The sequence below is a fragment of the Paenibacillus xylanilyticus genome (genome assembly GCF_013359935.1).
Classification (GTDB): domain Bacteria; phylum Bacillota; class Bacilli; order Paenibacillales; family Paenibacillaceae; genus Paenibacillus; species Paenibacillus xylanilyticus.
In genome coordinates this window covers 1-57,671 of the sequence record NZ_JABMCB010000187.1, presented here as the reverse complement: position 1 = coordinate 57,671, position 57,671 = coordinate 1, and the positions used below count along the sequence as shown (strand labels likewise).

Genomic DNA, 57,671 nt, shown 5'->3' with positions numbered 1-57,671 from the left:
GAATCATGGCGCGTGCACCGGCAAGCCCCTCTTCTGCAGGCTGGAATACAAACTTGATGTTACCCGACTTCGGCCTGCCGAGACCCGTAAGCAGCTCAGCCGCTCCCATCAGGATCGTTGTATGTGCATCATGACCGCACAAGTGAGCCTTGCCTTCGACCTGGGAGCTGTACTCGGCCGACTTCTGATCCTGGATCGGAAGTGCATCCATATCTGCCCGCAGTGCAATGGTTGGACCATCCGTCTCGCCCCGGAGCAGACCTACAACACCGGTCTTCCCAACGTTACGGATCACTTCAAGTCCCAGGCTTTCCAGATGCTCGGCGACGATGCCTGAAGTACGAACTTCTTCATATCCGATCTCCGGATTGCGATGGAAGTCTCTACGCCAGTTTGTGAGCTTCGGCTGTAATTGCTGTGCAAGTTGAAATAATTGTGCTCGTTTCATTAATGCTCATTCCCTTCTTGTTGTTCTGATGAGACCAGCCGTGAATAGATGGCGTCAGCGGAAAATGCAATATGACGTTTCATTGTATCCCTTGACTTGATCGGATCGCGGGATTTGAGGGCTTCAAGAATCTCGGTATGTACGCCCTGGTTAATAACCCGAATATTTTCATCGTATGGCATCAAATCCAGCGCAGGGTTGATCTTGGTACGAATCTGTCTGACTGCCGTCTCCAGGTACGGATTGCCCGAAGCCTTGGCAATCATGAGATGGAACTTGACGTCCAGTGCCCTGAACCATTCCCGCGTACACTCCGGCTCCATACTCTGCTTGATGTAACCCTCGAGCAGCGTCAGCTCGCCTGCGGTGATCCGCTCAGCAGCCAGAAAAGCGCCTTCCGGCTCTACAATCGTCCGATATTCAAACACATGTAACATTTGATCCCAACCACGCATGATCTCTTCCTTCGTTCGTTTATGCGCGTTGGCCGTGATGGGAAGTACGAAGGTGCCTCCCTTAGCACCGACCCGCTTCTCGATTAATCCCTTACTCTCAAGGGCGGATAATGCTTCACGAACCGTAATTCGACTTGCATTAAAAATTTCGGCAAGCTCACGTTCAGAAGGAAGCTGATCTTCACTCATGATTTCCTTAAGAATGATTGCCTCTTCCAGTTGTTCCCTGATAAATTCACTGACCTTTATCGCAGAAACTTTCTCGAATTGGAAAGTCGATTGATTGAACATATCCACACTCCGATCGATATAATGTCTAAACCTTATACCATTAAACTCTTATTCATAATATAATTCCGAGTAAACAGATATGCAATAGTTTTTTTGAGAAATCATCATTATTTTTTAATTCTCGCCGAACACTCTTCTTGTTTGGGGATATTTCGGTTTTGGAATATTTCGCTCGATAATAATGATACAACCCTGCTTTCACTACGATAGGGACAGACATTATCGTTTGTTCGGCCAACGAAAAAGACGTTGTCGTGATGTACGACAACGTCTTTTCAAAGTGTATCTGTGTTTTAAATAATTTCCCTTTACTCGTTCAAGTAAACGGCTTTCCCTGTCCGGGCGGATTCATAGAGAGCTTCCAGGATTTGCGACACCACCAAAGCCTGTTTAGGAGTAACTACAGGCTCCTCATCCTTCTCGATGGCTTCGATCCATTTTCTCATCTCCACATCCGGTGCGCTTTCCGACTTCCCGTCGTAGAAGGCAACTCCGTCTGCACTGAGTGAGATTTCATTCGTATAGAGACGGCTGAATTTCTCACCGTTAATGCGAAGTCCGTTTTTCATATCGGCTCCGGCTTCCGTTCCGCTGAGACTGCATTTGGCTTCATCCACATCCAGTGAATTCAGTGCCCAGCTGGATTCCAGCATAATGGTCGCACCATTTTCCATCACGATCATGCCGAAGGCAGAATCTTCCACCGAGAATTTCTTCGGATCCCATGGCCCCCATGCATTCGCTGCATTTTCCTTTTGGGAAAGCTCATGATACGTTGTGCCCAGAACGACCTTCGGTTTGTAGTTATCCATCATCCAGAGTGTCAGGTCCAGTGCGTGTGTGCCGATATCGATCAGCGGACCGCCGCCTTGCTTCTCCTCATCCAGGAAAACGCCCCAAGTCGGTACAGCTCTTCTTCGAATCGCATGTGCTTTGGCAAAATAAATGGATCCCAGCTCGCCTGCCTCGCACATCTTTTTCAGGTACAAGCTGTCTTCTCTGAAGCGGTTATTGTATCCAATCGTCAGCTTTTTGCCTGTTCGTTCAGCAGCTTCAAGCATGCTCTGTGCTTCGGCAGATGTTTTCGCCATCGGTTTTTCACACATCACATGTTTGCCAGCTTCGAGAGCGGCAATGGAAATTTCGGCATGTGAGATATTTGGAGTGAGTACATGAACGATATCCAGCGTTTCATCTTTCAGCAATTCCAGATAATCCGTATACACTTCCGCTTCGGCATTGCCATATTTCTCTTTGGCTTCTTCTGCACGTTCCGGGACAATATCACAGAATGCAACCAGTTCCACATTATCTAGCTTGCTGAGACTCGGCAGATGCTTGCCATTCGCAATCCCGCCACATCCTACAATTCCGATACGGTACACTTTACTCATATCCATTCACCCTCACTTTTGATTTGGTTTGTTTCATTTTCCGAAAAGCTGACGGAGTCATCCCCAGACGCTTGCGGAAAACGGCATGTAGATAATTGGCATTGGTAAAACCTGATACAAGCGCAATTTGCTCGATGGAGCCATTGCTTTCCTCCAGATTGCGGCAAACCGCACCCAGTCGAATATCTTCCAACACACGACTGAACGGCATGCCCGGCTGCACCTGGTAAAATATTCTTTGCAGCTGTCTGGTGCTGATATGTAGCTTCTCTGCCACATTTTCCAGTGTCACGACATTGGAGTAGTTGGCCTCCATGTACTGGACGGCATATTCATACCTGTACATGGACATGTCACGTTCAGGTGCTTCCACCCGGATCTCTCCGTTATCGTGGGCACGAACGGTTCTCAGCAGGATGCTGATCACCAGCTGTTTAATGGATGTATAATATCCGATCAATTTACGATCACATGCTTCATACGCTTCCAAAAAACAGTTCATGGCCCGATGGTAATCCTGCACCGGAACAAGGGGCAACGCTCTGAGCTTGGCGATCGTTTCCTCGGATTCTGCAGCCTCCCAGGGATCTACATTCTCTCTGGGCTGCTCCACAATATCAACATGAAGACACAGTTCATCCATGTCCTCTTCGGAATCGGCCTCCTGGTAATGAACAACGCCAGGCCCTGTTAAATACAGCATGCCTTCGGACAAAGAATGCATCTGGTCTCCCAGAATGACTTTCCCCTTGCCCCGCGGAATAAAATGAAATTCAAATTCCGCATGGTTATGAAAATCAACGATTCGACCTGCCGGAAAAGACGTCAGATGAAATCGTAAAACCCGTATCTCGTAATGTCCCCATGCAATGGAAATATCCAATCGCTCAAGGAGGTCCTGTCGTTCAAGCATTTTTTCAAAAGGATATCGGTTCAATATCGTACCTCCCCAACCAGCCTAACCTTGTAAATCAACCAGGGAGATTCTGCGCCCTTCCTTGGCAGAGGTGTTGGCAGCCTCCATCAGGCGTGTCAGTTCAGTGGCGATCTGCAGATTATCAGCAGCCAAGGAATCGTTTTGAATATGAGAGACCCACTGAGTGAATGCGCTTTCTCTTTTATCCAGCAGTGGAAGCACCGTCCATTCCTTATAGGCCTCTGTGCCCGCATTGGTGCGGATGAGCAGCTTGTCGTCAGGTGTTCCGTACAACAAGGTTCCTTCCGTCCCATGAACTTCAATGGTAAATGGAGAATGACTATTCACAAAGCCAGCCTCGACCACACCAATCGCACCTGAATCCGTAAACAAGGTGGCAACGGCATTATCTTCTACCTCTTTGCCGGTGATATAACCGAAATTGGCATTTACGCCGGTCACTTCTTGACCCAGGAAGAGTCTGGTCAGATACATAGGATGGCACCCCAGATCAATCATAGCACCTCCCTGGCATTCCTCCAAGCTGTAAAAGTGCTGCGGCAGCCAATCTGCAGTGGCTCCATTGTGAGACAGGCGAACCCTGACATAGGTCACTTTTCCCAACAGGCCTTGCTGAAGCACATCCTGAATGGTTAACGTATACCCGTCATTCAAGCGAGGTAAAGACACCGTCATTTTGACTCCTTGCTCACGCACCTCAGCCATGATCGCATTCACATCTTTTACTGTTGAAGCGATGACTTTTTCCGTAAAAATATGTTTACCTGCTTTGGCAGCAGCGGTAATTACGTCCTTGTGGTCACGAGTAGGTGCGTCCACTATAACGGCGTCAATATCCTTCTGTGCCAGCATCTCTTCCAGAGACGCATAGAAGGGTACATTCAGACGGCTTGCAGCTTCCTGCCCGCGCTTGGCATCTTCATCCCATACTGCGGCTATTTCAGTGTCCTCATGCTCCTGAACTTGCTTGATGTAATCCCATGCATGCACATGCCATAAGCTTATTTTGCCGATTCTGATGGTCACTATGTCTTACCTCCTAGTATATAATATCCTGACAACTAAATATAAATTATCACAGACTTCATTTCATTTTAATAGGAACAAGCGACAATAAATATATAAAATTACGACATCCAAATCCAAAACCAACGTTCCAACTTAAACAGTAATAGCCTCTACTCCCCACCTCGTAGTCCAGTAAGGTTCCATCCTTTGGGTAACTATTGATTATCCGGAAAATAAAAAAAGAGACAAGGTGCTCACACATATACATATGCATGGCACCTTGCCTATTGAATCATTGGATTCATTATTTAGTTTAGAAATTTAAGGAAGCAAAGTCTCCTCGGCAGGTGGTTCAGGGTTCGGGTCCTCCGGACTTGGCTCTTCCGGGTTCGAATCTTCCGGACCCGGTTCTTCCCCGGCAGTCACGAACAGCCGGCCTGGTGCTTCGGTCTCGATTTTGTTCCCTGCTGCGTCTTGGACACGAATGACGATGACTCCTCCCTCAAGTACCAGTGTGGAAGGTGTAGTGTATGTGCCCGTATAGTGCCCAGGCTCCGTTTCCACCAATGGAATCTCGGATCCGCCTTCAGCATTCAGATTCAACGGCAGCTGAATTCGGAATGATGCCGTCAGACCTGGAGCACTGTCAAAGGATACGGTTACGGTTTCACCTGAGGCTATGCGTACATCTTCTGCAGGTGTAATATTCGTTAACTCAGGCAGCGTTGTCTCTACCAATACTTTGCGTGTTACCGTCGTTTTATTACCTGCCAAATCCGTCGCTGTTACAGTGATGGTGTTCTCCCCTTCATTGACGAGAATACGATGACTGAAGCTTCGATCCCTCTCCAACTTGACGGTTCCTCCGTTAACTGTCACCTTGTTGAGAAATGGGTCCACTGCGCTGCCTGTAACATGTACAACTTCTGCATTGGTCCGGCTTCCATCCTCTGGCGTAAGTAGTGTTAATTCTGGCGGCGTCTGATCCTGGATAATGACAACCGGAAGCGAGCGGTCCGTAACTTTTCCACCGATCACTGCCTCTGCTGTGAATGCATTGACCCCTGGACGAAGTTTGGCGTCCAACTTAAACTTCCCATTCTCAACCGTTGTGGTTCCTGCCACATCTTTGCCATTGTAGATTTTGATCTGAGCTCCATTCGCCGGAGAGGTTCCGGACACGGTGAAGGTCGATTTATTCGAATACGTGTTTGCCGGTGCCGTAATGACTGGTGCGTTTACCGGATATCTCACCACCGCACGGATCATATAGTTGCCCTCTTCTGCTGGTGCTGTGCTCCACACGCCGCTTACACGCTGCCAGCTCCGCCCCGCATTGGTGCCGTTCTCATCGGTTGCCAGTCCCGGTGCACTTGTTCCCGCCACAGACTGTACATAAACGATATAGAAATCGCCGTTTACGATAACTGGCTCCGGGAATTCAACGCTGGTCCACTGATCATTACGTAATGCTGTACCGTCAAACGGTCCTGCCAGCAAACGTCCAGGTGCGCCATCTGCGCCGGAAGCATCATAGACGGCATACTGGAACGCTGTTCCACCAGGTACAGGCCACTCGGTGTTCCAGAATCGAAGTGATGCGCCTGTTACTTGAGCCGTTGCCTGCTCAGGTGTCATTCGCACGGCCCAAGCATTATCAGCGGCAACAAAAGCTCTGGCATTCTCGGCTGTTCCATCGTCATATGCGATTTCCCCAGGGAAACCGATAAATGGCTTCAATGCCACACTCGCTTCCGCTGTACCATTTCCAGGCACCGTCACATTTACGGTTTTGCTGTAATAGTCGGCAGCTCTGACGGATAGGGTATAGCTTCCTTCCAGCACATCAAGAACGAAGCTGCCGTCTGCGCCGGTACGAACCTCACCTACCTGAGCATCTTCCAGCACGAGAACGGATGCGTCGACCAGCGGTTCGCCTGTCCGTTCGTCGGTAACTACACCTTCAATCTGTCCATGAGGGATGGCTTCCAGATTGAAATTGGCTTTTGCTCCATCACCATCGGTGATGGTTACTGTTTGAGTCCGCGGATAGTATCCGTAAGCCTCAGCTTTCAATGTATAATCACCCGCTACATGGGTGAAGCTGTATTTTCCTGTCGATGGGTCTGTTTTCACCGAACGTCCGGTTTCGAGAACGGTGACCGTTGCACTTGCAGGCAGGCTTTGCGGAGTAACGGAACCTGTATCAGGTTTCTCTGCTTCCGGTTGCTGCTGCTTGGTTTGATTAAATTCAGCCTTATCGGTTCGTGTAACCTTGTACCAGGAATTGTCATAAACCGGTTTAGGTTTGTCACTGCTAAGAACTGCGGCGCTATCTTGTGTTACCGTCTCAGGTGCGATACTCAAAATGCGGAAATCGTCAATGTACCAGCCCGTCTTAACCACACTGCTGTCTGAGGTCAGGCGGAATCGGAATTGAACTTCGTTTCCAGTGAGCGCACTCAGATCGTAATATACCGGCGTCCATTGTTTCCCGTTTGAACTATGAGAGAACTTGCCAAGTTCAGACCATGTGCTTCCTCCGTCTGTTGAAGCTTCCACATAGCCATAGTCATATCCGCTTTCAATCTCATACCAGTGGTTGAAGGTCAGTGCAGCATCATTTGTTTCCGTCAAATCCACAACTGGCGATACCAGAGAATAGTTCGATCCGTTCTCGTACGTATTATCCAGATCAGTTGCCCAGACATTTAGCGGAGAAACGGCACTTGCAGGTCCATTGACCGGAACACCGCGTTCCCATTCATCCTTGGTTCCCGAGTGGGTCCATCCATTATCGTCACTGCCATCAAAATGGTCGACGTAAATATCTTCTGGCACCTCAACCGTGATGGATACCTCATTGGACTTCTCGCTTTCATTCCCACTATAATCCAGAGCAGCAACAGTATAATAGTAAGTTGCATCCGTCACTGTGGCCGTATCTGTAAATGTCGTCGCGCGTGTACTTCCAATCGCCTCGTAGTCGGCGCCGGAAGTCGTCGAACGATAGACAATGTAAGACTCCAGATCCTCATCGTCAGGTCCGCTCCAGGACAATGCCACATTACCCAAAATGTCAGCCGCTGCGCTTAATTCTGCAGGCGCCCCAGGAGCGATATCATCTGGTGATTGTACGGAGAAGTCATCAATATACCAGCCTGCCTTTTGGACAGAATTGTCACTGGTCAGGTTAAACTGGATGAACACCTGCTGCCCCGCATATTCTCGCAGATCCACATACTGTGTCTTCCAATCACCGCCTGTTCCCGTGAAGCTTAACAATTCCTCAAACACGTAATCATTGTCTTCGGTAGCGATATACACTTTGCCGAAGTCAATATTGCTCTCCAGATCAAACCAGTGTTTGAAGGAGACTAATGCCCCTTCCGGACTTTCGGTAAGATCAATAGGTGGTGCCAGCAGATATGCATTGCTGTTCCCTGCATACGTACCTTCCAGGTTGGTTGCAATCACCTTGTCTCCGGAGGCTGCACTGCCAGGACCGCTGACCGGTGCTCCCCAAACCCAGGTGCTTCCTGTTCCGCCTGTTGAGAAGCCCAATTGATCTTCTTCAAAATCCTGAACATATCCTGGCTGTACACCATTGGACACAGCCACTTTATATACCTGGCTCTCAAATCCGTTATTGCCGTAATCGTTAACCCGGATATAATACTCCACCCCTTCCGGCTCAATCAGAAATGCCGGAATGGTAGCTGAATAGGTTCCGTCCTTGCTATCTCCCGCGATGCGGTTCATCGGCAGATAGACGTACTGACTCGTGCCTGTCGTTTTGGCGAATGCTTCTACCGAAACCACGCCAACGTTATCCGTAACATGAGCAGTCAGCGGAATATCAAGTCCTGTGAAAGCTGAGTTAACAGGTGTGTGTTCCAGGACTGGTTCTTCAAGATCATCTCCTGCGGTAACCACCCGTCCTGATACCGTTCCGATCCCTTCAAGTACCGAGCCGACAGCATCCAGCGCATTAATAATGCCATGTCCGTAGCCATTGTTTGGCGATGTTGGATATTGACTATCCGTTCTCGGAGTTGCTGTATCCATAATAATCTGTTCCAGCTGATCTACGGTCAGGGAATGATTGGCCTGAAGCAGGAGTGCGGCAAGTGCTGTCGTATGCGGGCCTGCCATGGATGTTCCGTCCCAGCCTCCCTCATATACCCCACCTGGAACAGAGGAGCGGATATTGACCCCTGGTGCCGAAACTTCTGGCTTAATCTCGTCATATGGAGATGGACCGAGGAGTGAGAAGGAAGCCAGATTACCGTTAATATCCGTAGCGCCTGTGGCGAAGCTTTCAGGATAATTGGCAGGATTCGCGACCGAACCCGGGCCTCCAGGATTCGTCAATCTCACATTACCGGCAGAAAACTCAGGGAAAATCTGTGCATCCCGCCAGGCTTGTACCATTGGCCGGAACCACTCGTCCAGTCCTGCACCGCCACCCCAGGAGTTGTTGACCACATCCGGAGCGAGTTCAGGGTGAAGGTTGCCTTCGGCATCCACGGGTGCAATCAGCCATTGTCCGCCGTCCAGGATAATGGCATCCGTGGTTTCCGGATTAAATATCCGTACACCGATCCATTTGGCACCTGGAGCAACCCCGATCTGATTGCTTCCATCTTCTTCTGAACCTACCATTGTCCCCATCGTATGTGTACCATGCCCATCCTCATCGGCAGGCAGGGAAGCGTTACTATGTGGATCATACCAGCTGAGCTCTGGATCGACGATATTGCCTGATGCATCAAGTCCTCTCCATTTGCTGCGAAGAGCTGGATGAGTATAATCAACTCCACTGTCCAGATTGGCAACAACGATGCCTGTTCCATCGATTCCTCTCTCCCACACTGCGGGCGCATTGATATAATCGATATTCCACTCAACATTTTCTGTTGCCAGGTTATCCTTTGATGCGACTGCTGAGTCCTTGGCACCTGCTGCATCTTCTTTGGCTGGCGTTTTGGCAGGATCTGCAGCTGGTGCTGCACTCGCCGTTTCTTTGCTTACCTCGGCTTTTTGCAAGTAACGTGTTTCGTTAGGAAGGACTTTTTCCACTTCGGGCAGCAGAGCAATCTGTTCCATGACTTCCTTTGTACTCGTTACAGCCAATGAATTGACGATAAAATAGCTTTTATATTCTTTGACCTTGCCCAGGTCAATTTCCTTCTCGAGATAGCTTTCCAGCGTGTACTGCGTCCGCGATGCCGTTTCCCGAAGAGAGCTGACAACAGAATTCCGGACGGACAGCTTGGTTGCTGAAGCCGTTTGTTTCTCTATTGTCGCCTTTTCCATGGCCTGTTTGGAGACAGCCGAGGTATCCACCTGTTCCTTCATTTTCACCAGATAGGTGACATAGTCACTATCTTCAAACTGCTTGGTCAACTTCGCGTTGACTTTAGATGTCGAAACCTTGGCCAGGCCAGATTTCATGTCGATTTTTTGTGATGTGGAGTTGTCAGCTGAAACCGGATGTACGATCGAAAATGCAAGGAGAAGCGAGAGCCCCATCGAGATGGGCTTGCGTAACCGATTAATCTTTATCAAACTTTTCCACTCCTTTTACCCGGTTTTTGAGTTATTCTGGTGCATATGCCCTTCTCTGCAAAATCAAACGAAAAAAACGGCCTTTTTGCGGACCACAATAGACGCCCGACTCATTACATAGAGCCTCACCTCCTTTAAAGGTCTGGTTAAGGGACAATGTGAAACGATAGCTGCTGTTTGTTGATCCTAGAAGTGAATTAGAGGAAAGATTATGGTTCAGCCATGAGAGTGAATGTCTATTAGCATTCATATGGGAGGGTAATCACGAGCGTTAGCAAAGGACTTGCCAGGGAGTAAATGAATCAATCGATTGGAGTAGGTTGAGTGATGTTTGAATTTCTATGAATTTCACATAATATACAATTTGAATTTTAATTGGAATTTTAATTGGATTTTTATGGAATAGTATAGAGCCAGAAAACGATATATACAAGCATTTTTCTTGAAAAATATAGAAAATAAGCCTTTTTAATGCTTTTATATGTCTATTGTCTCTTACAGCCCGGAATCTCATTTCGCATTTGCGCAAAACCGGGATACTTGCAGGTCTAATTAGAGTCTTAATAACCAAGGCTTATCGCATTACTATCATGAAACAGAATAGAATGACAAAAAGAACCGGCATGGTTGCCGGCTCCTTCCGTCTTTTAGTCCATCTCCATTTTAAAAACCACAGGTGAATCGCTCTTAACGCTTCTGGTTGTAATCGTAAGGGCATCCGCTGTTCTTATCCACTGAGGTTGTTCCTCAAAACCCAATACCTCTATACTCTTAATTATACCGTGAAAATGATGAGAATTCTCCTTCAAGGATTGAATACGAACTTCTCCGTCATCCGGATAGACCAGTACCGTTGCGTACAGGCAGCTCTCTTTGACTGTAAAACGAATATCTTCACTCGTAAAAATCTTGGTATCTCCGTCTGTGAACTGGCCTTCCTTCACTTCTGTCGGGCCTTCACCGTATATACGCCAGAAGGTGGTATCATATATGGCTTCGCCATTCACCTCCAGCCACTCGCCGATCGCGAGCAGAATATCCCTGTCTTCATCGGGGATGCTGCCATCCGCTTTCGGTCCAACATTCAGGAGAAGATTGCCGTTTTTGCTCACAATGTCGACCAGGTCCCTGATGATTTCATTTGCTGTTTTGTAGTCATTATTTTCCGTGTAACACCAGGAGTTTTTGGCGACGGCAGTATCGGTTTGCCAGAAGTACGGTTTGAGATCGGCAAATTGCCCCCGTTCAACATCGGGAACGGCACATCCCAGCACAAATGCGTCATGTTTATAGTTAATGGCTACAGGAATACCCCACTCCTCGCCTTTGTTGTAGTAGTACGCGCTGAATTTTTTCAGGTAGGGTTTGAAAGCGGCGGTCTGAATCCACCAATCAAAATAAAAGACTCGAGGCTGATATTGGTCGACCAGTTCACAGCAGCGAATCAGCCAGTCTTCCAGAAACTCCGTGGATGGCGGCGAGCCATACAGGTCGTGATGGTCCGGTTCAGGCATGGCAGGCCAGTAAAAATCCCCACGTCTGAGCGGTTCCTTGATATCTGAATCGAATTCCTTCCCGTGTGACATGAAAAACCAGTGCTCGGCCCGGTGCGAGGAGACGCACAATGAAAGACCCTGCTTCTCATAAGCGGTCTTCATCTCCCCGAGAAGATCCCGTTTGGGTCCCATTTCAACTGTGTTATAGTGGGATATGGAGCTTTTATACATTTGAAAACCGTCATGGTGCTCAGCGACAGGCATCACGTATCTGGCTCCCGCCTTTTTAAATAGCGCAGCCCATTCGTCTGCATTGAACTTTTCTGCTCGGAACATCGGAATGAAATCCTTGTATCCAAAATCCTTCGGGTGGCCATAAACTGCCAGATGATGCTCATGGGCTTTGGAACCCTGGATATACATATTACGTGAGTACCACTCACTATCATAAGCCGGAATGGAATACAGTCCCCAGTGAATAAAAATTCCAAATTTTGCATTCTTGTACCAATCTGGCACCTCATAAGCACTAAGCGAGCTCCAGTTATCCTTGAATCGGCCTTCCGCAATGGTCGCTTCAATCTGTTGCAAATATTCGTTACTGTCCATGATCTGTTCTCATTCCTTTCATTATCCTGTTCCCTTGTATTGTAGTGGCTTAATGAACGGATAGACATGCAGAACACTAACTTTTGGATGGACAATAATAACCTTGTAAGGAGATGTGATCCGTGAATCATCAGACGTTGCTTACGAACTACCTGTCCAACCTGCACGTGGAATTGTTCATGGTCGACTACAATCGGTGCGGAGCCGACTGGCGTGATCTGGATTATACTCCAGACTACAGCAAATTTTATTGGATATGCGAAGGGGAAGGATGGTTGAAGATCGGGGATCAGGAATATTATCCGGCACCTGGACAGCTCTTTTTGATGCCTGAGGGGGTCACTCAATCCTATTCGGCCATTAGTGATCAACCTTTTCTCAAATACTGGTGTCATTTCAGCGTAAAGGTCGGGGGGATCAATCTCTTTCAAATTCTGGAGTTCCCTCACTTCTGTTCTATAAAGCGCCCTGAGCTGGTCAACGACATCTTTAATAACATTCTTTTGCATGCCAAATCGGGTGAGGTATATGGGCACATGATGGCCAAAAGCAAACTGACGGAGCTCATCTCCCACTATCTGATGAATCTGGATCTGCAGCAGATCACTTATTTGAATATGCCTGTTATTGAAAAAATGTCTGCCATACTGGCTTATATCGATGCCCACATTGAAGAGAATATAACGGTTCAGGATCTGGCTCGCATTGCCTATATGCATCCAAACTATTTTATCCGTTTCTTCAAACAGCAGATCGGCACCCCGCCCATACATTACATCACGGGCAAAAAAGTGGACAAAGCCAAGGAACTGCTCACCTGTACACCAAGCACCATTACGATGATTGCAGAACGTCTCGGCTTCCGCGATTTGTATTATTTTTCAAGACTGTTCAAGAAGCATACCGGTCTAACCCCTACGGAATTTCGTAAACAAACGACACGGCTGGCAACGTAAGGATGGATGATGAGGTCTGGCTATGCAGATTTGCTCGTAAAATGAAATGGAGTTCCCTATGAGGAACCCCATCAATTATAAGTATTTGCTATGGAGTCCTTCGCTGAGTTGGATGACTCTTTTGATCTCTTTCAAATAGGCGTAGCCATATTCTTCATCGGGTTCAAGATATGTGCCTTCTGCCCACTCGTTCCAGGCATTGATGAACATGAAGCCACTCTTGTACGAATTCCGGCTTCGCTCCATCTGCCTGGACAAATACACCCCAAATTTCTCGGGAGTGGAACCAAGTGTACTCTGTCCGTCCATGCCGCGTCGCGGCGTATTGTCCCAATTTACAAAAGCACCCGGGTATACCACTTCCCCGTTTCGATGAGGCGACCTTTCCAGCATGGCAGACCAGACTTTATCATAGTTCACGACAATATGCTTCTGACTCCCGATATTCATCTCGATCCAGATTTCGTTCGTGTGACCATGAGCAAACGTATAATGCGGCTCAAATTCCATGCTTGCGTCAAAAACCTGGTTATTATAGGTCGGGAATCCGCCTATCGTTTGCACAAAATGAATACCCTCCAGCCCATGTTTCATGGCCAGCTTGCGCCAGTAACGAATCATTTCCTCACAACGGGGAATGCTGGCAGGCCGGTATATAAGGAACATCGGTTTTCCATCCACCCGGATATAGCGTTTGTCCTTAAAAGCCGTGACCAGATAATCGAAATGTTCTTTCCAGTCGCTCTCATCTCCATAATCCTGTGAAATGAGAATATCCGATTCCTGACCATCCCATTTGCGAGTCCAGGTTTCATTGGCCCAAGACAAACAAAATGGGAAATCGGGTTCCCCGGTTTTTATGATCTCGTCAACCGGCTTTTCAAGCAGCCGCTTGCCCTTGAACCAGTAGTGATAATAACAGAATCCATATATTCCATATAATTTTGCTGTCTCTGCCTGCCATTTGCGCACCGCAGGGTCCGTCAGATCATAATAGTTCTGCTGCAATGGCTTTCTGGGCTGAATATGGCCTGAATATAAGGGAACTGTTTTTCTCACATTCGTCCATTCGGTGAATCCTTCCCCCCACCACTTGTCATTCTCAGCAATCCGATGAAATTGAGGCAAATGCAACGCAATAAGTTTCAATCAGGATTCCTCCATTAGACAGCCGGATTTATCGGAATATACGATCCAGAAGCTGCAAGCTTTTCTGAAAATAGGAATGATTATATTTGACGTAAGCCATTGCCCGGGAAGCAGCCAGTCTTCGCTGTTCCACCTGGTTCCAGTAATAGTCAAACTTCTCCACGAGCTGCTCAAGCGAATTGTAGCTTTGGAATACGTCCGTATCCGGATCAACAGTTGAAGAGATCGAGATCAATTGGAATGTTCCGCAAGCCGCCACCTCCAACATGCTTCTGATCGAAGAGTTGTCCTGAATAACAATTTTGGCACCGTTGTACAACCATTCCCGATCTTCATGAGCCTGTACAGGGATAAATGCTCCATTTCGTCGCTTCCATCCCTTCCCCTCAACTCGTACCTTTTTGCCGGACAATAGGGCATGATTCGCAAATTCAAAAAGGCAACTGCCAGGCTGCGCATCTCCAATGATATACACATCAGATTCGTGATGCTTGCGAGCTGTCTGAGGATAGAATACGTTAGGATTCGGTGGAAAAGGAACTTCATAACATAACGCATTACCCATGCGCTGATAGGATGGAATATTCGCAGCATCCTGCGTGAATACATAATCGAATAAGGAGATCACAGATTCCAGATGCTTTACACCAGATGGATCGGATAACCAAATGGCCTTTTTGATCGGCGAGGCACGTAACGCTTCAATGTTCTCCTCCGGCAGTGCCTCTTCACCGCCCAACAGGAGAATCAAATCCGTATTGGATGCGTCCAGGTATGTTTCAATAGGTTGAATCGTTTTGATTTCATAGATGTTTTTCACGAGATGCCTCAAACTCTGTTCCAGCAGAACGGACATGGACGAAATCTCTCGATCCATACACGGCGTAATCAGAAGCACATTTAATTGTTTATACACGACCTTTGGCGGATCAACCTTAGGTGGACGATGACCATCCTGTAAAATTTTCATCAGATGCTGCTGAAGATCCGTCTGCTGGATGGTCAGATGATGCTGAATCGACTTCAATTTCCGATTTAATGTGGCATTCATCTGTCTTAGCAACCGTTGATTGGGATGCTGGACAGAGAGCTTGTTTTTTTGAGATTTGACTTGCATGCTTCTCTTTTTTTTGATGACCAAACCCTCCCGTCCCGAAACGGATTGACACTCACTGCCTACAATATGCATGGATGACTGGCTCTAGAATTGGATTTTTAGGTGTTCAACTATGTATAATGGCTGTTTCTATCCATAAATGTGCCAGAACCCGGTGTCCATCCGGTTCTTGTCCTCATAGAATATATCAAGACCAGATGGGAGTTGATATGTTTGCCAACATTTGATAGCATCCTCGTTACGGGAAACCAGACCATCAATCAGAACCTGCATGTGAATGGTAATGAAACGGTTGGGTTGGATCTGCAGGTGAACGGAAATCAGACAATTGCCGGCCATCTTCAGATTAACGGCAGCAGTTCCCTTACAAACAATCTCGGAGTCGGCGGAGTTATCGATGCAGGGGACAGTGTAAAAGCCGCCACCCGGATCATGGCGCTTAATCAGCCAACCCTTCCTGCAGCTTTGCCGGTAGTGCAGCAGTTGTTGTACTACAATCCGGGTGTCTTGAATCAACCGGGCCTTGTTCTGACGGGAACCAGCGGGAATCAATATGTGTTGTTTATCGACGATAGCGGAGGAACGCCCAATCTCGCTATTCAGATGATATGATGCAATAAAAGCGTGCGAAAAAGCCGAACGGCAGAGATGTTTCACTCTGCGGTTCGGCTTTGTTTTTTTTGATTACGAAATTATCGGCTGGGAATTAGTATGGACAATGCACTTTTGGATTCCATTTTTATGCTTAACAGCTCTTCATCACGAAGCTTCACCTGAATATCACCAGACTCTTCCCCATCATTGAAGAGAACGACGGCAATGGAACCATCCCTGTTGTTGAAGGCAACGTTGTGAATGGAGGCATGACTTGACGTCGATTCGACGCGAACGGCCTTCGGGCGAATAATAGCACTAAAATGAGCCAGGGCATAGTAATCCAAAGTATACGTAAGCTCACCCGTTTGCTGGTTTACCTGCACGATGCCACGACAAGTGCTGCGACCGAACCCCGGCACCGTTGGCCCGTTGTTCTCATCCAGTGCCATATTCCAGAGTACCAGAGACTTGCTATAATTTCGAAGAATCTGAATTCCTGTGCGCATGACATTGGAGAAAGCCTGCTCGAAGGGAGGAATCCACTCCCCTCCTGATCCTTCAGTGAAGTGTACTTCTTTACCTGCATATGCTTCATGTACCTTCGTTTGTGCCGATGCTTCGCCTCCGTACCAATGCCAGGCAACGCCATCGACTTCCTCTCCCGCCTGCTCCAGCGCGGTAAGAGGATAAGCGGGCTCATCCCAGTTGTGGTCATAACAGAGAATTTTGGTCTGAATGCCCTGACGGACAAAGGCAGGTTTAAGATGATTTTTGATAAAATCCACCTGCGCTTCCGCTGGCATCAACATGCCTGGATAATGTCCCGGTTCATATAGTGCCTCATTTTGTGGTGTAACCGCATAGACCTGCAGTCCATGTTCCGCATAAGCCAGAATATATTTGGCAAAATACTCGGCGTACACCGAATAATATTCTCGCTTCAATTGACCCGTGATCATTGATCCACTGGTTTTCATCCACCCGGGTGCACTCCAAGGTGAAGTAAACAGCTTCAGTTCCGGGTTCAGTTCCAGCGCCTTTTGGGTTAAAGGAATTACATCTTCCTTATCATGCGCAATGCTGAAACGGGCGAGCTCCATATCCGTTTCCCCTTCAGGCAGATCATTATAGCTGTATACCGTTCTGGCATAATCCGATGCCCCCATCGGATTACGTACAACAGACAACCCGATGCCATCCCGAGGATGGAACAACCTGGTCATGACCTCTTCCCGCTGTTCGTCACTTAATACCTGATGGATCAGATAGGCCGCTGAATCGGTAAAGGATGCTCCGAAACCGTCCATTTCCTGAAACGTCTGCTGATCATCCAGATGGACTACGATTGTCTCCTGATCCGCATGAAGCGGTTTCAATTGTTTCTCTGATATAGGCGCAAACAACTCATGCTCTCCTGTAGATTGATAGATCTTGAATCGGCTCATCTGATCCCCTCCGGATTTCTTTTATTGGATACCCAGTTTCTCCTTGTTTTGTTTCATCTTCTCACTGCGGACCTTCACGATCTCCTCCCAGCGATTTTCATCCAAAAATGACTTATATGCCGCCAGCGCACTATCAAATGCAGCATCATCCTTGGCCCGAACCATACTTACCAGTGTCGAATTCCATTTGGTATTAATCGCAGACAGTGCACGTGCCTCCTGCGTTCCTTGATCTGGGTTAATATTCTCCAGGATGAAGTGTGGCTTGAGCTTGCCATTGCCCCATTCCTGCATTTGTTTAATCGACTCAGGAAAAGCATCCGCACTTAATGCCTTATGACGGTCATGACCGAAGAACATGAATTCGCCCATACGATAATCCTTTTTGAACTTATCCGCATTGTTGAGCTGCAAATCCTTCACAGCAGGCAGTAATTCTACCGTTCCGTCCCCTTTGGTTTGATAGGTTTCACCTTCGATGCCGTAATTCATCAGCGTCTGACCTTCTTCACTGAGCAGATACGTGAAGATCTGAATCGCTTTGGCCGGATCTTTGCTGTCCTTGGAAATGAAGTTAATCATCCAGCCGGTAATCCCGGATTGATTCAGTGTTGGAGCATTACCTTTGGTACTTTGTGGACCATCTATCGCAATATACTCCTTGCCAGGATTGGCACTCATGTAAATTTGAAGATTACCGCCTTGTTGAGGCGTGCCGTCCAGCAGCATCGTTGCGTATTTTCCTGATTTCACTTTTTCCTCAAAGGCTGTACCATCATCCGCAAAACTGTCATCACTGATATTGCCATCTCTGTATACCGTGTTCAGCGTCTTCAGCCAGGCAAGATAGTCTTCATCGAGATTTCGATCATAGAATTCGCCATTCTCGCTCTCCAGTGGTACACCAATGAAATCCTGCAGGGTATCTCCGAGTGAACCCGTTCCTTCGCCGATAGAGTTAAATCCGAAAGGGATCAGCGTCGGAAACTTCTCTTTGATCTGCTTCATCACATTCTGGAATTCTTCCGGTGTACCTATTACGGGACTTCCTAGTGCCTCATACACATCCTTGCGGATGATAAATGCTGTTTTGGCTGGAATGTTACCGCTATCATAATCGGCTTGCGTATTGGAATAGTTCGGGTATCCGTAGGTCTTGCCATCAGCCAGCTGGAACCAGTTCAAGGTATCGGCTGCAGCCACTTTGTTGAAATACGGATCATATTTTTCAGCCAGATCATTCAGCGGCAGTGCCCAGGTTGCGGCCTTTTGCACGACAGGAGAGTTGGAGTCAAACACTGTCAGCAGGTCAGGCATATCTCCACCGGCAAAAAAGGTATTTAATTTGGTGTCATCTCCCGTAATGAATTTAATGTTGATGTTCAGGTCCTCTTTGATTTTCTTCGTAACAATGTCTTTGCCAAAATCGGTGTTCCACCAGTCCGCGTTGACGTACCAGGTCAGATCTGTCACTTCTTCTTTTTTGTCCAATTGCCAAGCCGGGGTCTCTGGATCAACCGTATAGCGGTCTTCAATGGAAACCCAGTTTCCCTCACTGGAGCCACCCGCTCCCCCGCTGCAGCCTGTAATCATCAGTACCGCTGTCAGCAAGGCAGCACTCAGTTTAACGCCCGTTTGGCCAATGGCCTTCTTCATTTTCAACATCGTGTTTCCTCCTCAAAATAGTCATTTGAACTAACTCGGAATTAACGTTACTCCTTGACCGCACCCAGCATCATTCCTGATATAAAATACCTTTGGAGGATGGGATAAATCAGCACGATCGGCAATGTGGTAATCACAATGGTGGCAAGCTGCACGCCTTTGGTCGTCGTTTCGATCACCGCCGAGCCTCCGATATTTTGCATGGATTGGGTCTGGGATTGAACAATAATTTCATAGAGCATCATCTGCAGCGGGTACAGGGATTGATCCGTAATGTACAACTTGGTGGTCATGAAGTCATTCCATTGTCCGACTCCATTGAACAGCGCGATCGTAGCCATCGCTGGCATGGAAAGCGGGATGAAAATTTTGAGGAAAATATGCCAATCCCCTGCGCCATCAATCTTGGCCGATTCTTCCAGGGAATCCGGGACGTTCCGGAAGAAGTTCATCAGAATGACAACATCATAGAAACTGAACAACGCCGGAATGATGTATACCCAGAAGCTGTTAAGCAGACCGAGGGATTTGATCAAGAGGTACGTTGGAATCATTCCACCCGAGAAGAACATGGTGATGACACCCATGGCAACATATAACTTACGGCCCCGTATGTACTTTTTGCTCAAACCGTAACCGACCATGGCGCAGAAAAATACGTGAGTAACCACTCCGATTGTCGTTTTCGAAACCGAAATGAAAAAGGCCTGCCAGATACCTGGATCGTTAAATACAGCCCGATAGTTCTCCAGTGAGAACTCTGGTGACCAGAAGATAAAACCGCCTTCCGCCAGCGCCCTGCCAGAACTAAAAGAAGAGATAATAACATTCCAAAGCGGGACCACTATAATAACAGTACATATCACCAGTAAAACAATATTCAGGGTATCAAAGATCCGGCTATCGAGATCTTCTTTAGCCACCTTTCCATTCACACGGTATGCCTCCTTCTAGAGCACAGATTGATTATCGTTGAGCTTGCTCGTGATTTTGTTCGCGGTAACCAGCAGAATAACTGACACTATCGAGACACCCAAACCAACCGCTGTCGCGTACGAAAAGTCGCCTTGAGACATCCCCATGCGATACACATAGGAATTGATGACCTCTGCTTTTTCACGGTTTTGAGAATTCATCAGAACCAGTGTCTGATCCAGGTTGGAGCCAAGTAAACCGCTTACAGTAAGAATCAGATTCAAGCTGATGATCGATCTCATGTTGGGGAGCGTGATATTCCAGATTTGTCTGAGCCTGCTTGCACCATCGATTTTGGCTGCTTCATAATAGGTGGGATCGATCTTCGACATTATTGCCAGATACAAAATAGTCCCCCAGCCTGCCTCTTTCCATATATCCGATAACGTGGCAATCCACCAGTACTTCCCTGCATCCAGCAAGATGTTTGTAGGCTGCGAGATGAGTCCCAGACTGAGCAGGATTTGGTTGAACAGACCTGTCGTTGAAAACCAGGTAATGAGCATGCCGCCAAGTACAATCCAGGACAAAAAGTGCGGCATGTATGAAACCGTTTGCACAAATTTCTTGAATCGCCCGCTGTTAAGTTCGTAGATCATGATCGCCAGAATGATCGGAATGACGAATCCAATCCCCAATTTGAGAAAACTGATTCCCAGCGTATTCACAACCGCGTCCCAGAAATATTTATCGGACAGTATAATTCTGAAATTCTCCAAACCTACCCATGGCGCGGTAGCGAGCGTATCGATGACCGTGTAATTTTTGAAAGCAATCGTCAAACCGTAAATCGGGATGTAACAAAAAATAATCATAAAAATAATGCCTGGTATAATCATGGACTGAATTTCCCATTGTCTGCGATAGTCCACGACGAACTCTCTAACCCTCTGCCCCATGGGTTTCTTTTGTTTATGACCGGGTCTGATCGGCTTTTTGCCGCCTGTCGTCTCTACAGCTAATTTACTCACGTTCCATTGCTCCCCTCTGACTTGCCGCATTTATATAAAAACGTTTTTATTTTTGTGCATAAAAACCCCCTTCACTTGCATGATCATAAAAAAAAGACCGGGAATGATCCCTTACAGCTATGCTTGAACATCATTCCGGTCGATCTTTAGGTGACTTGAACCTCTTACGATAAGTTCACCCGCTAATTTTTGGGCTGCGCCCTGCTCTTTCTTTTTGATCATGCCGACCAATTGGTTGATGGCCAGTATCCCTTGTCTTGCAATCTGGTTCCTTACCGTCGTAAGTGGCGGCGAAAAATAGGGAGCGATATCAATATCGTCAAAGCCAACAACACTTACATCCTGGGGAACTTCATACCCTTCCGATTTCAAAGCATGAATACAGCCGATCGCACTCAGGTCGTTACCCGCCAGAAATGCATCGGGACGCTTGCCTGGATGCAGGTGCAAAAAGGATTTTATCGCACTGTACGTGCCCTCTTCCTCAAAATAACCCTGAATGATATAGTCATCATCCACCGGAAGCTGGTATTCACGCAAAGCCGCCAAATACCCCTCCCTGCGCTGTACGCTGTCAAACATTGTGTCGACACCGGATATGTAAGCAATTTTCCTGTGTCCAAGCGAGATCAGGTACTTGGTTGCTTCATACGCTGCCACATAGGAGTCGAAAATGACGCTCCCCATCGTGTCGCTCTGGTAAACCCGATCCAGAAACACAGCCTTGATCTTGTCTTTTTGCATGGACAAAATATCCTGCTCATCAATCCGAAGCTCTTCGTATATGATGACACCATCGACGCGGCGCCCCAGGATATTGCTCATGATGACCTGTTTATCCTTGGTGACAAACACATTCAGCCCATAGCCCAGACGATCACACTCGCGAGACATCGACTCAACCAGCTTATAGAAATACGGACCCGATACACTGGTCGTGAAGAAGCCCAGCATCTTGGTTTGCCCGGATTTTAACAGCTTGCCATTCAGATTGGGAACGTAGTTTAACCGCTCTGCCACCTTCAGCACGTGAGATTTGGTCTCCGGATTGAGGACGTCCACACCATTAAGGGCGTTGGAGACGGTGGATATGGATACACCAGCTTCCCTTGCAACATCTTTGATCGTAATCTTAGCCATTAGGTTTGGTCCTTTACTATAAAAACGTTTTTATATTGTTAAATTAGCATAAAACCGTTTTCAACACAACACTTTAATTTTTTTCGTGTCGTAGGCTCATGCTTTTCTTAAGTATACATGTTGTAAATCTGCTCCAATTGCTCTGCCAAGCGATCCAGACGGACAAACCGATCAGCCCGGATAACTTCCCTTTTCTCCACCAGCATTAGCATGATCGGAACGGTCAAAATGAGAAACCTCGAGGCCACCTCTTCTACCTGATTCGCATCGATGTGTCCCAGATGAATTGACGGATAAGGCTTAAGCAGCTCCCTGATCTTGGGAAGCAAAGCATGGCATACACTGCATTCCTGGCGAGAGACGTATAGAAAACTCATTTCATGCTGCTCGATAAACTGTTCAACCATGTCTATGGACGTTAACTCATACATTTCTTTCATGTCCGCCTCCGTCTTACTCAAAAATGTTTAGCAAGTATCAGTGTACCATGATTACGAGCTCTGATAAAATTCGCATGTGAATGGACTGTCCAATGATTAGCCAGCTGGAATTCCATAAACATAAAAAATACCCTTTCCAAAACACTCCAATCTGGATTAAACTGGATATGCACAACCATCTTAATTGAAATGAGGTTTGTCTATGAAAAGAAAAACCATGGTATTGCTGGCTACCCTCTGTCTGTTCGCTTCATTCGCCGCTTCTGCATCTGCCGCTTCCGTTGACAACGGATACAGCCTATTATCGGATCGACAAACCGGTACGGTAAAATAACCCTCGTTGCTAATACTACCCCATTACCTACTTCTTAGAGCTAACACATAGATCAATCTGCTTCATGATGACACGAAAATGGACACGAACCCGTAGATTCCTGCAGGCTTGTGTCCATTTACATTTTAGTTCAATCTACCTTCGCACCATACGAACGCATAAACAGAATCGCTTGTTCCCTGTCTATTCGTGCACCCTTGACGTCCAATGATTTCAAATCAATTCCTTCCAGATTGGCACCGCGGAGATCCGCTCCCAGAAGCTTGGCTCTGCTCAGTGTTGCTCTGGTCATGTCACAGTCTCTTAGATCTGCCTTACCAAGATCGGTATCGGAGAAATCCGTTTCATAGAATCGAATGCCTCGCAGATCCTGTTTGCCCAGCTTTGTATGTCTCAGATTCGTATAGGACCAATCCCCCTGAATGAGGGTTACGCCATCCATCTGCGCCCCCGAGAAATCGGATCCGGTCATTTTACAGGACGTAAATTTGGAAACAAACAGGTTGGCTCCGTTAAATGTACAGTTCTCAAAAGCGGATTCGGTATGAAATGATCCGTTCAGGCTCGCCCCTCTAAAATCACATTCAATAAACCGACAACTGCTTGTCTCGATTTCCTCCATCGAGGCATTCATAAAGGTACACTGCTTGAAAATACAGCGCACAAGCTCTCCATATCTTAAGTCGTGCCCGTCAAAATGCACCGATTCATATTCCTGATCCTTGTATTGGTACACGATAAACCTCCTACTTTACATCTTGATTCTAGTAACCCAAACTTTTTATACTATACCATACCCCTGTCAAGTACCTGCCTAACTGCTGGTAAAAGTCAAGAAATTTAATTTAAAAACAGTCCAGGTAACGAAAAAAGACGTCTCTCCTTCCCAAAAATTCAATTGGAAGCTGATCGCCTTTTTTATGCTGAAATATGAAGTTTATTTCCAGTCTCTTTTTTTCAGATATGATTCAAATACAAATGTTCCAAACGGCAGCAAACCAGCCACAACGCCCATGAACCAGCGTGATGCCTTCCACCGGTTTACAACAGCCAGGTGTACCAGTGTAATAAAATACAGCGGAAACAGTATCCCGTGAATCATGCCCATAATGGTCACCGGAGAAGAGATATCAGCAAAATATTTCAAAGGCATAGCAATCAGAATCAGTAAGAGGAGGGATATCCCTTCCCATATTCCTGCTATTTTAAATCGGCCAGTCACAGTTCCCATAAAATCCAATCTCACCTTTCCAATCATGGTTTGTGAATTATGTAACGTTCTCCTCATTCAGTATACCGCATGGCTTGGATTGAAATATGGTTCAAATTTGAATAATTAATGAATCTGCATCGGCATGATTAAACTACTCCTTCGGTCAATGAAAATAAGCCGCGAAATGCGCGGCTGAGTTCAAGTTGTTTCTCGCTCGATCAATTGATAACGAAAAAAGATCAATTAATTTGAATTACGGTTGGTTCAAGCTCTTTTAAGGTTAACCACCGCATGCCTGCTTCAAAATGTTCCTGGAAAGATTCGTTCAGAATCACCTCAGGAAAGACAGGCATTAACTGCTCTGCCTGATATGCTTCCCATCCACGAATAAACGCATCTGCTTCTACCTGTTTTTGATAGACCACTACTCTGTCCGGTGCAAGGATCGCATTCACGGTTTGTATAATGATATATACCTTTTCAGCAAACACTTGCGGTTCCATGGGACTGTACCAATCCATTTTCATGGGAAGAAATTTGATCTCTCCCGCCATGCCGTTCCTGCCTTTGACTACTTTTCCATTCAGATAGATGCCCATGCCCGGAGGATATTGCGTTGGGAAATAGATTCCGATTACACTGTGATCCTCCTCATCCAGTTCCTGCAGGGAACAATAACCGCTGACTGCCGCGTTCACATCATTCTCTACCATCACCGGGAGCCCAAATTTCGCTTCAATATCCTCAACCAAACGAATTCCTTTTAACTGCTGATGGCTGCTTACCGTTATCTCCCCATTCACCGTTTGTCCGGGAATTCCGATTCCAATCCCTTTAATCGAGGGAAACTGAGCCAGTATTTGTTCAATAATGACATGGAATTGTGTCTGATCAAAAACAGGCATGGTATGCTCTTCTTTCAGCAGAATGTGGTTTTCCAAATTAATAACGGTTGCCGTAATCACATCCTGCCCCTGCTTGTCATTCATATACATCACCAGAGCGAGACTGAAATCATAGTTGTAACGGTACGTTAGAGCAGGTCTGCCTCCGTTGGAAGGGATCGTCTCATCCTCGAAGAGCTCTCCCTTCTCACATAACTCTTTTACCAGTGAGTTCACCGTAACCACACTTAATTTGGTTAATGAAGCAAGCTGTGGTTTGGTGGCTGTCTCAACCCGTTTCATAACTTGGCGCACGTTGTTTATATTGATTTCTTTCATCAAAATCGCGTTCGCTATTTTCATTCCATCCATGCCTCCACGTTTCAACGTCATGTAGTAACTATACAATATCTTGAAAGTGAAGAAAAACGACATGCAGAGATATCCGATTCTTTTCATCCAAATCCATTGAAATTCGTCGGATGTATCACAAAAAGAGCACACCCATCTATTAAATTCGATAGACTGGCGTACTCTTTCTTTCATAATCTCTATGCAGCTGCCTGTATGGCCTCTTCCTTGCGACTAATTGCATAAATGGCGGATACCAATCCCAGCAGTATGAGAACGGATCCTACCCAGCCGTTGTATAAAATGGATGAGTGATTAATCACGATACCGCCGATATACGTGCCGAAGGCAATCCCTGCGTGGGCGATCCCCGAGTTGGTGCTGATTAACGTTTCAGCTGTTTCCGGAGATGTTTTCATAATCAGACTGTTCTGTACCGGCGTAACCGTCCAGCTCAAGGCACTCCAGATACTTAACAGGAGCATGAATGCAATCAATGGCAGTTCAATGCTGAATGGAATGGCAGCCATGCTCACGATGAAAGGAATCAACACAATCACAATCGCTTTTGCCGGATGCAGGCGATCCGATAACATGCCGCCAATTCCCCCACCTGCTACAGCTGCGATGCCAAACATCATATAGATAAAGGTGACCATGGTAGAACCAGCACCCAATGTTTCCTGGAGAAACGGTGTGAAATACGCATATAACGTCAAGTGACCCGCGAGAACCAGCAAGGTGGTAACGTGGATTGCCAGCATTTTCGGATTCCAAAGGGCAGCAAACTGCCTCTTGAGTGAGACTACAGGAATTGGCTGTACACGTTCCATGACCATCCCAATAGCCACCATCACAATGGCAGTAAGAATGGCTATGAACAAAAAGACTTCGCGCCATCCGGCCAGATTACCTACGAAAATTCCGAGCGGCACACCCAGAATGAGCGAAGCACTCCCCCCCATGGTGATGATTCCTACGGCACGCCCTTTGTACTGCGGCTCCACAATTCGCGCAGCCAGTGTAAGGGAAAGCACAAAAATAAGCGAGCCTGCTGCAGCACCAAGTGCCCTGCCCGCCATCAGTATATAAAAGCTGGTACTGAATGCGGAAATGAGGTTACTGACCAGGAAGATCAGCAGCGTACACATATATACCTTTTTACGTTCAAATCTGGCCGTTACGTTTAACAGAATAGGTGCAGATATGGCATAAACCAACGAAAAGATGGAAATTAAATATCCGGCTTTCGCCAGAGTCAGATGAAGATCTGTGGCAATCAGGTCCAGAATTCCGCCCAAAATAAGCTCTACGGTTCCAACCACAAAAGCCGCAATCGCAAGCAGGTACACTTTATTGTTCATGTTTTTGAATCCTCCCCAAAAGTTACAACTACGATAGTAACCTATAAAGAGTGAGATTTCAATAAAAAAAAAACTATTCATAAAAGAATAGTTTTCTAATAAATCAGCCTGGCCAACAACTTGGATATTTCTTCATCCTGCAGCAGCTGATCCCCATACTTTTTGGTTATTTGAGTAAGGGCAATATCATGATAGAAATAATCCGTCATCGCTTTGACGATCGGCTTGGACATGGTCTTGATTGCTTTCCATGAATCATGCTCCATCCCAGCAAACAACAGATAGCTATGGTCAACGATGAGCAGCTGCAGCGGTTCCAGCTTGTCCAGGATGGGGATTAATGCATATTTATGAGTCAGGGACGTCTCTAATCCTCCCACAGACAGGACCTCAACGTGGACCCCCTGCTGTTCCTTTTGCTCCAGAAGCGTACGATAGTTCTCCATCTTCTCATTCCAGGCCAAAAAAAGAATCGATGAATCAGCCTCCTCAATGAGCTGCTCGATATTGGAACCAATCGATGTTTCATCCTTTAGCGTCCAGATATGCTCATCCGTGAACGTTCGTTTGATCTTATAGGTCTTTAATTCCTCAATATCCTTCTCAAAGTCCGCTCTGATTTTTAAAATAATGGACTGAAGATCAACTGCCGTGTACAGTTTTTTCTTGCCATGCATCGTGGTCAATACAATGCCTTTATCGATAAGCCGATTGAGCACTTCATAAATCTTGGCTTTGGGAACATTGGAGTGATTGACAATCGATGATGCATCAAGCGGTTCTTCCTGGGCAAAAATAGCCTCATACACCTGACTTTCATATTGGGTAAAACCGAATTTCTGCAGCATGATCGGACCCGCGCTCCTTCTTATTATGTATCGTTTGCTACATTCCAGTTTAGACATCGTCCCCGCCCTTGTCCAGTTTCATATAATGGACTTCCAATGGTTATATTAAGATCCGGGTACACATTTTGATCGCAAAGGAGCTGCATTCGTTCATGGAGAGCACCCACGAATTTGTACAAAAGGTCAATGAGAATGCTGAGAAGGCCCGTCATAACAAGAACAATGGCAAAGGAACGCCCAGCGACAAGCTGCCTACCAAGCAGCACGGCACGAAAAAGTAATCTGGCGTGATATTGCCGGGTGGAGCGAAACGGTTCAAGAACCAGGAAAGGGATCTCGGTATGAGATCCTTCTCTTCCTTATCTCATCCCATGAATACAAACTATTACTCACCGTAAGGCTTCCTTAGTAGCGGTCATGTACCCTCTCATCCCCCCTCCTCCAACTATTAATTCTTACCAAGCTGTTTTGAATAATCTATGGAACACCTGCAGCATACCTACTTCATATCGAGCAATGACATCGGTTTTAAAATCGTATACCGTAAAAGAACGTCCACGATCAGCGGCGTTTTATTGTTAAAACGCAAGTAACAAGAACAAAAGGATGCCTCCACATATGGAGATGCATCCTTTTGTATGTTCTATCACTGATGTGATCATCGTTGCCAAACTTATTTGACATTCATGTAACGTTCGTATGCATCTGTACGGATCTTCAATAATTGCTCCAGACCCATATCGTTCAGCTTTTGGATGTAAGCATCCCAGCCTTCTTCGATCCCGCCTTTGGTTACCCACTGGGCACGCATCGTCGCCACGTATCCGTCAATATCAGTCGTCAATGTCGGCAGCTCCTGGAATTCTTCCGCATTATACATGACCTTCGGATATGGCGTGGTTACATCCGCACTTCCCAGTTGATCGATCTGCAGCTTAAGTCCATCCCCAGCCTGGGGATTCAGCTTTATTTTATCTTCGAAGGAAGGGCTTACATATTTGGGTCCAAAATCACGCAAAGATTGATCCCAGTACCATGCATCGGCGCTAGTACCTGCAGGCGGGTCCATCAATGTGTAGGTGCTATCCTCATTTTTCTGAATTACGGTCCCAATGGCACCCCAGAAATTCTGGATGCTGGCCTCGTTCGTATAGAACTGATCTGCCCAGCGTGCGGCAACTTCCGGAACAGTGCAGGAAGTCGTAATGAGCAGCTCGTTACGGGCCAGATTCATGCCACCCGGGTCGCCCGGCTGATACCGTTTGCCGTCAGGTCCAGCGATGGGCGCAATGGCCTCATATTGGTCGCTCCATTTTCCAAAGACAGCATCCGGTGTCCATTGGTTGCTGAAGCCAACAATCGGAATATCTGCATTTTGCCACTTGGCGGATGTCATAGTATTATCATGCGTGAATAATTCCTGGTCAATTAATCCTTCAGCGTACAGTTTATGGGTATAGGCAAGTGCTTCCTTGTAAGCTTCGGTTGTGGGGTAAAACACCGGCTTCCCTTCTTGTATCATCATGCTGCTTCCGTTGATGTCCGTGATTCCGAATGGATTCAGAAAATCCACATTAAGCCCCGTTTCCGTATAAGGAATTTCGTCCGGTTTGCCATTTCCGTTAGGATCCTGTTCTTTGAATGCTTTTAGCACCTGATATAGCTCTTCTGTTGTCTGTGGCGCCTTTAACCCGAGCTTGTCGAGCCATTCCTTGTTAATCACAGGCTGATTTCTGCTTTTTGGACGGGCAGGCAGCCTGGTTGGCATGGAATAAATTTTGCCGTCGGGAAATGTACTGATTTTTTTCATTTCGGGCGTTTCTTCCATGGCTGCTTTTAAGTTAGGCATATAGGAGTCGATATACTCATCCAGCGGACGGAAATAGCTCAGATTGTTCACAATATCCGAATCACTGAACACCTGATCCCCGAGAATAATATCCGGAAGCGTGCCACTGGCAAGCATAATCGATTTTTGTTCCCCCCAGTCGTTGGAGGACATGACCTGCCACTCAATATGCACATTGGAGTTTTTCTCCAGATCCTTCAGCCACTGATTCTGGGTAAAGGTATCCCCCATATTGCCCCAGCGAACTGTCAGCACTTTAAGTGTGACCGGATTATTGACGATCGGCAGACCTTCCTGGTTAAAATCACTTGTTACTGTAGTTTCAGTGGTCTCACCACTAGTTCCACTACTGCACCCAACCACGCTTACCAGCATGACCGATACGAGAAGCAGGCTACTTATTCGGGTGAATAACGTCTTGCTCATCTTTTTCCGCATGTTGGAACCCCCCAGATTCGTATTTGATCTTAAGCTGGCTTACTCCTTCACCGCGCCAATCATCACCCCCTGATTGAAATATTTCTGAATGAAGGGATACACACACATAATTGGAACAGTAGCGATGATGATTACGGAGTATCTCATTAAATTGGCCAGACGCAGAGCGACTTGTGCCGCTTCACCGGTTCCCATTCCGGACTGCATCTGATTCGTAATCAGGATGTTGCGCAATATGAGTTGAAGCGGGTACAGATTGGGGTCTTTCAAATAAATTAGGGCGTTGAAATAGGAATTCCAATACCCCACAGCAATCCATAATCCCAATACGGCAAGAATGGCTTTGGACAGCGGTAATACGATCAATATGAAATATCTGAGATTGCCACAGCCGTCAATCTGGGCTGCCTCCCATAGGTCATTCGGTATACTCGTCTGGAAAAATGTCCGGGCGACAATCATGTCAAATACCACCACAGAGAACGGAAGCACCATGACCAAAAATGTGTTATACAAGTTAAAATCACGTATCGTCAAAAAAGTTGGAATCAGTCCACCGCTAAAAAACATCGTAAAGATAAAAAACAGTGAGAAAAATTTGCGGCCAACCAAATCCTTCCTCGATAATGCATAAGCCGCCGATACATTGACAATTAGTCCAATAAGCGTTCCCACCACCGTGTACATAATGGTATTGCGATAGCCGATCCAGATGTTCTCGTGCCGCAGCAGTTCCTTATAACCTTCCAGTGTAAAACCCTTGGGAAACACCCAAACCTGTCCGTTAGCCACAGCTGAAGGATCGCTGAACGAAGCAATCACAATAAAATAGATAGGATAGATGACCACGATCAGAAAAAGAACGGCAAAGACATACAGCAGGGTCTCACCAAAGGAGAGGCGTGGCCGCCTTTTGGCACGGGGAGTTTTGTTTATTATTACGGGTTCCATGGCGTTCATTTCGCTTCCCCCTTTACCATAGACTGTTTTCACTGTATTTCTTGGATAACTGGTTGACCATGATGAGCAATATGAAATTGATGAGCGTATTGAACAGGTTGATTGCAGACGAGAAGCTGTATTGACTGCTGAGCAAGCCGATTTTGTAAACATAAGTGGACAGAATCTCACTGGACAGGATATTCAAGTCGTTTTGCATGAGATAAACCTTTTCGAATCCAACCCCAAGTAATCCGCCAACCCGTAAAATGAGCAGCGTAATCGCGGTAGGCAGCAGCATCGGAATATCAATGTAACGAATTTTGTGCCACCTGCTCGCCCCGTCCACAGTAGCAGCTTCATAGAGGCTCGGATCCACAGCAGATAGTGCCGCAATGTAAATAATGCTGTCCCACCCGGCGTGCTGCCACACATCAGACCAAACGTATACACTGCTGAACAGCGAAGATGAACCCATCAGATCCGGCGCCTGCCCACCAAACAACTGATATATGTTTCCTACCAGACCTGTACTGGGAGAGAGCAGAATCAGCATCAGTCCTACCATGACCACTGTCGAAATAAAATGAGGCATGTAAGAAATGGTTTGAAAGAATCTCCTGAACCGGCCTGCTCTCATCTGGTTCACCATTAATGCCAGCATAATGGGAATTGGAAATGTTGCAAGACTGTACAAGCTAATCAGAAGTGTGTTGCGAATGGTATTCGAGAACTGATAGGAATGAAAGAACTTCTCAAAATATTTAAATCCTGCCCAAGGGCTGCCCTCAATTCCCAAGGCCGGACTGTAATTTTTAAATGCAATTAACACACCATACATTGGCTTGTAGGCAAATAATAGCGTCAACGTAACAGCAGGAAAAAGCAGCAGGTACAGTCCCCAGTTTCGCCTGATTCTCTCCCACGTCTTTGCGATTTGAAGTTGTTCGCTCCTCATGAGTATCCCCTCTCTTCCCATTATGTAATGGTGCGCATGTTCTCCCCATCCATCCCTCTTCTCCGGGAACGACTTCAGTATAACTCGTTCCCTATTCTGATTATCGGACCTAATTATGCTGTTATTCGGACTTCAGCTGTTCCATTTCTGGTCCTGTGAGAAAGGCACATGATAAGAGCGTGGGATATTTGGTGTTATCCGGACCTCTGCATGTGCATTCCGGACTTCTGGCTCATCAGCCGCAAATCGTTATGCTTTTTTCAACAATAGGTTTTATACTATTCCTGAGAAATTAAAGCGCATTCATAATCAAGTAACAAGAAAGTGGTGCATTGATCCATGTCAAAATTGAACGCCATCAAACCTTATCCCATCCGCCATTATGTCCGCATGATGATCGGTATTTCCTTTATCGTGCTCATCTTGGATCTGGTGATCAGCATTGCTTCGATTTCCATGGTCAAACAGCAATCCACTCAATACTTGCAGGATGCGGCCGATCTGTACATCAATCGCATTAATCATGATTTTGCTTACATTAATCATTTCATGGGCTGGACACTGGCCAATGACGAGAACCTGAGTACCATGAATACCTACGGTGTGAACAGCATTCCGTTCTTGAAGTCGAATGAGAAACTGCACAAGCTTTTCGCCGAACTACAGCGGAACTATGGCCAGGCATATCATTTCTTTTATTATCTGGAGAACAGTCAATATTTCCTTAACTGCGCACCGATGAGCATTCCCTACTCTGATTATTTGGAAGTAAAGAGTCAGATTATCACACTAACCCGTGATAAAGGTGTATATGAAAAATTTTATTCCCGCTGGACACCGATTCACGCAAACGGCACATCATATCTGATCAATATCGTACCTTACTACAACCGGTATTTGATTGCTCTCATTTCAGCCGACGAGCTGATCGCTCCTCTACAGCAAATTAATCTGGGAGCAAGCGGTTACGCTTCGCTCGTCAATGAGTACGGAGAACAGCTGTCTGGACCTCCAAAGGATCGTAACCTTCCTGCATCAAAACCTTCCTTTCTCGAGCGCTTCCAGTCCAGCAATGTGGTCAGCAGTACGTTCTCCAATGCGGCATTCAGCGCTCATATGGTCATCAAGTTCGGTGCATTTGAGAAAATAATGGTAGCTCAACTGCTCATTATGCTGCTTTTTCTGATCGTGACCTCGACGTTAAGTGCGATTATGCTGTTTTTCAGAAGGAATCTGCTTATCCCGATTCAGCGATTTTCCCGAAACCTTGCGCGCATTAACGAAGGCGATGAAGCAACAGACTTCAAGAGCACCCGGATTACGGAGCTGGAACAAGTGAATGAACAGTTCAAGGAACTGGTGAGCCAGATTAAACGATTCAAAATTGATCGCTACGAACAAGAATTGGAGAAGCAGCGTATACGTTTGGATTATATGAAATTACAGATCAAACCCCATTTTTTCCTGAATTGTCTGACCAGCATGTACAGTATGGCACAGATGCAAATGTACGAAGAAATTGAAAGCATGGCGCTCGCAACCTCGCGGTATTTCCGTTATATCTTCCAAAGTGACGAAAATTTTGTCCTGCTTGAGGATGAGATTGAACACGTACGAACGTTTCTGGATATCCAAAAATCACGCTACCGCGATGCTTTTTCATATCGAATAGAACAATCCGCTAACATCAATGGCATTGTAGTGCCTCCTCTCGTGATACAGACATTTATTGAGAATGCCGTCAAATATGGAGTTTCGAGAGATCGGGAGTTATGTATTACGTTATCCGTAACGGAACAGCAGCTGGACAATGGTGATCAGATGGTCATTCGGATCAGTGACACAGGCCCAGGTTTCTCTCCGGAAATTCTTGATTTGCTGATGCGAGGAGAAGTTCTGGAACAAACAGGAGGCAACCGGATCGGCATTATGAATACCATTCAGCGGTTGGAGCTGCTTTACCGTCACGATGCGAATATTTCATTTGCTAACGACGGAGGTGCGCTGATCGTACTGACTCTACCCAAAATGCTGCATCCCACAGGAAATCCGAAGGAGGGGTTAACACATGAATACATTGCTGGTTGATGATGATTATTTTGTTGTGATGGCGCTGGAGAAGAAATTGGATTGGAATGCGCTGGGTATCAACACCATATATACGGCCTATAATATTGCGCAGGCTAAAGACATTTTGGAGCGTCACTCTGTTCAGATCCTTATTTGCGATATTGAGATGCCCCAGGGGAGCGGGCTTGAATTACTGGCGTGGGTTCGAGAGGAGTCCTTCAACATACAAACCATTTTTCTGACCAACTATGCTGATTTCAACTATGCTCAGAAAGCCATCGAACTGCAGAGCTTTGATTATTTCCTGAAACCGATTGAATTTGACAAGCTCACGCTCATTGTTCAAAAAGCCATTGCCAAAGCCAGGGAACAGCAGTTTATTGAGAAGGCCATTCAAGAGGGGGAACTTTGGCAAAAAAATCGGAGCAAGCTGGTTGAGGACAGCTGGCGCAGGCTGATCTTTGGCAAAGCTTTTCCCTCCGGCCGTGCTGACGTCTCTTCATTTTTGACCGAGCAGCATCTGCCTTATCAAGCAGCAGATCAATTTCTTCCAATTCTGATCCATCTGTTTCCCCATGAACGAAGCCTAGGCATGACGGACAAAAACTTATTCGATTATGCCTGTTTAAATGTCATGGTTGAACAGTTTCAACATGTCTGGTTCTCCATTGAGGCCGTTACGGAGATTAAATCATATAACTGGATGGTTATTTTGAAATGGAATCAAAAGCCGGATATAGATCTACTTGAAGCCATGTGCAGCTCATTCATTCCGCAAGCAAACGAATTCCTGAAGAGTGATGCCTGCTGCAGTCTCGGTGTTTCGCGACCGTTGGAACAGATTCGCTATACCATCGATGAATTGCTCCGCATGAACGAAGAGAGAATCAAAAACCGCAATCAAACCTTCCTGCTTGCGCATTATAACGGTCAGGAACTGCATTACCTTCCGCCAGATCTTGGAATGCTGGAACAATTGCTGCAGGAGAACCGCTACACGGACTTCCTGGATCAGACAGCAGACTACATGCAGCATCTGGTCCGTAATGGAGGGAGTGGTACGGCGGCTCTTCGCCTGTTGCGTCTGGATCTGGTTCAATTAGTGTATGCCCATTTGAAAAGCAAAGAGATCGAAGCTCACAAGTTATATATGGGCAAAACCAATGATCAATTGTTCATGCAATCCCTGAACTCCATCGAGGATATGCACGCTTATATCGCTTATTTGGTCAATACCGCTGCAGATTATTTGAATTTTACCGAGCAGCCCAAGTCGGTTGTGCATGAAATTACCGAATACATTCGCAGCCATTGCGGTGAAGATCTCACCCGGAACAGCCTGGGGGAAATCGTATTTTTGAATCCGGATTATCTCGCACGATTATTCAAAAAAGAAATGGGAATATCCCTCGGCCATTATGTCATTCGTACCCGCCTCGCAGCCGCCAGACGGCTGCTCGAAACCAGTGCCCAGTCTGTTCATGCCATTGCTTGTAGTGTCGGGTATACGAATTACTCACATTTCGCCAAGCTGTTCAAGCAGGAAGTGGGATGCAGTCCAAACGAGTATAGAAAGAATGCGAAAATAAGCCGCGTATGAATTAAATTGGAGAAATTCTCGAACATTCTCATACCCAGCTGCTTTAGAATCGGCAAAATGCCACAATACAAATGCATCTGTATTGTGGCATTTCCCCATTATTTATTGGCGTTAATCACTTCATTGACTTCCTGCGTAATTTGGTCTCCACCAAGTTTTTTCCAATTGGCAACAAAGTTATCGAACTCATTGATCGGCAGGTTGCCATAGATGATTTTCAGAAATGTCTCGGCTCTAAGCTTATCGAGTGTAGCCTGTTTCGTATTCATGGTTCTCGTTGGTGCATATATAAATTCATTCATGACAATCAGGTCATTGTCCCGGTAATACTTGATGACACCTTGTGAGCTCTCTGGGCCGAAAATGCGCTCCATATGCCATTTGTCCAGATTGCCATTCCGGTAGTCCATAATATCATCATAGAACAGTTTCGCTTCAAGCTCCAGTCCGGATGTATCACCGGTTTTGAGCGCCTCTTCCACTTCATCCTGAGCTTTTACATTTTTGTTTGCAGGCAGGTTGGACACCGTTGCATTATGAAAACCGAGTCCGGTTAAGCCGTTCAAATAGGCTGCACGTTCTTTCTCTGCAGATTCACCGAACATCTTCTCAGCCTGGAAATTCAGCAGTTTAATAAGTGCTTCTGGATGCTCATACCCTTTGCGGACAGCGAATATGCCGCCCAAGCTGAGGTGATTCTGCGTTTTGGCTGGCTGATCATCAATGGATTGTACCGGATACGGCATCCAGTCTACGTTCTTGTCTTTCTTAATCATGCTGCTAACTTGGAACGGTGCCCATTGCGGCAAAAAGAACATGCCGGACTTCCCTGCATTTACGTCCTCCATCATTTTCGCAAAGTCCTTCACCCCAAATTCGGGATCCAGCACACCCTTCTGATACAGGTTTTGCAGCTCTCTCAAGCCTTCCTTCACTTCAGGCTGAATCGTACCGTTTACAACCTGACCTGATGCATCCTTGATCCAGGTTTCGAGATACCCATGGTACCCCAGCAAAAATGCATTGATTGGAAGATCCTTGTTCAATGCGATGCCATACGTATCATTTTTGCCATTGCCATCCGGGTCTTCAAAGGTGAACGCTTCTGCAATCTGGATGACATCCTGCATTGATTTCGGTGCTTCAAGCCCCACCTTTTTCAACCAGTCCTGCCTGATCCAGATCATGTCCGAAGAATCAAGTGAACCTGGAAAACTAACCATGGCGTAGATCTTGCCATCTTTGGTTACAGGTTTCAACCCCGCACCATCTTCTGCGGACATAAATTCTTTGACCAAATCCGATGCGTACTTATCATATACTTCCGTCAGATCTTCCAACATCCCGGCTTCGTGTAATTGTTCGAACTGTACAGCGCTTACTTTCAGCACGTCCGGCAAATCTCCGCTCGCAAGGGTCACATTCATTTTATCGTTATAGTTCGCATCCGGTACAATCCAGTCATAGGTTACTTCGATGCCGAGCTCATCCTTGTACCCGCGAGTCCAAATGTTGTTGGCATGTGTATCTCCTTCGGCAAGGGACTCCTTCCCGGTTTCGTTCATGGTTGAGGTCAATTTGATGGGTGGGTCATATTTGGTGAGTGGACCTCCAGCATCCTGCTGTGTTGGCGTCTTGGTTTCATTCTCTGCACTGCCCGCACCCGATGAACAGGCAGCCAGTGTCCCTGCCAGAATCATGCTAAGTGATAACAACGAAAGCCTTTTGAATGACATATTCATACGAATCCCCCTTTTTGTTCCTCCCGTGAGGTATGTTTTCATTTTATAAAGAAAGCGCTATCAGTTCGAGTGTACCTCGTTTACATCTGGTATCTTTGATTTACCATTTGGAACTAATTTCAACTTTTTTGATCCCGATACTCCTGAGGGGTGCAGCCGATGGCTTTTTTGAAAAAGCGATAAAAGTAATGCTGATCACTGAACCCCACCTTGGCGGAGATTTCGTGCATTTTGCAGGTAGAACCGAGCAGCAGTTCCTTGCTTCGCTCAATACGGCGATCATAGATATATTCCGATATGCCCTTGCCTGTAATTCGCTTATACCAGCGGGACAAATACGAAGGGTTAAGAGAGACTTCCTGCGCAATGCGGGTAAGCGAGAGATCATCCTCCAGATGATGCTTGATGTATTGATGGATCGCGATCAAAATCTGAGACTGGTCATTCATCCGGGTATCGCTGCGCTTGGAAATAATCCATTCCAATGCAGACTGGTAAAATATGACGAGTTCCGACCACGGGGTATGAATGTCAAAATGCAGCATTCTGGAAAGATCGATCTCCTTCAAGGCAGATTCATACAATCCCAATTCGTGAAGGACTTCGATCAGTGTATTCGATGCCCCGGTATAGACCTTCATTCGAAAGAACGGATCCTGAAGACCCTCCTTCGAAATCTCTGTCCATTTCTGAAAAGATCCGATCCACTCCCTGTCACCAGCAGCAATATGCTGCCTGACCTGATCCAGGTGAAGAGAAGCAACCGCCTGCTGGTTTAACAGGTTTGGCACATCGTTAAGTTCAGGCTGCAGATTGACGCGAAGCAGCTTTTCCATCCCCAGCCCCGGCCCTTCGTGAATGGATAAACGCAACTGCGCGATGGCCTGTTGGAGCTCCATCCACTCCACAGCTTGTTCGCTGACCATGATGGATACCGAGAGATTCAGACAATCTGCACATGATTGCTGTACAGACTCCAAGGTTCCGTAGACAAACCGCAGCGTTTGGTCCCAATATTCCTTCATCTTCACCTGAAAATGTGATTGTTCCACCGATGGCTGAACCAGGCAGGCAATGACCTGATAATCCAGATCAATCGCCTTGACGATGGCCTTATCCTGAAGCAGCTCCTCTGCCACATTCCCCACCGCATATCGAATCAAACTCCGATCCGCCTGGGATTGATAGTTATTCCAGTCCTCCACGCGTATAATTACCGGAATAACGGGTTCCACAGAGCGAAAAGGAAGCTGCACGGCATCCAGTTCTTCCTGAAGCGAAGCGGTGTCGTTTCGTTCCGTTCGTTTTATCAAATCGAGCAGTAATTGACGCTGCAGCTGGGGCAAGGCTCTTGGCAATTTGCTGCGAAACCAGGCATTCTGGTATCGAAAGTCATTTTCTTCCGAAATCAGAACCAAAGCCCGCTCCACAGCCGTGCGAATATGGCTCATACCCTCTGTCTTCAGGAGGTAATCCACGACACAAGGATTGCGTATGGCCTGATGTGCATAATCAAATTCGTTGTGACCCGTTAGCAGCAATACTTTGCATCTTGGCCACCGATCCATAATTTTCTCAATGAGCTCCATGCCATCCATGCCAGGCATACAGATGTCGCTTAGCACAATGTCGATTTTCACCGAGTTCAACCATTCGATCGCTTCAAAGGCAGAATAGGCCTTGATGATCTCCAGATCCTGAAAATTTGCTTTCTGGAAGAATGCATGCAATCCATCCAAAATAACCGGTTCGTCATCTACGATCAGCATCCGCTGCATTTGCAAGCTCCCCTTTCCATGGCACATTCACAATAATGCATAAACCACCCAAATCACTGCGCCTCGCAATGAGGCCGTACCCTGTGCCAAACTTGATTCTCAGTCTTTGGTTAACATTGAAGAGTCCCGTAATTTCTTTATCTTCCTGTTTCTGCGTAGACTCCTGGAAAGCATGATGAAGATGGTTCAACATTTCATCTGTTAGCTGGTCACCATCATCATCAATGAAGATGGATAGTCTGTCCTGAGCCGTTTGGTAAGAAAGTTTCAGAATACCGCCCTGACTTCGTTTGGAAAGTGCATGTTCGAAGACATTTTCCACGATCGGCTGAACGATGACTCTTGGAATCGAGATCGATCTGTACTCAGCATTCATATCTTCAATGAGCAATTGTACTCTTGATCCAAATCGGATTTTCTGAATAGCTGCATACACCATCGCATGATCCATTTCTTCACCGAGTGAGACCTCTGTATGGGAGTCACGGGACATATACCTGAAATATTGACCCAGGTAATCGGTAAACTCCTGGATTAATTCCACGTTCTCCACCTCAGCCATCTGTTTGATGCTGAAGAGACTGTTATATAGAAAGTGAGGTTGAATCTGGGACTGAAGATGCTTGAGCTCTGCCTCACTTGTTCGTATTCTCGCCACATAATTTTCTTCTATCAGGACATGTAAGCGCTCTATCATATGGTTAAAACGAGAGTATAAATAACCGAATTCATCTCGTCTTGAGTGAGGAATGTGAACGCCAGGTTGCCCTTGCTCTGCCATTCTGAATCCTTTAACGAGCGCAGATAACGGCTTGTGGATCGATTTGTAGATGGATAACGAGAAGATAATAATGATGACCATCGACATTAGAGTCAACATCCATAACCACAGCTTGTACCGTTCCAGCGGGGCTTGAAGTACTTCTTCAGCAATACTGGAAGTTAGTGTGAACGAATGGTCCGAATCATAGAGTGAGTAGTACAAGTTATGATCGGACTCGTATCTCGTCACCTGCAGCGAATCCTGTGGTTCAGATGGAAGCTTTTGCAATAGCCCAGTTGAGACAGCCTGTTCGGAAGAAGAAATAACGACTTCATGTTTGTCACCAAAGCTTAACGTAATATCACTACCTCCTGTTTCCGACAGCTGCTGCAGTCTCTTTTTCAGTTCAACCGCTGACAAGCGTATCCCCAAAATAAAATTCGGCGGCTCCTCGTGATTCATATTGTACGGATTGCTCTTTAAAAAATAGAGATCATTTGCCGAGGCAGATAACTCACCGTTCAGATTGCCCATCGTTGCCAGCAGGCTTTTCCACTCTTCATCTTCCACGCTGCGGATGCCATCCACGGCACTTACCCGCTTTTGAAGTGCAGGTACATAATACACAACATCACTGATGTATGGACTTGTCACCATGATCTGACCGAGCTTCTTATGTATGTCGTTCAGACTTGATGTGATCTCATACTTGCTCATGATGGCTGCTCGTGTACTTAACGTGGACATCGTTTCATCAAACGAAAATTCATTGACCAGACCGCTCATTCGCTCCAACTCAAATTGCAGATGATTGTGGTAGAAGTGCAGTTTGGAATCATGCGCATTTTCCACTTCGGTCTGCATTTGCTTGGAGCTGTAATGTGTGATCAGAATGCTGATTCCGTACAATGGGAGAATGACCAACACAAAAGCAATCATCAGCTTGACGACAATGGAGTTGGTCTTCCAGCTCCCCCCAAAAAATCTCATCGTCCCCTCGACTCCTCTCCTCAAGCAAAAAAAAGGAGCCGGAAATCGGCTCCTCTACTCGGTTTTCCTCCTACCGATCTTATCCCTTTACACTGCCGACAACAAGCCCATGGACGAAATACCGTTGCAGAAATGGATAGACGAACAGAATGGGTATAACGGACAAAAATATCTGTGACGCCTGGGTCGTTCTGTCGGATACCTGGCTTAACAACGTTGCATCCTCCAGCGTCATCATCTCACTCTGAATCATCGTCACTTGCTGCAGCATGGATTGCAGATACGTGGCGAGTGGGTAATGTTCCGGACTCTTCATGTAGATCATGCCATCAAACCAGGCATTCCAATGCCCGACCATGGCAAACAGCGTAATGGTTGCGATACTTGGCAGTGAAATGGGCAGATAGATGCTCCACAGCGTGCGGAAATGTCCTGCACCATCCATCCACGAGGCTTCTTCCAATTCTTTGGGCAACCCCCGGAAGAAATTAAGCATAAGCAGCACATTAAAGATGGGAACAGCCCCCGGCAAAATCAGAGCCCAGATTGAATCCAGCAGTCCTGCTTCCTTGACGACCAGATAACCCGGGATCAATCCTCCACTAAACAGCATGGTGAAGACAAAGATCCAGGCATAGAACGTTCTGGAACGAAATCTGGAAGCCTCTTTGGAGAGAGGAAAAGCAACAAGGATCGTAAAAATCAGATTCGTTGCGACCCCCAATACCACCCGGAGCAGACTTGTGCCAAACGAGTTAAGGAACTGTTGATTTTCCAAAATGTATTTATAGGATGATAACGTAAAATCCACTGGCCAGAACGTGACATTCCCTGCTTTGACTGCATCACTTGAACTAAAGGATATCGCCAGAATATTCACGATCGGAAACAGGCATAACAAGGCAAGAATCGTCAGGATGACGTAGTTAAAACCCAAAAACCAGCGATAGGCTCTCGAAGCATGGTGCATGATCCTGCCTCCTTTCTAAAATATTCGATAATTGGCAAACCGATAGGCCAGGAAATAACCAAGTCCAATAAAGATGAATGAAACTACCGATTTGATCAGACCAAGTGCCGTAGAAACCGAGTATTGGGCGTCCTGCAAACCGATTCGATAGATCATCGTATCCAAAATATCGCCTGATTCGTAGACCAATGGATTGTACAGATTGAATACCTGATCGAATCCACCGTTAAGTACATTTCCAAGACTCAGGGTCACCATCAAAATGACGATGGGACGAATTCCGGGCAGCGTAATATGCCAAGTCTGCTTCCATCGTCCTGCTCCGTCCATGACGGCTGCCTCATAGAGGGACTTATCAATGCTGGTCAATGCCGCCAAATAAATGATCGTGCCAAAACCGAATTCTTTCCATTGATCAGTAATGACAAGTATGTATGGAAACCAGTCGTTGCTCGCCAGGAATTGAATCGGTTCCATTCCTAGTGCCTTGAGCAGCATATTGACAATCCCGCTGCTCGGAGATAACACATCGACGATAATACCGGCCAGGATCACCCACGAAAAAAAGTGAGGCATATAAATGACTGTCTGAATCGTTCGTTTAAATCCGGTTTTGCGTACTTCGTTGAGCAGTAAGGCCACAAGTACAGGAATCACCAAGCCCGATATAATTTTCATGACAGAGATAAATACCGTATTCCATACGACCTGCCCAAACCCGGGAAGATCAAACAGGTACCGGAAGTTTTCCAAGCCTACCCAGTTCATGTTTTTGAATCCGGCAATTGGAGAGAAATTCTGAAAGGCAATGGAAAGACCCGCCATCGGAATGTAACCGAATACAATAATGATGAGCAGTCCTGGCAGAATCATAAGATGAAGCGGAATATTTCTTATAAATTGTTTGTAGTTGGAACGCATGAGCTGTCTCCTCCTTCAAATTTATTATAGGAGCAGACATTCAGAGACAATAGTGTAGGTTATTTACTTTAGGTATCTTCTGTTGACTCTAACGTTAACCAAAAAGCAGAATAACTTATAGGTACTATTGGTTGCAATACTTACTGCAAGCAGTTAAAATGTAATGCTTCACCTGATCCATACATATCTCAGAATAATGAAGTGTCTTCCCTAACTTTTCATTACAATTGAAACCTTACAATCCTGTATTCGTAATGTAATATTTACCCATTCTCATCTGCAGGTATAATGAATTAATTTTGAAAACAAATGAGGGATATTATGAAAAAACAGTTTATTGTGCTTGGCCTTGGACGATTCGGTTCAAGCCTGACACGGGCACTCATTAACAACGGACATGAAGTGCTCGCAGTAGACAAAAATGAAAATCTGGTTCAGGAAATGTCAACAATAGCAACCCATGTCGTTCAGGCAGATTGCACCGACAAATCAGTCCTTATGGAACTTGGAGCTAGCAATTTCTCCCACGCCATTGTCGCGATCGGCGAAGATCTGCAAGCGAGTATTTTGACGACACTTTTATTGAAAGAACTTCATGTTCCCCAAGTGACAGCCAAAGCTAAAAATGACAACCACGGAAGTGTGCTTAGCAAGATCGGTGCCGATCGGATCGTTTATCCGGAACGGGACATGGCTACAAGGCTGGGGAATCAGCTTAGCTCTGACAATATTATTGATTCCATAGAATTATCACCTGATTATAACCTGGTCGAGATCAAAGCCCCCGAAAGTATGAATCAGAAAACTCTGCAAGAACTTAATATTCGGGCAGAATATGGCTGTACCGTTATTGCCATTAAAACGGGAAGCGACCTGAACATTTCTCCGATGGCAGAGGACACAATCTGTACAGGAGATATGCTCTTGTTAATCGGAAGTAACGAAGACATACGAAATCTGGAGAGTGACTATGGCAAAAAGAAATAAACACGTACCGAGAACCTCATCTCTAAACAGCATCGAGTCGATTGTGAACAAGCTGAAAAATAATATGAGTCCTCCCCAGCTCATCATGATTATTTTCTTCGCCCTGATCTGGGTTGGAGCGATATTGCTTGCACTGCCACTGTCAGCCAGTGATGGAAAGTCGGTCGGATTGCTCGATGCCTTATTCACTGCGACCTCTGCAATATGTGTTAATGGATTGGTTGTCCTTGATACCGGAAGTGTATTTTCGACATTCGGCCAAGTCATTATCATGATTTTGATTCAGGTTGGCGGATTGGGATTTATGACGCTAGGCGTAATGGTTGCCATTATATTAGGCAAACGGATCGGGCTAAAACAAAGGCTGCTTATTCAGCAAGCTACCAACTCCTCTTCCGCACAAGGATTGGTTAAGCTTTCATTGTATATCGTGCTAATCGCCTTTGCTTTTGAAGCGCTGGCCACATTGGTGCTTACCTTTCGATGGCATGGTGAACTTGGATGGGGACAAGCTTTCTATTATGCAATTTTCCATTCTGTCTCTGCCTTCAACAATGCGGGATTCTCACTATGGGCTGACAGTCTTTCACCTTTTGTCGGTGACCCGGTTGTAAATCTTACGATCATTACTCTATTTATCATTGGTGGATTGGGTTATATTGTGGTTGTCGATCTATTTCGCAAACGATCCTGGAGAAAGCTATCTTTACATTCCAAAATCGTGATCATCGGCAGCTCTTCGTTGTACCTGATTGGATTTATCATCATCTTCTTACTTGAAAGTTGGAATCCGTCTACGTTTGCTGAATTATCTTATGGTGAACGCATATGGGCTGCTTTATTTCAGGGTACTGCTCCCAGAAGCTCAGGGTTCAATACCATAGACATTGGCAGTATGCTTGCCACATCCCAATTTTTTATTATTATTCTGATGTTTATTGGAGCTTCTTCAGGCGGGACTGGTGGAGGTATTAAAATAAACACCTTTGTCGTGCTCGTTCTGGCGACCATACAGACATTCCGGGGCGGTGGGCAAATACATGCTTTTGAGCGTAAAATAGCAGAAGAAACCGTTATGCGCGCACTTGCTGTTGTTATGAGTTCCCTCGCGTTTGTGCTTGGAATATCCATACTTCTATCCATCTCAGAAGGCATTCTCGAAAAACACTTTCTGGATGTCCTGTTTGAAGCGACTTCTGCTTTTAGCACCACAGGACTCTCGATGGGCCTGACAAGTGAGCTGAGTGTTCCTGGTAAAATCATTGTCATCATTACGATGTTTGCAGGTCGGTTGGGGCCATTGACGCTAGCCTTTGCTCTAGCTCAGAAGAAACGTACGTCCAAAATCGGCTATGCAGAGGATCATGTACTCATTGGGTAACGAATAGTTTAACTCTCTACGTACCCACAATTGTGATTCTACTTTTTTAAACAATCCTATCTAAATGCCCCCTTCACGCAGACAAATAATGTCTGTATGAAAGGGGCATTCTTTAAAAAAAATATTATTTTACAGGCGATTCATAATGAGAACACTAACTGAATGAGCCGGTAAGTCAAGAACCACCGTGTCACCGTCCAGTCTGATCTCCTGTTCTTGCGGTACCACTTTCTCATCATTTTTCTGATTCACATTCGGAACATGAACCAATGCATGTTCGCCGCTGAGTGTAATCAAACGAGCTGCAGCCTTCACATTCAGTTCCTGAATGCGGACCTGTGTAGCTTTATCCACGCTGTCTGCATTGACCAGTTTTACATATACATGCTGTGCATCTTTCGTTACGGAATGGAACACCTCACGATTGTACGCTTCAAGCTTGTAATCCAAAACGCTGCTGGTCGTATGTCCGTCCGTGTAGGAGCAGATCAAGCTCTTACCGGTGTCCCCGCCATAATTAACAGTGATCGTATAATCGATATCGCTCTCCAACGGTTCATAACTGGCAGCTCTCATGTTACCTGCTGCTGAACTTGATGAATAGTCCCCAAGTGTGTAGCCTTCGACACCTTGTTTATACACTTTAACTCCCGTTGCTTCGCCACCATAACCGATCGCATATTCAATGACGTCTTTCTTTTCAGGTGAAATGTCCGTAAGTCCCACACCGACATAGAAACCATCCTCACCTGTCAAACGTTTGGTTTCGACTTGCACTTTGTAATTGGTCCATTCCTCATTCAGAAGATATAACCCATTCAACCCACTCGGCTGTGATTTCAGAATAAGCCCCTTTCCAGCTTCAAGCGTATAACCATTCGCACCAGGAATCAGACCCCAAGCTGTACTGAGCTCCGCCATCTCCCTGAAATCCTCATCCAATAGCACACTGCCGTCCTCGTTTGATGTGACCGTGACACGCTTCACCAGAATGTCTGCGTTACCCGTTGCAATCTCGATCCCGCCACGCGGAATGAGCTTCACCGGCTTGCCTTTGCTGTACGTCGTAAACGAAGTACCGATCACCTGTTCTCCAACGTATTTTGCAAAAAGATGCTGAACGTAGTAATTCGGTGTGTACCATACCGTTTCATCGTCAAACCAGATGCAGTCCGGTGTCCAACGGTAGGTTCCGTCCGTCAGCACCTTGTTAAACAATGGCGCGTAAGCAGCCAAACGAACGACATCTGCATTGTTTTCAAAGCCGGTCATCACCGCTGCTTCAGCAACGGCGCCTGCGAGTGTATTTTTATCCGTGGATGCGTACTCTCCGACAAAGACCTTGGAGGTCTCCTTCCAGTTTATACGCCCATCCTCGTGATACGCTCGCTTATAATAGTTGTACCGATCCACGTTATTCAGCAAATAATCATTGGACCGATAATAGTGTTCGTCCGCAATGGTATCCATGTAATCGTCCTGATTCTCGTACCAGGTTACCGTTTCTTCGATGACCTCCTGACCATCCGCAAACGCAATCTGAGCCGATCCCGTGAGATTTCCGCTGAGGAATTTCCACCCCTGCTGGTACGCATCATCATCCGCTTGTGCACCAACCGTTGAAATAATATGCAATTCATGTTCAGGATAGTTCAGCTTCATATAGTCATCAATGGATGTTTTGAACACCTCAAAGTTGGCAAAGAATTCGGTTCCCCAGTTCTCATTACCCACACCGAGATAGCGCAGATCAAACGGTTCAGGATGCCCCATTTGACTTCGTATTGCCGCCCATTCGTTATGTTCAACATCTGTACTGAGGGCAAAATCAATCAGGTCGGTGAAGTTTTTGATGTAATAGTCCCTCAAGGCACCGCCAGCCGGATGTGCATAATCCGAGCGCGCCTGACACAAAACACCACAGGCCATCACCGGAACAGGAGCAGCATTCAAATCTTCAGCCAATTGGAAATATTCCATATATCCGAGCCCCATTGTCATCATATAACCCCAGACATTGTAGTTCTCTTTGCGCAGCTCAACCGCTCCTATGGAATCCTTCCAGTCATACACATTATCCCAAATAAACGATCCCTCCGAGATGCAGCCGCCCGGAAAACGCAGAAACTTGGGATGCATGTTGACGAGTGCCTGAACCAGATCCTTCCTCAGCCGGTAGTTCGGGTTCCCTTTGTAGTTGGCATGGGCTGATGCGGATATTTCTTCTTCACCAGGATCTGCTCCCCATACGTCCCGGGGTATCAATGACACCATGTCGATGGAAATCTCGCCTTCAAAAGCGAGCACCAACTGTCCGAGAGCTGTCTCTGTGCCTGTAAGGACAATCTCCTGATTGTTACCCTCAACATCTGCATGGACAACACCGTACTTTTTCCAGGTGCCCCCTCCATGCATATGAAGAGAAACAGAATCACTGATTGTGTTCCCTTTTCCATCCTGCAATTGAATTGTGATTGCACCGGCCGACTCCGCTTTGGCCCAGATGGTGAAGTCGTACTGCGCACCTTTCTTGATGGACATGGCACAATGCTGATTGGTATCCGAGAATCCGCGATTACGAATCGTCGCTCCATCCTGAACCGTCACATAGTAGGCATTCGCATCGGGATCTTCAAGATTGAAATGCACATTCAATCCACCTTCATGCTGCACAATCATTTTTTCCGTATCGCCTGACCAGGCAAACAAAGGATCACGGTTCCGGCCGGTGGAACATCCACATTCGCCAGAAGCATGCGAATACGTATCAAATGCAAAGGATTCAAATGAACGGTTCTGAACAAGCTCTGCATAGATTCCGCCGTCAGCCGCATTGTTAATGTCCTCGTAGAACAAGCCGTACATCACCTCGCTGATATCAGCGACGGTCTGATTTCCATGGATTGTTAGCGTATAGGGTGGCAGACCCTCAGGCAGTACGGATACATCAAAACGCTGATTCAGCGTGCTCTCGCCCTTACTCAAAAGTGCATTCAGTCTAACCTCCTGTGCTGAGGAAATGGACTGGACTTCTCCTTGATGTGACAGCGCCTCAGGGCGATCGGACTGCCATTTCACCTTCACTTTGCCGCCAAGCAAATCCGCAGGCAGTGAAATGTCTTTGGTAATGATACGGGTCGGAAAAGATAAATATTTATCTCCTGCCAATTTGACAATCTCTTCGTCGGTCAACGATTCACACATCACTTCTATGACCTCGTCCATTGTCAGTCCTGCCTGATAAATCCGAAAATCGGACAGCGAGCCGGCAAAATCCGTATCTGCTGCGTACTGGGAGCGTCCGATGAAATTCTGGCTATAATTGGCCGAATCGGTAAACGAATCGAACCATCTGCGCAGCTTCGCATAGTTCCCGCTGGACGTCTGACTGATGGAGCCATCTGCAATTTTCTCTCCGTTCACATAGACAATCGGACCGGCACTACTGAGTGTACCTCCCTGAGTACCAATTACCGTCAAGGCCACGTGCATCCATTCTCCCGCAGCAAATCCCCGGCCCGGATCCACAACCAGATCATCTTCCGCGGATAATGTGCCTCTTAATTGTCTCGTCAAAAATAAATAGGGGCCCTTTTCGCCTTTACCGAAGTCAAAAATCCGCTCCCACACATTGAACCCCTTGTTCAAATTCACCCAGGTTGCCACAGTAATGCCCGTTTTATCGCTTACATTCTGAAATAGATCTGCCGGTAATTGCAAATACGATGTACCATTCGCTCCTCCTGCAAACGTAGCTGCAGCTCTCCCCTGCACTTTCTCTACCGATGGGACCGATTCACCTGCCGCAATACTATCCTTCCCTTGACCCGAATAATCCTTACCGATGTTGTTCGCATCCTCAAACTTGTAGTGCGCAATGATCTGCTCCTGATAACTGCTCATCGTTATGCCTCCTATGTAGATACTTTAATAGTTCATATAAACATGAATGATTAATAAATTTATAAACATATTATATACTCGTAATAGTAATCATTTCAAATTGGATTTTCAACAGAAAAGTTCAAACCAGCAAGAAATCCATTAATAATTCAGTCTTCAAGAGGCAATTTTGCTTTTTGCACTCATCCTCAACAACATGGTTTACAAATATATAAATTAATTGATATTATAGCGAATGTAAGCGCTTGATTCAAACAATGTGCGAAAGGAGGACAGCACTGCCACTTTCACTGGTTGTAATTCTCACTTATTTTATTTTGTGAATGAAGAAAGGGGATACGTATGAAGCGTCATTTGGTCATTGCACTTAGTACGGCACTGCTCGCTGCACCACCTCTATCGCCAATCTCCGCTTTGGCGGACAGCACAGCCTCAACTGCTCTCAATTCGCAAAGTTCCACCACATGGAGCGAAAATCAGGTTCCAACCTTTAAGAACGTTTCCGTTCATGACCCTTCTGTCATTAAGGTTGAAGATACTTATTATGTTTTCGGCTCTCATCTGCAAGTAGCGAAGTCCAAAGACCTGATCAGCTGGAATTCAGTTGCATCAGGAGTTACGGATGACAATCCGGTTGTTCCCAATGTAACCAAGGAATTCGCCGAAGCCCTGCAGTGGGCTCAGACCGATACACTCTGGGCTGCAGACGTCATTCAGCTGGCAGATGGAAAATATTATATGTACTATAATGCATGCAAAGGGGATTCTCCCCGCTCTGCACTCGGGGTTGCCGTAGCTGACAACATTGAAGGACCGTACAAGGATCAGGGTATTCTGCTGAAATCAGGCATGTGGGATGAAATCAGTGAAGATGGCACCATATATGATGCGACCAAGCATCCCAATGTGGTCGATCCGGATGTGTTTTTTGATAAAGACGGCAAGTTATGGATGGTCTACGGTTCCTATTCCGGGGGCATTTTCATACTGGAAATGGACGAGACAACCGGAAAACCGCTGCCCAATCAGGGCTATGGCAAAAAGCTGACCGGTGGTAACCATAGCCGCATTGAAGCACCATATATGCTCTACAGTCCCGAAACCGATTACTACTATCTGTACATGTCTTATGGCGGACTCGGTGCTGACGGTGGATATAACATTCGCGTAGCACGCTCCAAGACTCCGGATGGCCCCTTCTACGATGCTGAAGGCAACGATATGATCAAGGTCATGGCTGACAAGGATAAACCGTTATTTGATGACCAGTCCATTGAGCCGTTTGGTGTAAAATTGCTGGGGAACTTCCTGTTCCAAAGACAGATCGGCGACCCAGGCACAGGCCAGGGCACAGGATATGTCTCTCCAGGGCATAACTCCGCCTATTATGATGAAGAGAGCGGCAAGCAGTTCCTGATCTTCCACTCGCGCTTTCCGAATCGCGGAGAAGAGCATGAAGTCCGTGTACATGAGATGCACATGAACTCCGAAGGATGGCCGGTCGTATCTCCTTATCGTTATGCGGGTATTAAGGGAGATACACTACAAGTGACGGCGCAAAATGCTGCCGGTTCATACAAATGGGTTAATCACGGGAAGGATATTACAGCCGAGATTAAGCCGTCCCAGATCGTTCAGTTCACAGCAGATGGCCAGGTTACTGGTGCTGTCACAGGAAAATGGAGTCTCCAGGGAAACAACAAGGTACGAATCACGTCCAATGATGTGGTTTATGAAGGTGTCTTTACCCAAGAGTGGGATTCGGATTCCCAGCAGAACGTACTGACCTTCAGTGCCCTCTCTTCCTCCGGTGTAGCGATCTGGGGAAGTCAGATGATTGCCTTGAAAGATCAGGATGTCGTACTGGCTGTGAAAAAGGATCTGAACCTTGGAAATACGGAGAATATCTTCTTCGATCTCTCCCTTCCCACCACAGGTACACGTGATAGTCAGATCACATGGAAGTCTTCTCTCCCCTCTGTCCTATCGGCTGACGGCGCAGTAAATCGGCCGCGCAGTGGTAAAGGGGATGCCAAAGTGAAATTGACCGCAACGATCCGAAAAGGAACAGCTACAGCTACCAAGACATTCAACGTGATCGTGCCGGAACAGGCGAAGGGCCAGCTGCTGGGTGAGTATACCTTTGAGAACAAAAAACTTGCCAAAATCGCCGAGGATTACAGCAAGAACAGCTATCACGGTCAGGCCTTTAACATACTAAGCTCAGCTATTGGCAGCAAAAATCAGGCTGCTGCTTTTAACGGAAAAGACAGCTACATTCAGCTGCCTGGAATCCTCACGGACACGACAGACTTCACCTTCAGTGCCTGGGTAAACTGGGACGGGGGCGGGGCTTGGCAGCGCATTTTCGACTTCGGCAATGGTTTGACCCGGCATATGTTCCTGACGCCATCCCAGCATAATGGCGCTCTCCAATTCACCATTCATGATCAGGGCCGTGACCAGAGTCTAATTGCGGCTGAAGCGCTGCCCACCAAGCAATGGGTTCATGTGGCTGTCACGCTTCAAGGAGATACGGGTACCTTATATGTAAACGGAAAATCGGTAGCGAGCAGCTCTGAAATCACGTTTAATCCGAACGATCTTAACGTTACGGACGCCTATCTGGGCAAGAGTCGGTATGCTGCTGATCCGTTCTATCAAGGGAAAATGGATAATGTAAAATTGTATGACAAAGCGCTAAGCGCCAAGGAGATCCAGCGTCAGGCACAAGTTAAGCCTTGAACCGTTGAGCTGCTATTGCATCAACATCTGAATTATTCAAGTTGATCGCACCTAAAGCAGCCAATCTTGGAACTGCCCCCTTAAGTTATACAAATATTTTTTTTATCAACTTGTTTGGCATGTTCTCGGTATTGTACCGGGCTCATGCCTTTTCATTTTGACTTGATACGTTTGTGATTGTAGTGAACCATGTATCGTGCTAGTTCTTTCTTGAAATGTTCTACACTTTCATACTCATGAAGATAAAGAAACTCTGACTTTCACAATGCTATATATCTTCGTTGATAAGTTCAGTGAGATTAAGATCACCTCTACTTTCACTTTCCCCTACATTGGAGTCATTTCTATAAATATACCTCTTTGCGTGTAATGGACAAAATGCTTCTATTTCACGAATGGAAATCTCCAAAATGATATATGTATTCTAATTATTCTCTCACAAATTTTAATTTCACTGTAACATTATTCAACCTGCCTCGTTGTCTAAAGAGAAGGAGGAGGAAACTTGAAATGAGGAGTGATCTATATACCGAACTATTCAAGCAGTACCAATCCTCCCTGTATCTCTATCTATACCGAATGTGTGGATCACCGGAGACAGCTGAGGAGTTAGTTCAAGAAACCTTTTACAGAGCTATGGTTTCCATGAAAGCCCAGCATGCAGATTATGCCAGAGCCTGGTTGTATAAAGTAGCCCGTCATTTATTTATCGATTGGTATCGTAAATATCGTGGAGAAAAGCAAATGAATCAAGAGTTGGAGAAGCAAGGCGTAGAAAATACATATCGGACTCCTGAGGAAGTACTGACTGCTCGTGAACATACTATTCGTATTCAACAAGTGATGAAGAAACTGCCCGAACAATATCGTACCATCTTGTTACTGCGAGAAATGAACGAGTTATCTTATAAGGAACTTTGCGAGATTCTGGATATGAATATGAATCAGGTTAAGGTCACTCTTTTTCGTGCCAGAGAACGATTCAAAGCAGAGATGCTTCAAATGAAAGGAGACGTTTGAGTATGTCTAAAATACCACATGATGAGGAACGTGTATTTCAGGAAGATGATTTTGAGCATCAGCGTCCTGAATGGGGTCATCAGCAGTTTAGACGAATGGTATGGAAAACAAGATGGAAATTTTTCCTTAATGCAGGAGGAGCGCTTTTTCTAGTTTTTTTGGTCTATCACATTTACGTCTCAGCTCTCCATATCTATTTTGATCAATCAAAGGTACGTAACCATTTCATGCGTTCCATTATATCTGTTGTTGAAATGCACGGTGACGGACTTCGTGTAGAGAAAAGAATATCTGCTGAACCTTTTGAAGTAACCCCTTTTTTAACTCAAAAAGCTAATTTGAAAATATATCGACATGTGGGTTCATGGGAGGTAATCACAGGTGAGATTCAGGCTAAACTCAGTATAACCGGTAAGTTCACCTATTCTATTACCAATACAGGAGCGTATATGAATGGCAATAACCCAGGGCCCTTCTATCTCCCTTACTCACTTGTCGAAGGTAAATCTGATCATAATGACTCTGAGGAAAATAGCAGCCTCAAACGGCTAGCTGAAATTGATGATGGACATGTCGCAGAGATGTCATTATCCTTGAAAAACCTGGCGTCTCCCGGTCAACTGATGAAGCTTCTTTCAGACTACGATGTTGCGGTGACTGCTATGCCGATTTATTCTGGCGAATTCACCCAGCCTGATGCTTCCTATTCACGGGCAGGTATGTACGATTATAATGTTCCACATCTTAGCCTTAAACCTCTTTATGAATTTCATGAGAATGGAGCAAGATGGTTTAATTACTTTATCCCAGACGATGCAGGACAGATGCAGGATCAGGTTGAGGCCATGTTGACTGAACTAAAATGGATGATTAATCATCTTGAATACAATGGTGCTGCACAAGATAAACAGCGCCTTGCTTATTTAGAGAAGAATGGAGTTCAAGTATATGGCGCAGTTGTTACAGGTCCCGTGAGAGAGTTGGAGAAACTTACAAAGTTAGCTGAATTCCATCATTTCCAATTGAGCCGTGTAGAGGTCTGGAACTGGGATTGAGATAGCAATTGGGCGGTTGACTTATCTCATAGTGCGGTTATGATCCATTCAAGTAAGAGATGATACCTGTTATTCTGAGATATCATCTCTTTTTTTACTGACTTGAAGAAGATTCATTCATTAAAGATTCCTGTATCGGATATGTACTGTCTCATAATCTAAGGGGAGGCAAATATACCAAGTTAGGATCTGCTTTCTATTAGCAACTGAAAACAAAAACAAGCCGCTAGATAGCAGCTTTATAGAACATGATATTGAGCATAAATAGAGCTAAGTTTGGATTATTAGTTAGTACTCCATCTTCTAGGTATGCCTATCGATAATCGAAATATATCCATTATTTTTTTCCTCTATAGGCTTTTCAAAAGCTCCACTTATATTGTCACGGACTTTATCCATATCTTTTGAAGTTCAAAAGCTAATTTTTGTAAAAGAGGTCCGTTGTTCACCGACCTAAGCAAACAGTTAATTATAGTTCGTAATGTCTCTATACTCTTCTTTTCTTCTAAGTTTATGTTTTAACATATAGACAAAAAATACCGACCCTTCAACTTCGAAGGTCGGTTTACCTATCTGGGAGAAGAAAACAAGGGTTATAACTATATTATATCCACCCTATGCAGTTATATACGGTATTCTTCCTCTAACTCTCAGACTCAACTCAGATCTTTCATCAATGATTTTAATATGATGTTCCTTTAAGCCAATACTTGGGTAGCTTGCGCTTTTCCTCAAAACACTTGCTAAAAATGAACATCAACGGATCAAGTAGTCCTGATTTGTTTACAAGTACAGTGAAATCCGACGGGATCCCAAATAAAAAGCCGCAGGTTTGGTCATAACCCTGTCAAGTAGAGTAGACAGTAAATGTCTTTTTCTCATTTCAACTAAAAGGGGATAATACCAGTTTTCGCGGCTTTTTGGTTAATTAAACTCTATAATAAAATTTTGTTTTCTTACATCGTTTCCACGTTTCCAAAAAAAGAAGGTTAACATCATCATACAATTGTATGTATATGTCACATATGAAAACAATGAAGAAATGGACTTGCAATATGACTACAATTTTATCCTAATCGTGAATGGATCTCAATTGAAGAATGTATCTTTTCTAAATCCGGGCAAATTATCAAGATCAGGCAAGCTAAATGAATAAATGATTTTATTTTGAAAACTTAATTAATAAGAAATATAACAATAATCCTCCTATAACCCCAATAAAGGCATAAAAATCTGTAAAAATATACGCTATAAAGATCGAGGTTATTATTGTCACAACGGTGCCGATTTTTATGTTAGAAAATTTATAGACCATAAAACCTAGAAATCCAGAGATCAAAGTCGCGAATAAAAAAGAAATAAAAAGGTACATATTTGCTAACCTCCTAACTTGCACTAAATTTTTACAATGCTCTACTCGGTTCATACTAAATTTTGGGAGGTAATAAATTTGATTAACAGATTCCAGCTTTTAGAACGATATCTTTAGCTCTTATTCTTTTCATACTGGGTACGCTCGTTTACCCTTCGTCTTATTCCAGTGCCTCTGCTAGCTTCTCAGAAGAGGATTACCAAAAAATTGCTGAGCACATGAGAGAAGATGGGTCCTCACAGGATGATATTAATAGTGTAATTAACAAATTAAAAAATGGAGAAATACTAGATGCTGATAAACCTAATTCAACTGCTTTTACAACATCAGATTCGAATAACAACGGAAGTTTGACGGTCACTTCTGAAAATCCAACGATACACCAGAAATTTGAGGATGGTTCATATAAGAAATTACGATTAGTAATGGAACCTACAGATTTCTCTACTGCTTCAACTGGAGCATCCTTATATTTCAAGGTTGAAGGAACAAGTGTCTTTGGGACAGCAAGTTTCAATACCTCTGCATTCATAGACACGCACATCGGTAGTAGCTATATTACTGGTGTGTCGGGCACCTCCATTCATTCCATTATGGGAGTTTATTCTGAAGAAAAATTGGTAATTGATAGACTTACTGAAATTAGGAGTAAAAGTATTCCTGCTGAAGCCCATTTAACTTATAAGCATACCAGTTTCAGTGGTGTATCAGCTAAAACTATGGACTTGAGGGTTAAAATTGGAGATCATATTGACGATCGTTACGGAATAGCAGTTACTTTTACTGATGGCAAAGGTTCTTATCAATAAGTACTAACCGGCTGATATAGTCATATTCAACAAATTCAATGTTCAACGATGCCAACCCGCTTATTTACTATTAACCTTTTTAATTAAGATTCAATATTGCAATTAGTAGACCCCTTGTCCGCTTCAGCGAAACAAGAGGTCTACTAATGTATGATGATTTTAGCATAATCAATCCTGTGATTCTCCAAGCAATATAAATAGTTTGTTTTTCTACAGACGATTTTAATACAAAAAAACGCCAAATATCTGAGGACAAAAACATTGTTCCATTGTTAATGTTAATTTGCTGTTCTCTACACTCTTTTTATTACAAAGAACCGCTAATCTCACCTTTAGGATTAGCGGTTAAAAATTCAATCTCTTCCTAAATGCTTCCATATTCTGCTCTAACTCTATGTTTATTTGGGCAAATCCGTAATATCAACGTTCATATGTTCAGTAAGCATTAAGGTTACATCGACTTTCACTTTGCTCCACAATAGTGTCATTTTATGAATGTAACCTCTTACCGAATAATTTACCGTTAAACTCAGCTCGGATCTCTTTTCATCAATGATTTTTATATGGTGCTCCTTTAAACGTTGTTTCGATTTGTACATCTCTAAAGCAATTTTCTTTTGGGTACCGTCCAAGTAGTCAACATACACAGATTTCATCTTAAAGTTTGAAGCGTATATTTTATGCTTATCTACCTCCAGAGCACCTAAAAGATAGGGGAGCTCTACCAGCCTCTTCACAAGTGCAAGTTCTTCAGAAGTCTGTCTCACCATACACTCCTCCTTCTTCAAGCTTAACAGTGACCAATTGATCAAAATCGACCCATTCAAATCCATGCTCCATTTCAATTTTGATTTTCTTTCCAAAGGTACTGACTGAAGTGACGATCCCGTGTATATACCGATTGCCCGACTCATTAAACACTTCAATGGTGGCTTGCAGCGTATAGTTAAGCGACATATCTACATTTTGAGCAATCATCTCCCACTCATCTTCATGAATCAGTGGTTTCGCTTGATAATGAATTTGAGTACGATGCTGTATAATTCGTTCTTTATGTTGTGGAAGCATCATGCGGCTCGATTCCCATAATCCATTGGCCTCAAGTTTTTTGCTCATTTGTAATGCCCCCCAATTTTAGATGCTCTATCGATCGCTTGACCAGCAGCCGTAATGGAGCTCGCTCGTAAAATGGCAATGTCGCCAAATCGATCCTTAATGTCGTCCATCACCTGATCAATGGCCCGTTTCTGCTCCTGATCATCAAAAAAAGATAGTTGATATGTATCCGCGCTGGATAATTGAGAAAGGGACACGCCTACACGTCGCACAGGTTGCCCATCCCAGTGTTGATGGAAGATGCGTTTCGCTATCTTGCACACATCAACGGTTATGTTAGTAGGATCAGACAGTTTAACCTGCCTGTGAAAACCAGTTGGGTGGTCGAAATCCGCTCCAGACACACTTACGGATACAACACTACCCATCAGTCCCTTTTTACGGGCTCTTCTGCACACTTCTGTACAGATATCGAGGATAACCACTTCGATCTCCCAAGCCTCTGTGTAATCTCTAGGCAGGGTCATGTTCAGTGACGTTATAGTTGGTAAATGAAAAAACGTGTATTATCAAGCTTTTTCAGCATTCTGACATAAATTCAATTGACATTATAATTGGTAAATGAAATTATTCCATAATTAAAAGTTACATTATAGTTAGTAAACCC

43 protein-coding genes and 2 pseudogenes (1 of these 45 running past the window's edge) are annotated in these 57,671 nt (G+C 45.5%); 12 read left to right on the top strand and 33 right to left on the bottom strand.

Annotation, left to right across the window (positions count from 1 at the left end; all coding sequences use genetic code 11):
- The 7 genes from HP552_RS16160 to HP552_RS16130 all read right to left on the bottom strand — a co-directional run.
- Positions 1 to 448, bottom strand: partial view of a M20 metallopeptidase family protein gene (locus tag HP552_RS16160; protein WP_175396459.1) — the start only. The gene continues 764 nt to the left of window position 1, outside the view; the window shows 448 of its 1,212 coding nt (coding positions 1–448); its start codon is at positions 446 to 448; its stop codon lies off the left edge, out of view.
- Complete coding sequence (locus tag HP552_RS16155) at positions 448 to 1,194, bottom strand: FadR/GntR family transcriptional regulator (protein ID WP_175396458.1); 747 nt, start codon at positions 1,192 to 1,194, stop codon at positions 448 to 450. Before HP552_RS16155 ends, HP552_RS16160 begins: the two co-directional genes overlap by 1 nt.
- Before the next feature lie 308 nt (positions 1,195 to 1,502).
- Positions 1,503 to 2,588: a Gfo/Idh/MocA family protein gene (locus tag HP552_RS16150; RefSeq protein ID WP_175396457.1), complete on the bottom strand. Its 1,086-nt coding sequence runs from the start codon at positions 2,586 to 2,588 to the stop codon at positions 1,503 to 1,505.
- On the bottom strand, positions 2,581 to 3,525 hold the full coding sequence (locus HP552_RS16145) for an AraC family transcriptional regulator (RefSeq protein WP_246310917.1): 945 nt from the start codon (positions 3,523 to 3,525) through the stop codon (positions 2,581 to 2,583). Before HP552_RS16145 ends, HP552_RS16150 begins: the two co-directional genes overlap by 8 nt.
- Positions 3,526 to 3,546: 21 nt before the next feature.
- Positions 3,547 to 4,551 carry a Gfo/Idh/MocA family protein gene (locus HP552_RS16140; protein WP_175396456.1) on the bottom strand — a complete coding sequence of 335 codons (1,005 nt, stop codon included), beginning with the start codon at positions 4,549 to 4,551 and terminating at the stop codon, positions 3,547 to 3,549.
- 303 nt (positions 4,552 to 4,854) lie between these two features.
- Positions 4,855 to 10,104 carry a S8 family peptidase gene (locus tag HP552_RS16135; RefSeq protein ID WP_175396455.1) on the bottom strand — a complete coding sequence of 1,750 codons (5,250 nt, stop codon included), beginning with the start codon at positions 10,102 to 10,104 and terminating at the stop codon, positions 4,855 to 4,857.
- Positions 10,105 to 10,751: 647 nt separating this feature from the next.
- Complete coding sequence (locus tag HP552_RS16130) at positions 10,752 to 12,209, bottom strand: alpha-L-fucosidase (RefSeq protein ID WP_175396454.1); 1,458 nt, start codon at positions 12,207 to 12,209, stop codon at positions 10,752 to 10,754.
- 122 nt (positions 12,210 to 12,331) lie between these two features.
- Here HP552_RS16130 and HP552_RS16125 point away from each other — a divergent pair, with 122 nt between their 5' ends.
- On the top strand, positions 12,332 to 13,165 hold the full coding sequence (locus tag HP552_RS16125) for an AraC family transcriptional regulator (protein ID WP_175396453.1): 834 nt from the start codon (positions 12,332 to 12,334) through the stop codon (positions 13,163 to 13,165).
- A gap of 75 nt (positions 13,166 to 13,240) precedes the next feature.
- Here HP552_RS16125 and HP552_RS16120 read toward each other — a convergent pair whose 3' ends face one another.
- Entirely contained in the window at positions 13,241 to 14,314 is a 1,074-nt protein-coding gene (locus tag HP552_RS16120; protein ID WP_175396452.1) for a glycosyltransferase WbsX family protein, read from the bottom strand.
- Positions 14,315 to 14,342: 28 nt separating this feature from the next.
- Positions 14,343 to 15,431 (bottom strand): glycosyltransferase family protein, encoded by a 1,089-nt coding sequence (locus HP552_RS16115; protein ID WP_175396451.1) that lies wholly within the window; start codon positions 15,429 to 15,431, stop codon positions 14,343 to 14,345.
- A 213-nt stretch (positions 15,432 to 15,644) separates the two neighbouring features.
- Between HP552_RS16115 and HP552_RS16110 the strand changes: the two genes are divergently transcribed.
- Complete coding sequence (locus HP552_RS16110) at positions 15,645 to 16,043, top strand: hypothetical protein (protein WP_175396450.1); 399 nt, start codon at positions 15,645 to 15,647, stop codon at positions 16,041 to 16,043.
- An 80-nt stretch (positions 16,044 to 16,123) separates the two neighbouring features.
- On the opposite strand, the gene HP552_RS16105 is transcribed toward HP552_RS16110, so the two are convergent.
- The 6 genes from HP552_RS16105 to HP552_RS16080 form a co-directional block, all read right to left on the bottom strand.
- Positions 16,124 to 17,473 (bottom strand): glycoside hydrolase family 30 protein, encoded by a 1,350-nt coding sequence (locus HP552_RS16105; RefSeq protein WP_175396449.1) that lies wholly within the window; start codon positions 17,471 to 17,473, stop codon positions 16,124 to 16,126.
- A gap of 21 nt (positions 17,474 to 17,494) precedes the next feature.
- Positions 17,495 to 19,138 (bottom strand): type 2 periplasmic-binding domain-containing protein, encoded by a 1,644-nt coding sequence (locus tag HP552_RS16100; RefSeq protein WP_175396448.1) that lies wholly within the window; start codon positions 19,136 to 19,138, stop codon positions 17,495 to 17,497.
- A gap of 47 nt (positions 19,139 to 19,185) precedes the next feature.
- Entirely contained in the window at positions 19,186 to 20,073 is an 888-nt protein-coding gene (locus HP552_RS16095; RefSeq protein WP_175396447.1) for a carbohydrate ABC transporter permease, read from the bottom strand.
- 15 nt (positions 20,074 to 20,088) lie between these two features.
- Positions 20,089 to 21,012, bottom strand: coding sequence for an ABC transporter permease (locus HP552_RS16090; RefSeq protein ID WP_175396590.1), 924 nt, complete (start codon positions 21,010 to 21,012; stop codon positions 20,089 to 20,091).
- A gap of 189 nt (positions 21,013 to 21,201) precedes the next feature.
- The gene (locus tag HP552_RS16085) at positions 21,202 to 22,224 is read right to left on the bottom strand and encodes a LacI family DNA-binding transcriptional regulator (RefSeq protein ID WP_175396446.1); all 1,023 of its coding nucleotides are present in this window, start codon (positions 22,222 to 22,224) and stop codon (positions 21,202 to 21,204) included.
- 107 nt (positions 22,225 to 22,331) lie between these two features.
- Positions 22,332 to 22,664: a thioredoxin family protein gene (locus tag HP552_RS16080; RefSeq protein ID WP_175396445.1), complete on the bottom strand. Its 333-nt coding sequence runs from the start codon at positions 22,662 to 22,664 to the stop codon at positions 22,332 to 22,334.
- A gap of 202 nt (positions 22,665 to 22,866) precedes the next feature.
- On the opposite strand from HP552_RS16080, the gene HP552_RS35390 reads away from it, so the two are divergent.
- Positions 22,867 to 22,998, top strand: coding sequence for a hypothetical protein (locus HP552_RS35390; RefSeq protein WP_281366050.1), 132 nt, complete (start codon positions 22,867 to 22,869; stop codon positions 22,996 to 22,998).
- Between the two features lie 130 nt (positions 22,999 to 23,128).
- On the opposite strand, the gene HP552_RS16075 is transcribed toward HP552_RS35390, so the two are convergent.
- The 5 genes from HP552_RS16075 to HP552_RS16055 form a co-directional block, all read right to left on the bottom strand.
- Positions 23,129 to 23,734 (bottom strand): pentapeptide repeat-containing protein, encoded by a 606-nt coding sequence (locus HP552_RS16075; RefSeq protein ID WP_175396444.1) that lies wholly within the window; start codon positions 23,732 to 23,734, stop codon positions 23,129 to 23,131.
- Between the two features lie 201 nt (positions 23,735 to 23,935).
- Positions 23,936 to 24,229, bottom strand: coding sequence for a DUF3817 domain-containing protein (locus HP552_RS16070; RefSeq protein WP_175396443.1), 294 nt, complete (start codon positions 24,227 to 24,229; stop codon positions 23,936 to 23,938).
- Between the two features lie 221 nt (positions 24,230 to 24,450).
- Positions 24,451 to 25,458 (bottom strand): ROK family protein, encoded by a 1,008-nt coding sequence (locus HP552_RS16065; RefSeq protein WP_175396442.1) that lies wholly within the window; start codon positions 25,456 to 25,458, stop codon positions 24,451 to 24,453.
- 188 nt (positions 25,459 to 25,646) lie between these two features.
- The gene (locus tag HP552_RS16060) at positions 25,647 to 26,810 is read right to left on the bottom strand and encodes an MFS transporter (protein ID WP_175396441.1); all 1,164 of its coding nucleotides are present in this window, start codon (positions 26,808 to 26,810) and stop codon (positions 25,647 to 25,649) included.
- A gap of 95 nt (positions 26,811 to 26,905) precedes the next feature.
- Positions 26,906 to 27,658 carry a TrmB family transcriptional regulator gene (locus HP552_RS16055; protein WP_175396440.1) on the bottom strand — a complete coding sequence of 251 codons (753 nt, stop codon included), beginning with the start codon at positions 27,656 to 27,658 and terminating at the stop codon, positions 26,906 to 26,908.
- Positions 27,659 to 27,810: 152 nt separating this feature from the next.
- On the opposite strand from HP552_RS16055, the gene HP552_RS16050 reads away from it, so the two are divergent.
- The gene (locus HP552_RS16050) at positions 27,811 to 27,939 is read left to right on the top strand and encodes a DUF4023 family protein (RefSeq protein WP_095358309.1); all 129 of its coding nucleotides are present in this window, start codon (positions 27,811 to 27,813) and stop codon (positions 27,937 to 27,939) included.
- Between the two features lie 392 nt (positions 27,940 to 28,331).
- Here HP552_RS16050 and HP552_RS16045 read toward each other — a convergent pair whose 3' ends face one another.
- The 3 genes from HP552_RS16045 to HP552_RS16035 are packed head-to-tail and all read right to left on the bottom strand — an operon-like array spanning position 28,332 to position 31,842.
- On the bottom strand, positions 28,332 to 29,945 hold the full coding sequence (locus HP552_RS16045; RefSeq protein ID WP_175396439.1) for a type 2 periplasmic-binding domain-containing protein: 1,614 nt from the start codon (positions 29,943 to 29,945) through the stop codon (positions 28,332 to 28,334).
- A 39-nt stretch (positions 29,946 to 29,984) separates the two neighbouring features.
- Positions 29,985 to 30,905, bottom strand: coding sequence for a carbohydrate ABC transporter permease (locus HP552_RS16040; RefSeq protein WP_175396438.1), 921 nt, complete (start codon positions 30,903 to 30,905; stop codon positions 29,985 to 29,987).
- Positions 30,906 to 30,918: 13 nt separating this feature from the next.
- Positions 30,919 to 31,842, bottom strand: coding sequence for an ABC transporter permease (locus HP552_RS16035; RefSeq protein ID WP_175396437.1), 924 nt, complete (start codon positions 31,840 to 31,842; stop codon positions 30,919 to 30,921).
- 339 nt (positions 31,843 to 32,181) lie between these two features.
- Here HP552_RS16035 and HP552_RS16030 point away from each other — a divergent pair, with 339 nt between their 5' ends.
- A complete protein-coding gene (locus tag HP552_RS16030) occupies positions 32,182 to 33,930 on the top strand; it encodes a sensor histidine kinase (RefSeq protein ID WP_246310916.1) in 1,749 nt (582 codons plus the stop codon).
- Positions 33,911 to 35,512: a helix-turn-helix domain-containing protein gene (locus HP552_RS16025; protein WP_175396436.1), complete on the top strand. Its 1,602-nt coding sequence runs from the start codon at positions 33,911 to 33,913 to the stop codon at positions 35,510 to 35,512. Before HP552_RS16030 ends, HP552_RS16025 begins: the two co-directional genes overlap by 20 nt.
- Before the next feature lie 98 nt (positions 35,513 to 35,610).
- On the opposite strand, the gene HP552_RS16020 is transcribed toward HP552_RS16025, so the two are convergent.
- The 5 genes from HP552_RS16020 to HP552_RS16000 all read right to left on the bottom strand — a co-directional run bounded on the left by HP552_RS16020 (position 35,611) and on the right by HP552_RS16000 (position 42,676).
- Entirely contained in the window at positions 35,611 to 37,254 is a 1,644-nt protein-coding gene (locus HP552_RS16020; RefSeq protein WP_175396435.1) for an extracellular solute-binding protein, read from the bottom strand.
- Positions 37,255 to 37,373: 119 nt separating this feature from the next.
- Positions 37,374 to 39,032 (bottom strand): response regulator, encoded by a 1,659-nt coding sequence (locus HP552_RS16015; RefSeq protein WP_175396434.1) that lies wholly within the window; start codon positions 39,030 to 39,032, stop codon positions 37,374 to 37,376.
- Positions 39,007 to 40,785, bottom strand: a complete 1,779-nt coding sequence (locus HP552_RS16010; protein ID WP_175396433.1) for a sensor histidine kinase — start codon at positions 40,783 to 40,785, stop codon at positions 39,007 to 39,009. The genes HP552_RS16015 and HP552_RS16010 overlap by 26 nt, the downstream gene beginning before the upstream one ends.
- A 79-nt stretch (positions 40,786 to 40,864) precedes the next feature.
- On the bottom strand, positions 40,865 to 41,755 hold the full coding sequence (locus tag HP552_RS16005) for a carbohydrate ABC transporter permease (protein WP_175396432.1): 891 nt from the start codon (positions 41,753 to 41,755) through the stop codon (positions 40,865 to 40,867).
- A gap of 15 nt (positions 41,756 to 41,770) precedes the next feature.
- Positions 41,771 to 42,676 carry an ABC transporter permease gene (locus HP552_RS16000; protein ID WP_175396431.1) on the bottom strand — a complete coding sequence of 302 codons (906 nt, stop codon included), beginning with the start codon at positions 42,674 to 42,676 and terminating at the stop codon, positions 41,771 to 41,773.
- Positions 42,677 to 42,997: 321 nt separating this feature from the next.
- Here HP552_RS16000 and HP552_RS15995 point away from each other — a divergent pair, with 321 nt between their 5' ends.
- Positions 42,998 to 43,663 (top strand): potassium channel family protein, encoded by a 666-nt coding sequence (locus HP552_RS15995; protein WP_175396430.1) that lies wholly within the window; start codon positions 42,998 to 43,000, stop codon positions 43,661 to 43,663.
- Positions 43,647 to 45,044: a TrkH family potassium uptake protein gene (locus HP552_RS15990; RefSeq protein ID WP_175396429.1), complete on the top strand. Its 1,398-nt coding sequence runs from the start codon at positions 43,647 to 43,649 to the stop codon at positions 45,042 to 45,044. Before HP552_RS15995 ends, HP552_RS15990 begins: the two co-directional genes overlap by 17 nt.
- Before the next feature lie 129 nt (positions 45,045 to 45,173).
- On the opposite strand, the gene HP552_RS15985 is transcribed toward HP552_RS15990, so the two are convergent.
- Positions 45,174 to 48,947, bottom strand: coding sequence for an alpha-L-arabinofuranosidase family protein (locus HP552_RS15985; RefSeq protein ID WP_175396428.1), 3,774 nt, complete (start codon positions 48,945 to 48,947; stop codon positions 45,174 to 45,176).
- Between the two features lie 342 nt (positions 48,948 to 49,289).
- Between HP552_RS15985 and abnB the strand changes: the two genes are divergently transcribed.
- Entirely contained in the window at positions 49,290 to 51,692 is a 2,403-nt protein-coding gene (abnB, locus tag HP552_RS15980; RefSeq protein WP_175396427.1) for an arabinan endo-1,5-alpha-L-arabinosidase AbnB, read from the top strand.
- Between the two features lie 152 nt (positions 51,693 to 51,844).
- Here abnB and HP552_RS15975 read toward each other — a convergent pair.
- Positions 51,845 to 51,952: pseudogene (locus HP552_RS15975) on the bottom strand (IS3 family transposase); the annotation flags it as partial.
- Positions 51,953 to 52,202: 250 nt separating this feature from the next.
- On the opposite strand from HP552_RS15975, the gene HP552_RS15970 reads away from it, so the two are divergent.
- The 3 genes from HP552_RS15970 to HP552_RS15960 all read left to right on the top strand — a co-directional run bounded on the left by HP552_RS15970 (position 52,203) and on the right by HP552_RS15960 (position 55,948).
- Positions 52,203 to 52,712, top strand: coding sequence for an RNA polymerase sigma factor (locus HP552_RS15970; RefSeq protein WP_175396426.1), 510 nt, complete (start codon positions 52,203 to 52,205; stop codon positions 52,710 to 52,712).
- 2 nt (positions 52,713 to 52,714) lie between these two features.
- The gene (locus HP552_RS15965; protein WP_175396425.1) at positions 52,715 to 53,767 is read left to right on the top strand and encodes an anti sigma factor C-terminal domain-containing protein; all 1,053 of its coding nucleotides are present in this window, start codon (positions 52,715 to 52,717) and stop codon (positions 53,765 to 53,767) included.
- Between the two features lie 1,590 nt (positions 53,768 to 55,357).
- A complete protein-coding gene (locus HP552_RS15960; RefSeq protein WP_175396424.1) occupies positions 55,358 to 55,948 on the top strand; it encodes a DUF5626 family protein in 591 nt (196 codons plus the stop codon).
- Between the two features lie 398 nt (positions 55,949 to 56,346).
- Here HP552_RS15960 and HP552_RS15955 read toward each other — a convergent pair whose 3' ends face one another.
- The 3 genes and pseudogenes from HP552_RS15955 to HP552_RS15945 form a co-directional block, all read right to left on the bottom strand.
- A complete protein-coding gene (locus tag HP552_RS15955; RefSeq protein WP_175396423.1) occupies positions 56,347 to 56,718 on the bottom strand; it encodes a YhjD family protein in 372 nt (123 codons plus the stop codon).
- Entirely contained in the window at positions 56,699 to 57,064 is a 366-nt protein-coding gene (locus HP552_RS15950; RefSeq protein ID WP_175396422.1) for a YolD-like family protein, read from the bottom strand. Before HP552_RS15950 ends, HP552_RS15955 begins: the two co-directional genes overlap by 20 nt.
- Positions 57,061 to 57,531 (bottom strand): annotated as a pseudogene (locus HP552_RS15945) (DinB/UmuC family translesion DNA polymerase); the annotation flags it as partial. The gene HP552_RS15950 and the pseudogene HP552_RS15945, both read right to left, overlap by 4 nt.
- Positions 57,532 to 57,671 lie beyond the last annotated feature (140 nt).

Bases quoted from the DNA above. Each gene is read 5' to 3' on its own strand.
- HP552_RS15970 (WP_175396426.1), top strand. From the start codon at position 52,203: ATGAGGAGTGATCTATATACCGAACTATTCAAGCAGTACCAATCCTCC.
- HP552_RS16045 (WP_175396439.1), bottom strand. From the start codon at position 29,945: ATGCGGAAAAAGATGAGCAAGACGTTATTCACCCGAATAAGTAGCCTG.
- HP552_RS16015 (WP_175396434.1), bottom strand. From the start codon at position 39,032: ATGCAGCGGATGCTGATCGTAGATGACGAACCGGTTATTTTGGATGGA.
- HP552_RS16070 (WP_175396443.1), bottom strand. From the start codon at position 24,229: ATGGGAACTGTGACTGGCCGATTTAAAATAGCAGGAATATGGGAAGGG.
- HP552_RS15955 (WP_175396423.1), bottom strand. From the start codon at position 56,718: ATGGTGAGACAGACTTCTGAAGAACTTGCACTTGTGAAGAGGCTGGTA.
- HP552_RS16050 (WP_095358309.1), top strand. From the start codon at position 27,811: ATGGAGAGCACCCACGAATTTGTACAAAAGGTCAATGAGAATGCTGAG.
- HP552_RS15985 (WP_175396428.1), bottom strand. From the start codon at position 48,947: ATGAGCAGTTATCAGGAGCAGATCATTGCGCACTACAAGTTTGAGGAT.
- HP552_RS15950 (WP_175396422.1), bottom strand. From the start codon at position 57,064: ATGAGCAAAAAACTTGAGGCCAATGGATTATGGGAATCGAGCCGCATG.
- HP552_RS35390 (WP_281366050.1), top strand. From the start codon at position 22,867: ATGAAAAGAAAAACCATGGTATTGCTGGCTACCCTCTGTCTGTTCGCT.
- HP552_RS15960 (WP_175396424.1), top strand. From the start codon at position 55,358: ATGAGAGAAGATGGGTCCTCACAGGATGATATTAATAGTGTAATTAAC.
- HP552_RS16030 (WP_246310916.1), top strand. From the start codon at position 32,182: ATGTCAAAATTGAACGCCATCAAACCTTATCCCATCCGCCATTATGTC.
- HP552_RS16090 (WP_175396590.1), bottom strand. From the start codon at position 21,012: ATGGGGCAGAGGGTTAGAGAGTTCGTCGTGGACTATCGCAGACAATGG.
- HP552_RS16040 (WP_175396438.1), bottom strand. From the start codon at position 30,905: ATGAACGCCATGGAACCCGTAATAATAAACAAAACTCCCCGTGCCAAA.
- HP552_RS16155 (WP_175396458.1), bottom strand. From the start codon at position 1,194: ATGTTCAATCAATCGACTTTCCAATTCGAGAAAGTTTCTGCGATAAAG.
- HP552_RS16005 (WP_175396432.1), bottom strand. From the start codon at position 41,755: ATGCACCATGCTTCGAGAGCCTATCGCTGGTTTTTGGGTTTTAACTAC.
- HP552_RS16080 (WP_175396445.1), bottom strand. From the start codon at position 22,664: ATGAAAGAAATGTATGAGTTAACGTCCATAGACATGGTTGAACAGTTT.
- HP552_RS16065 (WP_175396442.1), bottom strand. From the start codon at position 25,458: ATGAAAATAGCGAACGCGATTTTGATGAAAGAAATCAATATAAACAAC.
- HP552_RS16020 (WP_175396435.1), bottom strand. From the start codon at position 37,254: ATGAATATGTCATTCAAAAGGCTTTCGTTGTTATCACTTAGCATGATT.
- HP552_RS16010 (WP_175396433.1), bottom strand. From the start codon at position 40,785: ATGAGATTTTTTGGGGGGAGCTGGAAGACCAACTCCATTGTCGTCAAG.
- HP552_RS16130 (WP_175396454.1), bottom strand. From the start codon at position 12,209: ATGGACAGTAACGAATATTTGCAACAGATTGAAGCGACCATTGCGGAA.
- HP552_RS16115 (WP_175396451.1), bottom strand. From the start codon at position 15,431: ATGCAAGTCAAATCTCAAAAAAACAAGCTCTCTGTCCAGCATCCCAAT.
- HP552_RS16105 (WP_175396449.1), bottom strand. From the start codon at position 17,473: ATGAGCCGATTCAAGATCTATCAATCTACAGGAGAGCATGAGTTGTTT.
- HP552_RS16055 (WP_175396440.1), bottom strand. From the start codon at position 27,658: ATGCTGCAGAAATTCGGTTTTACCCAATATGAAAGTCAGGTGTATGAG.
- HP552_RS15995 (WP_175396430.1), top strand. From the start codon at position 42,998: ATGAAAAAACAGTTTATTGTGCTTGGCCTTGGACGATTCGGTTCAAGC.
- abnB (WP_175396427.1), top strand. From the start codon at position 49,290: ATGAAGCGTCATTTGGTCATTGCACTTAGTACGGCACTGCTCGCTGCA.
- HP552_RS16150 (WP_175396457.1), bottom strand. From the start codon at position 2,588: ATGAGTAAAGTGTACCGTATCGGAATTGTAGGATGTGGCGGGATTGCG.
- HP552_RS16060 (WP_175396441.1), bottom strand. From the start codon at position 26,810: ATGAACAATAAAGTGTACCTGCTTGCGATTGCGGCTTTTGTGGTTGGA.
- HP552_RS15965 (WP_175396425.1), top strand. From the start codon at position 52,715: ATGTCTAAAATACCACATGATGAGGAACGTGTATTTCAGGAAGATGAT.
- HP552_RS16085 (WP_175396446.1), bottom strand. From the start codon at position 22,224: ATGGCTAAGATTACGATCAAAGATGTTGCAAGGGAAGCTGGTGTATCC.
- HP552_RS15990 (WP_175396429.1), top strand. From the start codon at position 43,647: ATGGCAAAAAGAAATAAACACGTACCGAGAACCTCATCTCTAAACAGC.
- HP552_RS16000 (WP_175396431.1), bottom strand. From the start codon at position 42,676: ATGCGTTCCAACTACAAACAATTTATAAGAAATATTCCGCTTCATCTT.
- HP552_RS16035 (WP_175396437.1), bottom strand. From the start codon at position 31,842: ATGAGGAGCGAACAACTTCAAATCGCAAAGACGTGGGAGAGAATCAGG.
- HP552_RS16025 (WP_175396436.1), top strand. From the start codon at position 33,911: ATGAATACATTGCTGGTTGATGATGATTATTTTGTTGTGATGGCGCTG.
- HP552_RS16100 (WP_175396448.1), bottom strand. From the start codon at position 19,138: ATGTTGAAAATGAAGAAGGCCATTGGCCAAACGGGCGTTAAACTGAGT.